The organism is Mycolicibacter icosiumassiliensis, from assembly GCF_900078685.2.
In the GTDB taxonomy this organism is placed as follows: domain Bacteria; phylum Actinomycetota; class Actinomycetes; order Mycobacteriales; family Mycobacteriaceae; genus Mycobacterium; species Mycobacterium icosiumassiliensis.
Map to the genome: position 1 here is coordinate 622313 of NZ_LT546166.1, position 55664 is coordinate 677976.

The window sequence follows — 55664 nt, forward strand, 5'->3', positions numbered from 1 at the left end:
GGCGGTGCGGACGGTGAGGCCGGTCAGGCCGGCGGGACCGGAGGCAACGGCAGCGCCGACGGCACCCCGGGTGCGCCCGGGACACCCAGCGCCAGTTCCGACAGCGGAAGCTGACCTGATCCAAGCCGCCGACTGGGTGGCAGGATGAACGAATGGCAACCAGCAGCACCGCGCCCTTCGATCCGCTCGACCCGCTGAGCCTGGACACCCTGCTCTCCGACGACGAAATCGCGCTGCGCGACACCGTCGCGAAGTTCTGCGCCGAACACGTCATGCCGCATATCGCCGAATGGTTCGAGATCGGCGACCTGCCGGCCCGCGAACTGGCCCGAGAATTCGGCAAGCTCGGGCTGCTGGGCATGCACCTGGACGGTTACGGCTGCGGCGGGGCATCGGCGGTGCATTACGGATTGGCCTGTGTGGAGTTGGAGGCTGCCGACTCCGGCCTGCGTTCCCTGGTGTCAGTGCAGGGCTCGCTGGCCATGTACTCGATCTACAACAACGGTTCCGAAGAGCAGAAGCAGCAGTGGCTGCCTGGCATGGCCACCGGTGAACTCATCGGCTGCTTCGGGCTGACCGAGCCCGACGTCGGCTCCGATCCGGCCGCCATGACCACCCGGGCCAAGCGTGACGGATCCGATTGGGTTCTTAATGGCCGAAAGATGTGGATCACCAACGGCTCCATCGCCGACGTAGCGGTGGTGTGGGCGGCCACCGACGACGGCGTCCGCGGTTTCATCGTGCCCACCAACACCCCCGGATTTACCGCCAACACCATCCACCACAAGCTGTCGCTGCGCGCCTCGATCACCAGTGAACTGGTGATCGACGACGTGCGTCTGCCGGCCGAGGCTATGCTGCCGAAGGCCCGCGGCGTCAAGGGCGCATTGGCCAGCCTGTCCGAGGCGCGTTACGGAATCGTCTGGGGCGCAATGGGTGCGGCCCGCTCGGCCTGGCAGGCCGCCCGCGACTACGCCATGGCGCGCACTCAGTTCGGCAAGCCGATCGCCGGTTTTCAGCTCACCCAGGCCAAGCTCGTCGACATGGCCCTCGAACTGCACAAGGGACAGTTGCTGTCCCTGCACCTGGGCCGGCTCAAAGACAGCGCCGGGCTACGCCCCGAACAGGTCAGCTTCGGCAAGCTCAACAACACCCGCAGCGCGCTGGAGATCTGCCGCACCGCACGAACCATCTTGGGCGGCAACGGGATATCGCTGGAATACCCGGTAATTCGGCATATGGTGAACCTGGAGTCGGTGCTGACCTACGAGGGCACCCCCGAAATGCATCAGTTGGTGCTCGGCCAGGCGTTCACCGGCCTCGGCGCCTTCCGCTAACGCTGAGCTCCAATTCGGAGTTGGTCCGATATCTCCTACCGAGCACCGTCCTACCTGCCCATAAGGATGCTGAACAACTACAGTTCCGTACCGCACACCGCTGGCGGCTACGGCTACATACGCAAGTACCCGGTGTCCCCGGGCGTTCGTCGACGCCCGCATCCCTGATTGTCGAGGCCGGGTTCCACCGGCACACTCCGTCTGCCAGTGACATGGTGGTACCGCCTTTACGATGGGCCGATGGAGGACGCAACCCACCAGATCGGCTTGCTAGCCACCGCAGCGCTCGACCTGCTCATCGACGCGGTCGATCACATCCCTGCGAGCCACTGGGACCAGCCTTCCAATCTCGAGGACTGGAGTTTGCGCGATCTGGTCGGGCACGCTACCGGCAGCACCGCCAAGATCGTGGCGCTCATCGAGAACAGGGATGCTGGGGGTGTCCCGTCCCGGCCGGCCGACTGGGTCTGCGTTAACCCGGGCGAACGGCTTCGCTCCTTGGCCGTGCAGCTTCACGACGTCCTGCCCGATCTCGACCCGGACGCGATGCGCACATCGCCGATGGGCGAGGTCCCACTGCAACAGGCGCTAGCCTTCCCGGTCGCAGACTTGGCCCTGCACAGCTGGGATGTGCATCGCTCGCTGGGTCAGCAGGTCGAGTTACCCAAGCCTCTGCTGGCGTTCTGCCGCGAACTAGTTGAACCGCTGCCGGAGGATATGCTGCGGCGGCCCGGGGCGTTCGGTCCGGCCCAACACGCACCGGAGGGTTCGTCGCCCACCACCGTGCTGATGGCCTACCTTGGGCGGTCGGTCGACGGCTCAAGCTGAGTTCACCCCCACGCGCACCGCCCCTCGGTCGGCGGATTGCAGCCGTGGAAGAGTTGCCTCCATGACCAGTCACGAGGTTCTTGCGCAGCGAGCGGCAGCATTCCTGGGGCTGCACCAGCCGGGCAATCCGGTGATCCTGCCAACCGTGTGGGACGCGTGGTCGGCCAAGCTGGCTGTCGGCGCCGGATTCGCCGCGTTGACCATCGGCAGCAAGCCGGTCGCTGAGTCAATGGGCAAGACCGACGGCGAGGGTATGCGGTTCGCCGAGGTCCTGGACCGGGCACGTCAGATCACCGCCGCCGTCGACGTACCGGTGTCGCTCGACATCGAGTCCGGCTACGCCGAGTCGCCTGCCCACCTGGTCGAAGGCCTGCTGGATGCCGGTGTGATCGGTTGCAACATCGAGGACTCGGTGCACAGCGAGGACAACCGGCTGCGGTCGGTATCCGAGCACGCCGCGTACGTGGCCGCACTGCGTGAAGCCGCCGACGCCGCGGGCACGCACCTGGTGATCAACGCCCGCACCGACCTGTTCCTACGCAAGGACGGCGACGATGCCGACCGTATCGACCGCGCCATCGCCCGGCTGGCCGCCTGCGCGGACGCGGGAGCCGACGTGCTCTACCCGGTGGGTCGCCACGACGCTGAGACCCTGCGCGTCCTGGCCGCCGCGCTGCCCAAGCCGGTCAATGCACTGGCCGCACCCGATCAGGACGACCCGGCCTCGTTCGGTCCACTCGGCATTGCGCGGATCAGCTTCGGATCCCTGCTGCAGGCCGCTTTGGGCAAGTGCGCCGGCGAGCTCCTGGCCCGCTGGGCCTGACCGCGGCCGTCCCATACCGTCGACACCGAATTTGACACCTGTTAAGTTCGTCGGCGTGGACAACATTCGCGGTAAGACCATTGCCATCACCGGCGCCGCCCGCGGTATCGGGCTGGCTACTGCCACCGCCCTGCTGGCGCGTGGCGCTCGAGTCGTCATCGGCGACCGTGACGTCGCGATCCTGGACAAGGCGGTGAAGCAGCTGAGTTCGGGCGGCCAGGCCACCGGCCACCCGCTGGACGTCACCGACCGCGAATCGTTCTCGACTTTCCTGGATAAGGCCCGCACCGACGGTGACGGCCACATCGACGTGCTGATCAACAATGCCGGCGTCATGCCGGTCGGGCCGTTCCTCGAGCAGACGCCGGAGACCATTCACTCGGCGACCGAGGTCAACTTCTATGGCGTGCTCAACGGCTGCCAGCTGGTGCTGCCCGAGATGGTCAAGCGACGCTGCGGCCACATCATCAATATCGCCTCGATGGCCGGGATCGTCGCGGTGCCGGGCCAAGTGCTGTACGCCGGAACGAAATTCGCCGTCGTCGGCCTGACCACCGCGATGTCCGATGAGTTCGCGCCGCAGGGCGTCACGATCTCCGGTGTGCTGCCGACCTTCACCAACACCGAATTGATCTCGGGCACAACGCCGTCGGCGGCACAGAAGCCGGTGGAACCGGAAGACATCGCCGCCGCTGTAGTCAAGCTGCTCGACAAGCCCAAGACTCTGGTGTCGGTGCCCGGTTTCGGGCGTCGCACCGCGATCCTGGCCACCCTGCTGCCCGATCGGGCTCGCCGTTGGATGAACAAGAAGACTCGCAACGACACGGTGTTCCTGCAGTTGGACACCGCGGCCCGCAAGGCCTACGAGGACCGCGCACAGCACGCCACCGGCGTCGTCGAAAACGACTGAGCGGCACCATCAGCAGATAACTCACAGCCCGCCCGCAGCGCTGCTCCATAATATCGTCTCACGATATAATTGGGGGACTAAGGAGCGGCGGCACAATGAAGGCGACATCCGCCCGAGTGGGCGTTGCAATTGGCTGTATAGCCGTGGCCCTGTCAGTCGCACCCGTCGCTCATGCCGACCGGTCTGACCCGCATAAGCCAGATTTGACCCAGAATTGGTGTCCCGGTGGGCAATGGGGTTTCGGGCGCCTGCGGGTGTGTGACGGCGAGAAATACCCCGACGGGTCCTACTGGCATCAGTGGATGGGCGGCAACGGCTGGGTGGGGCCGACGTGGAACTACGACTGCGTGGGCGACAGCGGCAACAATGTCTTTCCCGCCCCGCCGCCGCCGGGCGGCTGCGAAGGGGCGATTCCCCCCGATGCGCCTCCACCGCCGGGCCAGCCCCCGCCGCCGGCGCCCTGACGTCGTCGCGAGATCCCCACCACGCAGGCCGCTACTCGAACTTTTCCGGCGTGAGTGGTATCTCGCGGCTAGATCGAGTCGTTTGCCTATCCCAGCGCCTGATCCAGATCGGCGATCAGGTCGTCAACGCTTTCCAGCCCGACGGAGATCCGCACCACCCCGTCGCCGAGCCCGATCGCGGCGCGCCCTTCCGGCCCCATCGCCCGGTGGGTGGTGGTCGCCGGGTGGGTGATCAACGACTTCGCATCCCCCAGGTTGTTGGAGATGTCGATCAGATTCAGCTTGTCCAGCAGCTCGAATGCCCGCTGCTTGGCACCACTTTGGGGTCCGTCGAGTTCGAAGGTGATGACAGTGCCACCGCCGGACATCTGTTTGCGCGCCAGATCGTATTGCGGGTGCGACGCCAGGAAAGGGTAGCGAACCCAGCTCACCGCCGGATGCTGCTCCAGGAACTCCGCGATCTTCAACGCCGAAGAATTTGCGTAGTCAACCCGAATCGCGAGCGTTTCAAGGCCTTTCAGCAAAATCCACGCGTTGAAGGCGCTCAGTGCGGGCCCGGTGTGCCGCATCAGGGTCTGCACCGGGCCGTCGATGTACTCCTTATCGCCCAGGATCGCCCCGCCCAGAACCCGCCCCTGCCCGTCAAGGTGCTTGGTGCCCGAATACACCACTATGTCCACCCCGAGCGGTAGACCCCGCTGTAGCAGCGGGGTCGCGAACACGTTGTCCAGCACCACTTTTGCCCCCGCTGCATGGGCCAGATCGGTGACCGCGGCGATGTCCACCAGCGACTGCATCGGGTTAGACGGGGTCTCGAAGAACACCGCGTTGGTCGGCACCGACAGCGCGTGCTCCCACTGCGTCAGGTCCTCGCCGTCGACGAATACGGTTTCCACACCCCAGCGGGGCAGGATCTCGTTGCAGATCACGAAGCAGGATCCGAACAGACTGCGCGCGGCCACCAGGCGGTCACCGGCCTTCAACAGCGCGCCCAGTGCCACGAACACCGCCGCCATGCCGCTGGCAGTGGCGAACGCCGCCGGCGCCCCTTCGATCAGGCGCAGTCTCTCCTCGAACATCGACACCGTCGGGTTGCCGTACCGCGAGTAGACGAACCGGTCGACCTCGCCGGTGAACGCCTGCTCCGCAGCGGCCGCGGAGTCGTAGACGTACCCGGAAGTCAGGAACAGTGCCTCGGCGGTCTCCTCGAACTGGGTGCGCAGCAGGCCGCCGCGCACCCCGAGGGTGGCCGCACTGACACCGTCGGGCAGCGGCTTCGGGATACGGACGGACTCGCTCATGACTGGGTCCAGGGCAGACCGACGGCCCGCCAGCCGGTGCCACCCCGGTGGGCGTGCTCGTCGAGATTGCCCTCGAAGCCGTCCAACACGTTGTAGGACGGGGTCAAACCCAGCGCGGTACCGGCTTCGGCGGCCCCGATGGAGCGGTTCCCCGAGCGGCACAGGAAGATCGCGGGCCCGCCGGCGACGCGTGCCGCCAGTTCACGGGAGAAGTCCAGGTTGGGCGTTCCGTCGGAATGAACCCACTCGATGCAGACCACGTCGCGGCCCAGACCGGAGATATCGGGCAGTCCGACGAAGCGCCATTCGGCGTCGGTGCGCACGTCGATGAGTGTCGCCGCCGAGTCGTCGCGCAGTATCGCCCAGGCCTGCTCGGGTGTGATGTCTCCTGCGTAGCTCACCTGCCGAAGTCTCGCACCCCCAGCCGAGTCACGCCATGGGGGGTCACGGCCAGAGCTTGCCCAGAACGGTCGCCACCTGCGCCGCACGGTCGCGGGCGACCGCGACGTCTGGCCCGGTGGCCAGCGCCAAGCCCAGCCGCCGGCGGGGGTGCCCCTCGTGGTGGGAGAACACCACCACATCACTTTCAGTCACGCTGAGCGCATCGGCGACCATCGCCACGCTGTCCGGCGTGCTCTCGACCGCGGAACCGGCGCGACGGCGCGAGTAGATCAGCCGGGCGGCGCCGGGCGAGACCATGATGGCGTCGGTCGCCAGCCCGAGGATCCCGCGCGCCTGCAGCTCGAAGCCCGAGAGCCGCTGGGTTCGCAGCGTCAGCAGCGTGGCGTCATACGGTCGCACATTGACCCCGGCGAAATACACCTCATCGCCGAATACCAGCAGCTCCACCCCGAACAGGCCGCGTCCACCGAGGGCGCGAGCGACCCGCGCGGCGATCGACTTGGCCGCGTCCAGCGCCACGGCGCTCATCGGGTGCGGTTGCCAGAACTCCACCGTCAGTTGCCCATTCGGCTCCTCGACACTGTGGTGGCCAATCGGTGCGCAGAAGTCCAGCGCCGGCCCGTCCGGGCCGTCACGGTGGACGGCCAGCAGGGTGACCTCGCTGTCGAACTCCACCACGGTCTCGGCCAGCACCCGCGGCGGTGTCTCCGACGCGCTGGCCGCCACCGCGCGCCGCCAGGCCGGCTCGATGTCACTGTCGCGGACCATCACCGACCGGCCCTCGCCGAGCGAACCGCCCACCGGTTTGACCGACATCGGGTAGCCGGCCCGCTCGGCCACTTCGCGCAGTTCGGCTACCGAGCCGGCAAACCAGAACGGCGCGGTGGGCAGTCCCAGTTCCTCGGAGGCCAGCCGCCGCATGCCCTCGGGGTCTGCGGCCAATCGGGCCCCGCGGATGCCGGGCACCAGGTGGGTGAATCCGGTGTCGGCGGCGACGGTCAATGCGTCGGTTGCCACCACCTCGGAGGCAATCACCACGAATTTCGGCTGCAGCCACCTGATGACCGCCGCCAGTTCGTCGTTGTCGCTGAGGTCGACCACCACCGAGCGATCAACAATGCCGTGCAACGCGGCGTCGGCGTAGCGGTCGACGGCGATCACCTCGGCGCCCAGCCGCTGCAGCGCCGTCACCAGCTCGCGGCTCAGATCAGCGGACCCGAGCAACGCAACCCGGGTACGGCTGGGACCGTCGGCGGACAACCGGTCGGCCGCAAACTCACCCGCCTCGCCGTTCACCGCCCCACCCTCCCCGCGCCACGGCAATGTTGCATCCTGCTCCAGGATAGGTGTGAAAGCGGAGGGAGGTGCAGCGACGGTGAACGCCGCACTGTTGGGCCCCCTGGTGGCCGCGGTGCTGGTCGCGGCCATCGCGCGGCATCGCAGGTGGTCTGCGCCGCTGGTCCTGGTGATCACCGGCCTGCTGGTCGGACTGATTCCGGCCGTGCCGGAGATCGTCCTGCGGCCCGAGCTGGTGCTGTTCGTGATCCTGCCGCCATTGCTGTGGTCGGCCGGTTTGGAAAGCTCCATGATCAGCCTGCGCCGCAACAGGCGCCCCATCATCCTGTTGGCCGTCGGACTACCGCTGGCCACCACCGTCGCCGTCGGGGTAGTCGCGTACTCTACCGTGCCGGAGCTGACCCTGGCCGCGGCGCTGACGCTGGGCGCGATCGTGGCGCCGCCGGATGCGGTGTCGGCGACCGCCGTAGGGCGCCGCGTCGGGTTGCCGCGTCCGATCATGACCCTGCTGGGCGGCGAGAGCCTGCTCAACGACGCGACCGCGCTGACCATCTACAAGGTGTCGCTGGCCGCGGCGATCGGTGTGGCCACCGGCTGGGGTATGGGTCTGTTGACCTTCGCGTTGGCCGCCGTGGGCGGCGTGGCAGTCGGGGTGGCGTTCGGCGCCGTCATCGTGGTCATCCGGGCCCGGCTGACCGATCCGGTGGTGGAAAGCGCGGTCGGGCTGCTGGCCCCGTTCGTCATCTACCTGGCGGCTGAAGAGATCCACGGCTCCGGGGTGCTCGCCGTGGTGGTTGCGGCGTTGATCCTGGGGCAACGCTTCACCCGCGCCCACTACGCCACCCGGCTGCAGGACCAGGCCGTCTGGCGCGCGGTGCAACTGGTGCTCGAGTCGCTGGCGTTTCTGCTGATCGGACTGCAACTGCCCGCGGTGGTGCAGAACCTGCATGGCGTGCGTGTCTCCACCCTGACCGTCGCGTCGCTGGCCGTGTTCGGAACGCTGCTGGCGGTGCGGGCGGTGTGGGTGGTGACGTTCGCCTACGCGCCCCGAATGCTGTCGCACAAGCTCCGGCAATCCGAAGCCGCACCGACCCCGGGACAGGTGTTCGTGCTGGCCTGGGCGGGCATGCGCGGCGTGGTGTCACTGGCGGCCGCGTTCGGTGTACCGCGCACGACGCTGTCCGGGGAACCGTTCCCGGGACGTCCGCAGCTGGTGTTCTTGACCTTCGTGGTGGTGGTGGGCACCCTGCTGCTGCACGGGCTGACGCTGCCCTGGGTGATCCGCCGGCTCGGCGTTCCCACTAATCAGGACCACGCCGATGCCATCGCCGCGGCCGCCGCGCAGGACAAGGCGGCCCTGGCGGCCGCCGAACGGCTCGACGACGTGCTTGCCTCGACGGAACCATCGCCGGCCAGTGAGCGCGCCGCCGAAGCACTCCGCGGCTTGAATACCCGCCGCCGCAACGCGGCCCGAGAACGGCTGCGGCGCTTCGACCCCGAGCACGACGACAGCGACGAGACCGCCACAGCGGTGTTTCGCCGGCTCCGGCTGGAGATGCTGGCCGCCGAGCGGGCGGCGCTGATCCACGAACGCGACTTGGGCCATATCGACGACCAGGTGCTGCGCACGGTTTTGCACCGGCTGGATCTGGAAGAGGCGACGCTGAACCTGGATTAGGTGGCGGCCCTTGCGCATCCGAATACAGTTGGCGCTATGAGTGCGCTGACATCATCGAAGACCTACACGGGACTGGCCGCTTTCCAGGCCGCCGACGCGGTGCTGTGCGCCATCCCAGTGCCCTACATCTCCAAAGCCCTTGACACCGTGGAGTGTCCGGAGCAGATCCGCCCGGTGCTGCCGATCGTCAAGGCCGCCTCGGCAATCGGCCTGTTGTCGGTATACCGGTTCCCGGGGCTGGCCAGGCTGACCACCGCGGCGTTGACGCTGTACTTCGTTCTCGCGGTCGGCGCGCACGTCCGGGTCCGCGACAGCATCGCCAACACCGTGCCGGCCGCCTCGTTTCTGGCCCTGTTCGCGGCGATGACGCTGCGTGGTCCGCGCCGCGCCGGCGGTTAGGGCTGCCCCGGCAGCAGTCGCACCATCAGCCCCTGCGCCTCGGCCAGCACAGTGCCATCGGTGTCGGTGAGTTCGGCCCCGATGAACGCCTTACGCCCCTCGGCCCGCTCGATCCGGCCATGCACCAACAGCGGGGTGTCGATCGGGGTGACCTTGCGGTAGTCGACGTGCAGGAATGCCGTGCGGCTGATCGGGCGGTTCGCGGCGTGCACCACCATCCCGAACATCCAGTCGAACAGCAGCGGCAGGACGCCACCGTGCACCGCGGAGTTGCCGCCCACATGAAAGCGGCTGAACGATCCCGTCATCGAGACGCCGTCGGCCTCGAACTTGGAGATCCGCCACGGCGGGAGCAGCAGGCTGCCCATGCCCGGCATCGACGGGGCACGCCCAGCCGGGGCGACGCCGGCGGGCGCCGGGAACTTCTCCAGCAGCCCCACCAGAGCTTCGACGCGGTCGGCGGCGTCGTCCCAGGTGGCGTCGTCGGGGTCGGTCGAGACCGCCAGGTCCTGCAGGCGCCGCATGGTGCTGACGAACCGCGCGAAGCCCGGGCTCGGGTCGATGACCGCATAGTCCGGGAATCCCCCGTGGCTGGCGTAGTCGGGATCGACAGCCTCCGGCGTCTGCTCACTCATGCCTGAGCCCGCACGACGTCACGGCGCACGATGGTCTGCTCCCGCCCGGGACCGACCCCGATGCACGAGACCTGCGCGCCGGCGATCTCCTCGAGCCGCGACACGTAGTCGCGGGCGTTGGCGGGCAGTTCCTCGAAAGTGCGGGCGCCTGAGATGTCCTCCCACCAGCCCGGCAGTTCCTCGTAGACCGGCTCGGCACGACCGAACTCTTCCTGAGTCATAGGCAGCTCGTCGGTGCGTTTGCCGTCAACCGTGTAGCCGACGCAGACCGGCACAGTCTGAAGGCTGGAGAGCACGTCGAGCTTGGTCAGGAAGTAGTCGGTGATGCCGTTGACCCGGGTGGCGTAGCGCGCGATCACCGCGTCGAACCAGCCGCATCGCCGCCGGCGCCCGGTGGTCACGCCGACCTCGCCGCCGGTCTTGGACAGGTATTCGCCGTTGGCGTCGAACAGTTCGGTGGGGAACGGCCCGGAACCCACCCGGGTGGTGTAGGCCTTCAGGATGCCCAGCACCGTGGTGATGCGGGTCGGGCCGACACCGGAGCCCACCGCCGCGCCGCCCGCGGTCGGGTTGCTCGACGTCACGTAGGGGTAGGTGCCGTGGTCGACGTCGAGCAGGGTGCCCTGTGAGCCTTCCAGCAGCACGTTCTCACCGCGGTCCAGCGCGGCACCCAGCAGCAGGCCGGTGTCGGCGATGCGGTGCTTGAAGCCCTCGGCCTGCTCCAGCAGATCTTCGAGAACCTGCTGGGGCTCCAGCGCCTTACGGTTGTAGATCTTGACCAGCACCTGATTCTTGAACTCCAGGGCGGCCTCGATCTTCTGGGCCAGCGACTCGTGGTCGAGCACGTCGGCGACCCGGATCCCGATCCGGGCGATCTTGTCCTGGTAGCAGGGCCCGATGCCGCGGCCGGTGGTGCCGATCTTCTTGCTGCCCATGTAGCGCTCGGTCACCTTGTCGATGGCCACGTGATAGGGCATCAGCAGATGCGCATCGGCGGAGATCAGCAGCCGCGAAGTGTCCACGTCCCGGCGCTCCAGGCCCGCCAGCTCCTCGAGCAGCACCCCCGGATCGACCACCACACCGTTGCCGATGACGTTGGTGACGTGCGGCGTCAAGACCCCGGACGGGATCAGGTGCAGCGCGAAGTTCTCCCCGGTGGGTAGGACCACCGTGTGGCCGGCATTGTTGCCGCCCTGGTAGCGCACCACCCATTGCACTCGTTCACCGAGTAGGTCGGTCGCTTTACCTTTGCCCTCGTCGCCCCACTGGGCGCCGATGACGACGATTGCCGGCATGGAATTCTCGCTAACTGTCTTGGCTTACTGTGGTCCAGCCGGTGACTGAGCCTATCTGAAGAGATTCACAAGGAGCGTGTTGAACGCCACTAACGGCACGGGGCGCCTGAAGATGCCGCCCGAAACCGCCGTCTTGCTGTTTGCCGGACGTCCGCTGCCGGGCCCCTTGCGGGGGCTGCCAACAGTGCGGGTCGGCGAGGATACGAGCACCGATGACTTGAACGCTTTGGACGCCGCTGTCGCTCGGTACCGCCGGCTGGTGGTCGTTGGCGCCGACGTGGACCTGGCGCGAATAGTGACCCGACTGCTGCGCGCCGACCGGCTCGATGTCGAGGTCGCGTACGTGCCGCAACGACGAACACCAGCCACCGCGGCCTATCGGCTGCCGGCCGGATGGCGGGCAGCGCGGCGGGCCCGGCGGGGCGCCGCCCACCCGGTGCCACTGGTCTGGCACTCCAACAAGGAGAACCCGGTCGCCTCGGCGTTCGCCGGCCACATCTACGCGATGATCGGCCTGAAAGACGCCGTCGACGACGACGCCCTGTTCGACGGGAATGTGACCGCGGTGCTGATCGAGCCGATGGGCACCGCACCGGGAGTGCGTGCCGGTGTCCCGGACCGGCGCGGCCGGGTACGACGCTGGGTGGCGGGCCGCGCGGCCCAGCTGGGCACCACCGGCGCGCTGGTGGTGCGCGACGGTATCTACAGCAGCCGAACGGTGAAGCGGTCCACCTTTTACCGGCACATCGAGGACTGGCTGCTGGTCCGCTAGCTTCTACTGCGTGAACGTGCATCCGCTGCGCGGGCAGGCGGTACGGCCTAGCCCGGTCTTCCTGGCACTGGTGGCGGTGACTGCCCTGGGCGGTGCACTGGCGTGGCGGGCGGGCGAAGAGATCCGGGCGCTCGCCTACGCCGGGGTGTTCGTGTTCGTCATCGCCGGCTGGCTGGTCTCGCTGTGCCTGCACGAGTTCGGCCACGCCTACACCGCCTGGCGGTTCGGTGACCACGGAGCGGAGATGCGCGGCTATCTGACCCTCAACCCGCTGCGCTACACCCATCCGGGTCTGTCACTGGTGCTGCCGATGCTGTTCATCGTGCTGGGCGGCATCGGGTTGCCGGGCGGGGCGGTCTATGTGCAGACATCGTTCATGACGCCGCGACGGCGCACCCTGGTCAGCCTGGCGGGCCCGGCCGCCAACCTGGTGCTGGCCGTGCTGCTGCTCTACGACCCCGCCCACCCGGTGTTCTGGTCCGGGGTGGCGTTCCTGGGCTTCCTGGAGTTGACCGCGGTGGTGCTGAACCTGCTGCCGATACCGGGGCTAGACGGCTACGGCGCGCTGGAGCCGCATCTGAGTCCGGCGACCCGCCGCGCCGTGGCGCCGTTTCAGCAGTGGGGCCTGCTGGTGCTGCTGATGCTGCTGCTTGCGTCACCGATGCTGAACCAGAAGTTCTTCTCGCTGGTGTTGTGGTTCTTCGACCTGTTCGATGTGCCACGTGTGCTGGTGTCGTGGGGTTTGAGCCTGACGCAGTTCTGGAGCGCCTGGTTCTGAGTGCCGCGCCGGGCGTGAACCCGACTTCACGCCCGACATCGGAGCAGTCCGCCTATATTCACCTCCCATGGGCGCCGGTCACAATCACCGTCACACCGACTCCCGACTGTCTCGAATGGTTGTCAGCGCCGCCATCCTGAGCGCGTTCTTCGTCATCGAACTGACCACCGCCATCACCATCAACTCGATGGCACTGCTGGCCGACGCCGGCCATCTGCTGACCGATCTGGCGGCCCTGTTCATGGGGGTGGCTGCGGTGATGCTGGCCCGGCGCGGCAGCACGTCACCGTCGCGCACCTACGGTTGGCATCGCGCCGAGGTGTTCACCGCGGTCGCCAACGCGGTGCTGTTGATCGGGGTGGCAACGTTCATCCTCACCGAGGCGATCCGCCGCATCGGCACTGCGCCCGACGTGCCCGGTGTGCCGATGATCGTGGTCGCCCTCGCTGGACTGACCGTCAACATCGGCGTCGCCATGCTGTTGCGATCGCACTCGGCCGAGAGCCTCGCGGTCCGTGGCGCGTACATGGAGGTCATCGCCGACACCGTCGGCAGCGTGGGGGTGCTGATTGCCGGTGTGGTCACCATCACCACCGGGTGGCCCTACGCCGACATCGTGGTCGCGGTCTTCGTCGCGCTGTGGGTGCTGCCGCGCGCCTTCGCGCTCGCCGGGGCCGCACTGCGAATCCTGTCGGAGGCCTCCCCCAGCCACATCGACGTCGCCGAACTCCGCGCGGCGCTGGCCGCTGTCGACGGCGTGACCGACGTGCATGACCTGCACGTCTGGACGCTGGTTCCCGGCCAGGACATGGCCACCGCCCACCTGGGCACCAGCGCCGACACCGGCCGCGTGCTGGCCGACGCGCGGGCCGTGCTGGCCGCCCGTGGGTTGACCCACGCCACCGTGCAGGTGGAGTCGCCCGGGCAGGGCGCCGGCTGCCCGATCAGTTGATGACGCCCGAGGGCATGCCGATGGTCAGCTCAGCCCCAGCGCAGAGCGGGCGCCGGGGTCGCAGTCGTCGAGCAGAGCCAGGCAGCGCGCCTGCTCGTCGGTCTCCCCGATGGTGGCGGCAGCGCGCGCCAGCGCGGCCACACACCGCAAGAAGCCCCGGTTGGGTTCATGCGCGTACGGCACCGGGCCGTAGCCCTTCCACCCGTTGCGGCGCAGCTGGTCCAGGCCCCGGTGGTAACCGGTGCGCGCGTAGGCGTAGGCGGTGACCGCCTTGTCCGCTGCCAATGCCGCTTCGGCCAGCACCGCCCACGCCACCGAGGCCGCCGGATGCGCGGCCGCGACGATCGTGGGGTCCTGGTTGGCCCGCAGGCCGGCCTCGGCGTCGGGGTCGCCGGGCAGCAAGATCGGATCAGGCCTGAGGAGATCACCGGTGAGAGTCACATCGTCCATTGTGCCGTGCCGTCCATGGCCAGCCACTCCAGCGATCCGCCGCCTCGCTCAGTAAGCTGGCGCCCAGCAGATTCGCTAGCGGGAGGACAGCAGCAGCCCATGCCGAAACCATCCGGCCCCGACCGCGACGACGTCCCCGCCCCGACCGCATCCGATCAGGGTCCCGGGACCGGCGATGCCACCCCGGTGGAGCAGCCCGACGGCGACGATCAGGTCACCCAGATCCAACCCGTCGCCTCGGCGGACGATGAGACCGCCGCCCTGGAGACGCCGACAGAAGCCGATGCCGTCACCGAGGTGATCACCACCGAGGCCAAGCCCAAGGAGCCCGGCGCCGACGGATCGCCGGAACGTCGCTTTACCGCTCCCGGATTCGACGCCGGGCACACCGAGGTCATTCCGTCGGTGGGAGATGCGGACACCGAACTGATCGCCCCACAGAGCGATGACGCGGGAAAGGCGATACCGCAACAGATCCCGGCTCGGGTCGGCGGCAGACTGCCATCTACCGTCTCCCGCAGCTGGGGCTGGGTGATGGCGGTGATCCTGATCATTCTGGCGCTCGCGGTGATCGCGGTGCTGGGCACGCTGTGGCTGACCCGTGACACTCGGCAGGCCGCCTCGCAGGAAGAGCACGTGCGCGCCACGATCCAGAACTTCGACATCGCCATGCAGAACGGTGATCTGGCCGCATTGCGCAGTCTTACCTGCGGCGACATCCGCGATCGCTACGTCAACTACGACCAAAAGGCCTGGGACGACACCTATCGCCGGATTGCGGCGGCCAAGCAGTACCCGGTGGTCGCCAGCATCGACGAGGTCGTCGTCAACGACGGTCAGGCCGAAGCCAACGTCACCGCTTTTATGGCCTACGAGCCGCGGGTGCGCTCAACCCGCAGCTTCGACCTGCAGTTCCGCGACGACCAGTGGAAGATCTGCCAGTCACACGGCAGCTAATTCTCCCCGCGAGCAGACACTAAAGTCCCCTTTTTCCTCGGAAATTGGGGGCTTTAGTGTCTACTCGGCATTAGGACCGCGCCTCAGCTCAGGCTCTTGCCGGCGCTGTGCAGGTCATTGCAGGCCTCGATGACCCGCTCGGTCATGGCGGCCTCGGCCTTCTTGAGGTAGCTGCGCGGGTCGTAGACCTTCTTGTTGCCGACCTCGCCGTCAACCTTGAGCACACCGTCGTAGTTGGTGAACATGTGCCCGGCGATCGGGCGGGTGAACGCGTATTGGGTGTCGGTGTCGACGTTCATCTTCACCACGCCGTAGCGCAGCGCCTCTTCGATCTCGGACTTCAGCGAACCCGAGCCGCCATGGAAGACGAAGTCGAACGGCTTGGAACCCTGCGCCAGACCCAGCTTGGCCGACGCCACCTGCTGGCCCTGCGCCAAGATGTCCGGGCGCAGCTTGACGTTGCCCGGCTTGTAGACGCCGTGCACGTTGCCGAAGGTCGCGGCCAGCAGGTACTGGCCCTTCTCCCCGGCGCCCAGGGCGGCGACGGTCTTCTCGAAGTCTTCCGGCGAGGTGTAAAGCTTCTCGTTGATCTCGGCTTCCACGCCGTCCTCTTCACCGCCGACCACGCCGATCTCGACCTCGAGGATGATCTTGGCGGCCACCGCCTGGGCCAACAGGTCCTGGGCGATGGTCAAGTTCTCGTCGATCGGCACCGCCGAGCCATCCCACATGTGCGACTGGAACAGCGGATTCTCGCCGGCCTTGACCCGCTCAGCCGAGATGGCCAGCAGCGGCCGCACGAACCCGTCCAGCTTGTCCTTCGGGCAGTGGTCGGTGTGCAGAGCCACGTTGATCGGGTACTTGGCGGCGATCACGTGGGTGAACTCGGCCAGCGCCACCGCACCGGTCACCATGTCCTTGACGCCCAGGCCGGAGCCGAATTCGGCGCCGCCGGTGGAGAACTGGATGATGCCGTCACTGCCCGCGTCCGCGAAGCCCTTGATCGCCGCGTTGATGGTCTCCGACGACGTGCAGTTGATCGCCGGGAACGCGTACGCGTTCTCCTTGGCGCGGCCCAGCATCTCGGCGTAGATCTCGGGGGTGGCGATGGGCATGGGAAATCTCTCCTCTGAGCTGACCGAAACTGCCATCGAGTATCGCAGGGGCGGTTTCACCGGTGGCCCCCGGTATGTTGGTGCGTCATGACCACCACCGCCGTCGCGATGCCGGGCCTGCTGGACCCGATGTACTGGCTGGGTGCCGGGGGCATCTTCCACGGCGCGGTACTGCCGGCCATCCTGGTGGTGGTCTTCATCGAGACCGGTTTGCTGTTCCCCCTGCTACCGGGTGAATCGCTACTGTTCACCGGCGGTCTGCTGGCCGCCAAGGGCCTGGCCCCCGACATCTGGGTGCTGGCGCCGGCGGTGGCGGTGGTGGCGGTGCTGGGCGACCAGTGCGGCTACTTCATCGGCCGACGGATCGGGCCGGCACTGTTCAAAAAGGAAGACTCCCGTTTCTTCAAGAAGCACTACGTCACCGAATCGCACGCCTTCTTCGAGAAGTACGGGCCGTGGGCGATCATCCTGGCCCGGTTCGCGCCGTTCGTCCGGACGTTCGTGCCGGTGGTGGCGGGTGTGTCTTACATGCGCTACCCGGTGTACCTGGCGTTCGACATCGTCGGCGGCGTCCTGTGGGGCGGCGGGGTGACGACGTTGGGCTACTTCCTGGGCAACGTGCCGTTCGTGCACGAGAACCTGGAAAAGATCATCCTGGTGATCCTGTTCGTGTCGATGATTCCGGCATTCCTCGCCGCGGCGAAGGCCTACCGCAGCCGCCGCACTCCCCCAGTAGACGCTGACTCGGCGCTCACCAGGCAAAACATCGAGTAAGGCGCCTGGTCAGCGCGGAATCAACGGAGGCTGGCAGCGGCCTCCATCAGCATCCAGCCGCCCAACTGCACCGACAGGTCCCGTTCGGGGATTTCGGACTCACGCACCGCACCGGCGATGGAAGTGGCCACCGCGCCTTCGGCCCGGGGCACCTCGGCGGGCTGGTCCCAGGACGCCCCGAACAACGGCAGCCCGTCGACCGATTGCCGATAATCCCACGCCGATTTCGCCGACGACAGCACCAGCTTGCCGGCGACGTCGCGCGCTTCGACGTCGGCGTCGGACTCCCCCGGCAACGCGGTGGCGACCAGCGCCAGGTAGCGGGCGGTGATCCCGGCGAACAGCCCGCCGTCGCCGCCGCCGGCGCCCTTGATCACCCCGCCCGGGGCCATCCGCTTGTTCACCGCGGCCACCAGTCGGTGCACCCGAGCGGCGTGCCGCGGCGCTCCGGTGCGCACGGCCAACTCGGTCTCCAGCCCGAGCACCACGCCCTGGCAGTAGGTGTACTCGGCGCGCACCAGCGAGCCCTCCCTGATGCCGTCGAACACCAGGTCGGTGTCCGGGTCGATCAGGGTGGCGTCGATCCAGTCGCCCATCTCCTGAGCACGCTCGAGCCACCCGGGTTCGCGGGCCAGAAAGATCCCGGCCGGCCCGTTGGCGGGGGCGTTGAAGAACGGGGGCTCGGCGTTGTTGCGCTCTTTCCGCCATGGAATGCCGCCCCCAGCTTCGGGCATCCATGAGTCGGTCAGCTGCTGGGTCAAGGTGCCCAGGGCTCGGTGCCGGTCGATACCGGTGACCAGGCAGGCCCGCTGAATCGCCAACGCCAGCCAGGCCATGTCGTCGTAGTAGGCGTTGGTCCAGCGGAACACGTTGCGCAGCCGATGGGTGCGGATCTGCCGCTTGATTGCCGTCGCCCGTGCGGGTTGCGGGTCACGCAACTGCGCGTCGACCAGACAATCCAGCAGGTGCGCCTGCCACCAGTAGTGCCAGTGCGGGGCGCGCCGAATCGGTGGCCAGGCCACTACCCCGAGCTGGGTGCCGGGCAGGTGCCAGAGCGACTTGAGGTGTCTCGCCGTGACGGCAGCTTCGGCGCTCTCGGCCCGATTCGCCCAGAGGAGATCCATGGCCCTAGATCTTGCCGCATAAACCGAGAGGTCAGAAGGGCAGCTGGGTAGAGCGGCCAGGGCTGCGGCGCCCGGCTCGCTTCACCAGGCGCGGCTGAGGTCGCCGTGTTTGGCGATCCAGGCGTGCATCACGATCCCGGCGGCCACCCCGACATTGATGCTGCGGGTTGAACCGAACTGGGCGATCGACACCGTCAGGTCCGCGCCGGTGCGGGCGTGGTCGCTGATACCGAGGCCTTCGCTGCCGAACACCAGCAGGCAGTCGACGGGCAGCGCGGTCTGCTCCAGACGCACCGCCCCGGCGACGTTGTCCACCGCGACGACGGTGAGTCCCTGCTGGGCGGCGAAATCCAAGAGATCAGCGGCAGTTTCGTGATGCAGCAGTCGCTGGTAGCGGTCGGTGACCATGGCGCCGCGCCGATTCCACCGGCGCCGGCCAACGATGTGCACGGTGTGCACGGCGAACGCGTTGGCGGTGCGCACCACCGAGCCGATGTTGGCGTCGTGCCCGAAGTTCTCGATCGCGATGTGCAGCCGGTGTCGCCGGCGGTCGATGTCGGCGACGATCGCCTCGCGGGTCCAGTAGCGGTAGGCGTCCACGACGTTGCGACGGTCGCCCTCGCGCAGCAACTCCGGGTCGTAGCGGGAGTCGCCGGGCAGTGGTCCCTGCCAGGGTCCGACGCCGTTGGCCGGCGAGAACCACTCGGTGGGGCCCGGCGGTTCAGCGAGGCTCGACGGAGGAGAGTCGAAGCTGGGACCGCCGCATGAATCCGGCGGTTCAGCGAGGCTCGACGGAGGAGAGTCGAAGCTGAAACCGCCGCATGAATCGGGATGGTCCGACGAGTCAGTCACGAGCTGGTCCACACGGCGGCGTGCGTGCCCACCACCGACACCGAGGGGTATAGCAGCGCGGCGTTGATCTCCCCGTGCGTACACAGCGAGGTCGGCACGTGCACCGAGTTCAGCGACGCCTCCGGCAGGATCAACACCGAGGACCCGGCCGCGACACAGTCCGTACCCAACCCGGGCATCGGAGTCGACGGTCCGGCGATCAACATCAGCGGTCCGCCCCGGGCTTTCGCGTCGTCGCGGTACTGCGTGGCGACCGCGTCGACCGTCAGGTTGAGCACCATATAGCCGGTGCCGGTGAACGCTTTTGGGTCTCCGAGAGCGGCCGGGGCCAGCGGCACTCCGTCGGCCCGGTAGGCCGCCACGCCCTGGGTGGTGAGCTGCAGGCCGGTTTCGCCCGGATTGACCGGCGCCAGTCCCACCGGGAACGCCGCGGCGTAGGCCACCGTGGTGTCTTTGATCCGGTCGGCGGGCGAGTAGACATACATCCCGCGCACCGCGCTGCGCTCCTTGATCGGACCCAAGCAGACGGTCCCGTTCAACCGGTCGGGTTCCTTGGCCGACAGCGGCGTCGGCACCAGTTCCCCCAACGCCTTGCAGCTGCCCAGTCCGGTGGCCTCGATCGGGTGCGCGGGGGTCCCGTACACCCCGAACCGCAGGTCGCCGGCGGCGGCGTGCGGAGCTGGGGCGTTCGGGGCGTCGGCGACCTGGGCCTTGACGTCAATCAGGGCGTAATCGACTTCCCACCGCAGGTTGGACAGGGTCATCTGCCAGCCCAAAACGGTGAGAGCCGAACCGATCCGGGCGTCCTGGGCACCGTAGGGGCCGGCCGCGCCGGGACCCGAGCAGGCCGCGGCGCCGGCGACGGCCACCGCTGATATCAGCGAGATCAGAGTCCGCACAACCGTCCTCGGGGAGTTCAGTTCAGGCCCAGCTCGGCCAGGCCGAGCACGCTGCGGTACGGTACGCCCTCGGCCTCGATGGCCTCGGCCGCGCCGGTGGCACGGTCGACCACGGTGGCCACTCCGACCACCTGCCCACCCGCTTCACGCACGGCCCGCACCGCGGTCAGCGCCGACCCGCCGGTGGTGCTGGTGTCCTCCACCACCAGCACCGGTTGGCCGGCTACGTCGAACCCTTCGATAAGGCGTTGCATGCCATGAGCTTTCACCGACTTGCGCACCACGAATGCATCGATCGGGCGGCCCGGGGCGTGCATGACGGCGGTCGCCACCGGGTCGGCGCCCAGCGTCAGGCCGCCCACAGCGGCGTAGTCCCAATCATCGGTGAGTTGGCGGACCAACCGCCCGATCAGGGCGGCGGCGCGATGGTGCAGGGTGGAACGGCGAAGGTCGACGTAGTAGTCGGCCTCGGCCCCGGAGGACAGCGTCACGCGGCCGTGCACCACTGACAGCCGGCGCACCAGCGTGGCGAGCTCATCGCGTTCGTCGTTGTTAAGTGCGGCCACGGCCCCTCCCGAATGTGTTGGTCAGCGTGCGCGACAGCCCGCGCGGAATCAGCCTGCTGACGGTGGTCAAGGCCTTGTATTGCAGGCCCGGGACGCTGACTACCTCGCCGCGGGCGATGTCGGCCAGGCTGGCCGCGACCACGTCGTCGACCTCCATCCACATAAAGGACGGCAACGTGGCCATGTCGATCCCGGCCCGCTCGTGGAACTCGGTGTGTACGTATCCCGGGCAGACCACGTGGATGCCGACGCCAGTGCCGTGCAGCCCGCCGGCCAGTCCTTCGGTGAACGACACCACCCAGGCCTTGGATGCCGAGTAAGTCGAACCACGCCCGGACAACAGCCCGGCGACGCTGGCGATGTTGATGACGGTGCCGGCGCCCGCCTCGACCATCGCGGGCAGCGCGGCGCGGGTCAGCTGCATCACCGCGGTGACGTTGACGTCCAGCTGCGACTGCAGCAGGGCGGGGTCGGCGGTCCAGAACTCACCGGAGGTGCCGAACCCGGCGTTGTTGACCAGCACCCGCACCCCGGCGCGCAGGCGTTCGGCAACTTTGGCGCGGCCGGCGGCGTCGGCCAGGTCTGCGGGCAGCACTTCGACGGCACCACCGTGGCTGCCCCGCAGTTCGGTTGCCAGCGCCTCCAAGCGCTCGACGTCGCGGGAGACCAGGACCAGGTCATAGCCATCGGCGGCGTAGCGGCGGGCATAGCCGGCGCCCAACCCGGAGGTGGGTCCAGTGACCACGGCAACGGGGCGAGACATGACCGACAGCCTAACGAGGATGTCGGCGCTGCTAGTGGGCGGTCTGCCGACCGTTACGACCGCCGGGAGCGTGCAGCACGTCCGAGGAACTCTCCCGACTCGTCCGGCGGCGTGGCAGCGGTTCGGCAGCCGCCGGGGCGTTGCCCGGTGCCCGCGCGGCCGCTCGCGGCGCCGCCGGAAGCTGCTCGGGCTCACTCTCGTCCGACTTCTCGGCGGCTCCCGAGGAGCCCAGCGGACGGCTGGGTTGCCCGTTGCGGCGGCCCGTTGCGGCGGCCGCGGCTTCGGCAGGCTGGCGCCGCGGCGTCGGCGGCAGCACCCGCAGCAGGTCGTTGAATTGCCGGACGCTGCGCAGGCCCTCGTCCCACTGGGCGCGGGTGCTGGTGATGGGCATGCTCACCAGGGTCCAGTTCGCCTCGTTCCACATGATCTCAGCGCAGTCCGGGGCGGTGTGGGCGAACGTGACCATCCGCCGGTCGCAGGCTCGACGTGCCGCATCGAGGTTGGTGGAGTACACCATCCGCGGGCCGATCGCCCCGAGCAGCCAGATGTCGTTCTCCCGCGGCTCCTTGAGCCCCTTGAGCCGCACATCGACGACGACGTTGGTGCTGACCTTGCGGTGCAGGGCGATCACCGTCGCCACTTCGTCCAGATCAAAGACGTAGACGGCCTCGCCGCGGATCTGGCCGAGCACGACGTTGCGCACCGGCGCCTCGCCCACCGTCGACATCACGCCGCGTTTCCAGCGGTGCAAGATGTCGGCGGATTCCAGTTCGAAGTCGAAGCCGTGCGAGCGGGCCCAGGATTTACGCCGCCGGCTACGACCGCGCCGCTGGTCGATGTCCACGTACAGCAATACCGCCGCGCCGACGAAACACAGCGCGGACAGCGTGAACCAAAGCGGGACCATTGCGCCTAGCGTATCTGTTCTCGGGCGGGATCGACGAACGTCCTCAGGTCACAACCCTGCATCACCGCGCGGCTACGGCGTTACGACGTTGTTCGGAACGATGTGCATGGACCCGTCCCCGGCCGTCGAGACGTACACCTGGTTCTGGGCGAACAGCCAGTTGCCAGTGTTCATCGAGCTGCCGGACACGATTATTGGGCTGTCGGACGAGTTCGAATTGACCGTGTAGTCGTACAGCAGCGTACCGCCGTTGGTGGGGTCGCCCGAGTACACGCTGACCTGCTGGCCGGGGGCCAGAGCGTCTCCCGCGCTGCCGTTCGTCAGGCTCACCGGGATCGTCCCGTAGACGCCACCGGAATCCATCACTGAGCTCACCTCGGTGGCCGTTTTGCCGCCATCGAACGACACGTACAGCGTGGAGTTCGGCGAGCCGTCGACCGTGACTCCACCGTGCAGCGGGTCCGCGCCGAACGTCAGGGTGCCGTCCTTCTGATCGATCAGTACGCCGTCACCGAGAGCACCCGGCAGCGCGGTGGTCGGGATGCTGTCAGGCGTCGGCCCGACCGCGTTCGCCCCGATGCCCAGGACGCCGTCGGCGTTATCGCCGAGGTAAGAGCCGATGCTCCACCCGTCGAACAGGTGGCTGAGGCTGACCGGGAACGAGAACAACACGGCATCGACATCGGTCGTGCCGCTGGTGATGGTGTTCCCGGCGGCGTCGGTGAACGTGACCGTGGTGGGCAGTTCCGCATAGACGTAGTCCACCGAATTGCCGAACTGACCGATGTTGATGCTGGTGGGCAGGCCGGTGATCCCGAAGGGGTTGATGTCCCAGATCGGCATGACCAGGCCAGCCGAGCCGGTGTCGACAAGCACCGATGACTCTGGGCCGCCACCCACCGAGACGTTCACCACCGGCTCGGTGCCACTGTTGACCTGCAGCGGAACGGTGAAAGTGTCCGGGATGGTGGTGTCCGAGCTGGACGCGGCAGCACTGCCGGCCACGCTCGCGTCGGCGGCCCCACCGAAGATCCACTGATCGAGGTCATTGATCGGGGTCGAGAGCAGATTCTGGTACCAGCCGTCAAACAGGGTGTCCAGCGTGGCTAGGGCCGAACCCGGGTCGGCGTCCGCGGCGATGCCGGGATCGACCATGCTGAGCACGTCGATGATCGGCTGGAACAGATCGTCAAAGTCAGCCCGAGCCGCCGGCGTGGGAGTTCCCAGCGCGAGAAACGCCCCGGTCACCACTGTGGCACCGATCGTGCGTTGACGAGCCGTCATAACCGCAACCTCCACTGAATCACGCCACGGACCCCCGCCGAGTCGTAACAGTATTGGTTAGGTAACCAACGCAATGCCATAGAGCAGTAGTGGATTTGCCCAAGAAAGGGCAGAGAATCGCCCGAGCGTTCGGTCTTTCTAGGCCCTTACCTCATCACGGTTCGATGGGGGTGCCACCGATGATGGTCCGCCCACCGGCCACCGAATAGTCGATGTAGACCGGCTGGTGGCCAAACAGCCAGTTGCCGGTGTTCATGCTTTTTCCGCCGACCACCGTCGGGCTGCGCACCTCACCCGGCTGCGAACCCACGGTGTAGGTGTACAGCAGCGTCGTCCCGTCCTTGGCGTAGACCGAGATGGTCGTTCCTTCGGGCAGGTGTCCGTCGGAGGTCGGTGTCACGCCCCCGAGCGCCGACGACGGCATGGTGCCGTACACCCCGCCGGAGTCGATCACCCCGCGGACATTCGTCAGCGGCCCGTCATTGAGCTGCACCTTCAAGTCCGACCACGGCGCCCCGGGAATCACGGTGCCGCCGTGGTACGGGTTGTCCCCGAAGATCAGCTGCCTGTGGGCCTGGTCGATCAGCACGCCGTTACCGAGATCGCCCGGGAGATCCCGGGTCGGAATGTGGTCGGGAGTGGGTCCGAGCGCATTGGGTCCGATGCCCAAGATCCCGGTAGCGGAGCCGGCCAGGTAGCTCTCAATGGACCAGCCGTCGAGGATGTGGTTGAAGTTCGCCGGGAACGCGAACAGCACCGCATCCACCGTGGTGTCTGCGGTGACCGTGTCGCCGTTCGCGGCGGTAAAGGTCACCGTGGTGGGCAACTCCAGATAGAAGTAGTTCAATGCGCCGCCGAATTGGCCAATATTGAAACCGGTGGGCAGGCCGGTGATGCCGAACGGGTTGATGTTCCAGATCGGCATGACCAACCCGGCCGCACCGGTGTCGACCAGCACCTCGGTCTGCCCGCCGCCGCCCACCGAGACATTGATCACCGGTTGGGTGTTGAGATTGACATTCATCGGCACGGTGAAGTGGTCGGGAAGATTGGTGCTGTCCGGGCCGTACGCGGCGGCACTGCCGGGCTGACTGTCACCGAATGCCCACGGCGCGATGCTGTGGAGCGGGGTGTAGATGAGGTCCTGGTACCAGCCGTTGAACAGGGTGTCCAACGAAGCCAGCGCAGAACCTGGGTCGGTGTCGGCGGCGATGCCCGGGTCGACCCAACTGATCGCGTCGACGATGGGCTGGAACAGGTCGTCCCAGTCAGCCTGAGCGGCCGGAGCGGGCACGCCCAGCGCCAGGACTGCCCCAACGGCACCGACGGCACCCACTAGGCGATGGCGACGAGCTGACATGACTACCCCTCCGAATGAACAACGGTGTAAGAAAACACCGGAATTTCTCAGCAACCGCCAGGCTAACCGATCAGCTTCAACACCGCATCCGCAAAGGAGCTTGGCTCACGTCACGGCCCCCGGAACTGCTTCCGGGGGGCCGTGACGTGAAGGGAATCTCAGCCCAGGATCAGCGATTCGCCGTCCGCGCTGATGTTGACCGGCACGACGTCGCCGTCGTGCACCTCGCCGGCCAGCAGCATCTTGGCCAACTGGTCGCCGATGGCCTGTTGAATCAACCGCCGCAGTGGACGCGCCCCGTAGACCGGGTCGAATCCGCGCTGGGCCAGCCACTTCTTGGCCTCCAACGACACCTCGATAGTCAGGCGCCGCTGCGCCAGCCGCTTGGCCAGCTGCTGCAGCTGGATATCAACGATCCGCACCAGTTCCTCGGGGTCCAGGCCCTCGAAGATCAGCACGTCGTCGAGCCGGTTGATGAACTCCGGCTTGAACGCCGCCCGCACCGCGGCCATCACCTGCTCCTCGGTGCCACCGGACCCCAGGTTGGAGGTCAGGATCAGGATCGTGTTGCGGAAGTCCACCGTGCGGCCCTGGCCGTCGGTGAGCCGGCCCTCGTCGAGGACCTGCAGCAGCACGTCGAACACGTCCGGGTGGGCCTTTTCGACCTCGTCGAACAGCACCACCGTGTAGGGCCGGCGGCGCACCGCCTCGGTCAGCTGACCGCCTTGGTCGTAGCCGATGTAGCCCGGGGGCGCACCGACCAGGCGAGCCACCGAGTGCTTCTCGCCGTACTCGCTCATGTCGATGCGGACCATGGCCCGTTCGTCGTCGAACAGGAAGTCGGCCAACGCCTTGGCCAGCTCGGTCTTGCCGACACCGGTGGGGCCCAGGAACAGGAACGAACCCGTGGGCCGGTTGGGGTCGGCGACCCCGGCCCGACTGCGCCGCACGGCATCCGAGACAGCCTGCACCGGCTTGCGTTGCCCGACGACGCGCTTGCCCAGCTCCTCTTCCATGCGCAGCAGCTTGGCGGTCTCGCCTTCCAGCAGCCGGCCGGCCGGGATGCCGGTCCAGGCGCTCACCACATCGGCGATGTCGTCGGGTCCGACCTCTTCCTTGAGCATGACCTGCTCACGTGCCTCGGCCTTGGGCAGCGCCGCTTCGAGTTTCTTCTCCACCTCGGGAATGCGGCCGTAGCGCAGCTCGGCGGCCTTAGCCAGGTCGCCGTCGCGTTCGGCACGGTCGGACTCGCCGCGCAGCGCCTCCAGCTGCTCCTTGAGCTCGCGGACGATATCGATGGCACCCTTCTCGTTCTGCCACCGCGTCGTCAGCTGCGCCAGCTTCTCCTTGTAATCGGCCAGCTCACTGCGCAGCTTCTCCAACCGGTCCTTGGAGGCGGCATCCTCTTCTTTGCTCAGCGCCATCTCTTCGATTTCCAGCCGGCGAACCAGTCGCTCGACCTCGTCGATCTCCACGGGCCGCGAGTCGATCTCCATCCGCAGCCGCGACGCGGCCTCATCGACCAGGTCAATAGCCTTGTCCGGCAAGAACCTTGCGGTGATGTAGCGGTCGGAAAGGGTGGCCGCAGCCACCAACGCCGAGTCGGTGATGCGCACCCCGTGGTGCACTTCGTAGCGGTCCTTGAGTCCACGCAGGATGCCGACGGTGTCCTCGACCGACGGCTCGCCGACGTAGACCTGCTGGAAACGACGCTCCAACGCGGCGTCCTTCTCGATGTACTTGCGGTACTCCTCCAGCGTGGTGGCACCCACCAACCGCAGTTCACCGCGCGCCAACATCGGCTTGATCATGTTGCCGGCGTCCATCGCGCCCTCACCGGTGGCACCGGCGCCGACGATGGTGTGCAGTTCGTCGATGAACGTGATGATCTGGCCCGCGGAGTCCTTGATCTCATCCAGGACGGCCTTGAGGCGTTCCTCGAACTCGCCGCGGTACTTGGCGCCGGCCACCATCGAGCCCAGGTCCAGGCTGACGACGGTCTTGTCGCGCAGGCTGTCCGGGACATCGCCGGCGACGATGCGCTGGGCCAGGCCCTCGACGATCGCGGTCTTGCCGACGCCGGGCTCACCGATGAGCACCGGGTTGTTCTTGGTGCGCCGGCTCAAAACCTGCACCACCCGGCGGATCTCGGTGTCACGGCCGATCACCGGGTCCAGCTTGCCGTCGCGGGCACGCGCGGTCAGGTCGGTGGAGTACTTCTCCAACGCCTGGTAGCTGGCCTCGGGGTCGGGGCTGGTGACCCGTGCGCTGCCGCGCACCTTGACGAACGCCTCCCGCAACGCCTGCGGAGATGCGCCATGGCCGGTCAGCAGCTTGGCAACGTCGGAATCACCGGTGGCCAGGCCCACCATCAGGTGCTCGGTAGAGACGTACTCGTCGTCGAGCTCGGTGGCCAGCTGCTGGGCGACTGTGATCGCGGCCAGCGAGTCGCGGGATAGCTGCGGTTGCGCGTTGGAGCTGGTGACCTGCGGCGCCAGATCGATCAGGCGCTGCGCCTCGTCGCGGACCGTCGCCGGGCTCACACCGACCGCCTCCAGCAGCGGCGCGGCGATCCCGTCGTTCTGGGTCAGCAAGGCCTGCAGCAGATGGGCGGGCCGGATTTCGGGGTTGCCGGCGGCAGTAGCCGTCTGCAATGCCGCGGTCAGCGCTGCCTGGGTCTTGGTGGTCGGGTTGAACGAGTCCACGACACCTCCATTCGGGGTCAGAGCGGGCCTACGGGGACCCGCTGAAAATGCTTGTCGTGTTGTCCAACGCCGTCAAGGTTGAGTCTGTTCCGCTCAAGTCTATTTTTTATCGAGCGGCAGCCACTCCAGCCCAGGCGCAGCGTAGGTACCACCGAGAACCTCTACCCCGTATAGATATCTAGCAGGGGCAGCATTCTGCGTGGTCCGGCCCGTCCCACGAGGTCAGCTACGGTGCTGCTATGACGACCAGTCTGGCTTCGGTGTGGACCGCGTTGATACCGCTCGCGCTGGTAGTGGCGCTCTCCCCGATCACCGTCATCCCGGCCGTGCTGGTGCTGCACACCGCGCGCCCACGCGAGACCGGACTGGCCTTCCTACTCGGTTGGCTGGTGGGTCTGGCGGCATTGACCGCCGCCTTCATCGCCGTATCCGGACTGTTGGGCGGCCTGCACACAACGCCGCCTACCTGGGCGTCGTGGTTGCGGATTGCCGTCGGTACGGTGCTGATCGCGTTTGGCATCTACCGGTGGCTGACCCGGCACGGACACGGCGAGATGCCGCGCTGGATGCGCTCTTTCACCTCGATGTCCCCGCTGCGCGCTGGCCTGACGGCCGCGGCGCTGGCCGTGATCCGGCCGGAGGTGCTGTTCATGTGCGCGGCGGCCGGCCTGGCCATCGGCAGCGCTGGACTGCGCAGGCAGGACAGCTGGCCGGCGGCCATTTTCTTCATCGCGCTCGCCGCATCCTCGGTCCTGATCCCGATTCTGGGCTACTTGGCGGCCAGCGACCGACTGAATCCAGCGCTGGACCGGCTGAAGAACTGGATGGAGCAGCAGCACGCCGCGCTGGTCGCCGTCGTCTTGGTCCTTATCGGTGCGATGGTGGTCTACAACGGGATTCACGCGCTATAGCCGGCATCGCCACCGGCCAGCACTAAGATCGCGGCCGTGGGCCTGGACGACCGCGACGCGCTGCGCGTGCTGCATGACGCGTTTGCCGTGCCGTCCGACGGAACCGGTGTTGTCGCCCAGTTCTTCACCCGGTGGTTCGGCACCGACCCGTCGGTGCGCGACCTGTTCCCCGCCGACCTGACCACCCAGCGGGCCGCTTTCGCGCATGCCATGAGCTGGGTGCTCGGCGAGTTCATCGCCCAACGGGCACAGGAACCCGTAACGCTTTTGGCCCAACTGGGCCGTGATCACCGCAAGTACGGTGTGACGCAACGCCATTACGCCGTGGTGGGCCGAGTGCTGCTGGCCACCCTGCGTGACGAGTTGGCCGACCGTTGGACCGCCGCCGTCGACGCCGCCGCCAGCGAGGCGCTGAACCTGATTATCGGGGTGATGGGCGGGGCCGCCGATGCCGAGGAGGGACCGGCATGGTGGGACGGCACCGTCGTCGAGCACCTACGGGTCTCCCGCGACATCGCCGTCGTCCGGATCCAGTTGGATCAACCGCTGCCGTATCACCCGGGCCAGTACGTCAAAGTCGAGGTGCCGCAGTGCCCGCGATCGACGAGACCGGGGCCATCGAATTTCACGTCCGCGCGGTCCCTGCCGGTCTGGTCAGCACCGCGATCGTCAACGAATCCCGGCCCGGCGATCGATGGCGACTGTCCAGCCCCCACGGCGGCCTGCACGTCGATCGCGATGCCGGTGACGTGTTGATGGTCGCCGGCAGTACCGGGTTGGCGCCGCTGCGGGCGATCATCATGGACCTGACCCGGTGGGGTGTGAATCCGCGTGTGCACTTGTTCTTCGGCGGCCGCTATCCCTGCGAGCTCTACGACCTGCCCACCCTGTGGCAGATCGCCTCACACAATCCGTGGCTGTCGGTGACCCCGGTATCGGAGTACGCGAGCGACCCGGCATGGGCCGCCGACTATCCCGACGTGACCCCGCCGCGGGGATTGCACGTGCGGCAGACCGGACGACTGGCCGAGGTGGTCACCCGCTACGGCAGCTGGGGAGACCGCCAGATTTTGGTCTGTGGCGGGCCGGAGATGACGCGGGCTACCGTGGCAGCATTGGTCGCCAAAGGAGCACCCCCACAACGTATTCAACACGACCCGTTGTCGGAGTGAGACGTGACTGATCTCGAGCCCTGCGTATTGTCCGATCCGTCATCGTCACTGACGGCGACGTTCATTCCAGGCGCGGGCATGATCGGGACGTCGCTGTGCGACGACGGCGTGGAACTGCTCGGCCAGCGCCGGGGCGTGGCCAGCTACGTTGCCGAGCACAAGACCATGGGCATCCCACTGTTGTACCCGTGGGCGAATCGCTTGAGCGGCAACGGCTACCAGGTAGGCGCTACCCAAGTAGCGCTGTCCCCAGGAATCGGCGGGGTGCACGCCGACGAATACGGCGCCCCGATCCACGGCACCCTGGCCGGGGATGCCGGTTGGCGGGTGAGGGCGCTATCGGCATCGGCGTTGACCGCAGAACTCGACTTCGGGACCCGCCCGGATCTGCTGGCGACGTTCCCGTTCCCGCATCTGCTGGAGTTGGCCGTCACGCTGGCCGACCGCACACTGACGGTGCGCACCACGGTCACCGCCACCAGCGACGCGGCGGTGCCGCTGTGCTTCGGCTTCCATCCCTATCTTCAGCTTCCCGGCGTGCCCCGGGCGCAGTGGGTCATCGAGACCCCGACGATGCGGTCCCGGATCGTCGACGCCCACAACATCCCGTCCGGTGCAACCGAGCCACACCCGGCGTCGACAGAATTGTTGGGCAACAAGGTGTTCGACCACGGATTCGACGAAGTGGCGCCGGGAGCGGTGTTCGCGGTCTCCGGCGGCGGTCGACGCATCGAGGTGCGGTTCGACCTGGGCTATCCGGCGGCGCAGATCTATGCGCCGGCCACCGAAGACGTGGTCTGCTTCGAGCCGATGGCCGCACCTACCGACGCATTGCGCCGGGGCGGCTATGCGGTGGCAGATCTGGGCCAGCCCGGTGTGGCCCAGTTCTCCATCCGCCTCCGCTGATGCGATGAAGGAACGGCTAGCGGCGCGGTTGCCAGACCACCACGGCGGTGCTCTTGGGCAGCACCGCGACCTCGCGACGCTGGTTGGCCCGCAACATCTCCAACTCCGCCGTCATCTCCTTGACCCGCGACTGCAGCGCCTCGACCTGATTGCTCAGCTCGATGATCCGCTTGATGCCGGCCAGATTGACGCCCTCGTCGTGAGAGAGCCGCTGCACCTCGCGCAGCATGTCGACGTCGCGCTCGGAGTAACGCCGTCCGCCACCGGAACTGCGCTGCGGACTGACCAAACCGATCCGGTCATAAGTCCGCAACGTCTGGGCGTGCATCCCAGCCAGCTCGGCGGCCACCGAGATCAGGAAGGTGCGGGCACTGTCCGACTTACTCATGATCGGTTACCCGCCCATCCGGCCCGCGGGTCGAACCCGCTGGCTTGCTCGGCTGCGGCGTACGCCTCAAGCGCCTCCTGCGCCTGGCCTTCCAGATTCGGTGGGACCGCGACCTTGACGGTGACCAGTAAGTCGCCGCTGCCGCCGCCGCGCTTGGGCACACCGCGCCCGCGCACCCGCAGAATCCGGCCGTCGGCGGTTCCCTTCGGCACTCGCACGCCGACCTTGCCGTCCAGCGTCGGCACCGAGAGCGTGGTGCCCAAGGCAAGCTCGGAGAAGCTCACCGGGATGGTGACGGTCAGGTCGTCGCCGTCACGCCCGAAGACCTTGTCCGGACGCACCCGCACCGTCACGTACAGGTCACCCGAGGGCGCGCCGCGCAGACCGGCCTCGCCCTGGCCCGCCAGCCGAATCCGTTGACCGTCTTCGACTCCCGGCGGAATCCGCACATTGATAGTGCGAGTCCGGGCTGCCCGCCCGGTTCCCTTGCACTCCGAACACGGGTGCTCGATGATTGACCCGCTGCCACGACAGTCGGTACACGGCTCCGAGAACCCGAAGGCGCCCTGGTTACTGCTGATCACTCCGGATCCGTTGCACGAGGCGCAGACTCGGGGGCTGGTGCCCGGCCGGGCGCCACTGCCGTGACAGTTGGTGCACGGCGCGGCACTGGTCAGCCGCAGCGGCATCTCGACGCCCTTGGTGGCTTCCAGGAAGCTCAGCTCGGAGTCGGTCTCCAGGTCGTTTCCGCGCCGGGGCCGGCTGGGCCGTTGCTGTGCGCCGCGCCCGAACAGGCCGCCGAAGAGATCACCGATGTTGGCCCCGCCGGTCTGCCCGGCAGCGCCGAACAGGTCGTTGAGGTTGAACTCGGTGCCGTCGCCGCCGGTGGAGAACCGGTCGAAGTTACCGCCGCCGAATCCGTCGCCGCCGTTGAAGCGCCTCCCGAAACCGCCGCCGGCGAACAGCCGACGGGTCTCGTCGTACTCCTTGCGCTTGGCCTCATCGGACAACACGCTGTAGGCCTCAGACACCGCCTTGAAGCGCTCCGCGGCCGCCGGGTTGTTGGGGTTCTTGTCCGGATGCAGCTCGGAGGCCAACTTGCGGTAGGCGCTTTTGATCTCTTTTTCGCTGGCGTTGGAGGAGACGCCCAACTCCTTGTAGAAGTCCTTTTCGACCCATTCACGCTGAGCCACGCCGCGTCACCTCCTTACCTGTCAATTCTGTTCAGCAGTGTCGCCGTCGACAACCTCGGCCCCGGCGTCCGGGACGGTGTCGACCACCCCGACCATCGCGTGCCGCAGCACCTGCTCGCCGAGCTTGTAGCCCTGCCGCAGGACGGTGCCGATCACCGAGTGAGTCCCGTCGCCCTCATGCTGGACCGCCTCGTGCAGCGACGGGTCGAACTCGTCGCCCTCGGCACCGAACGATGTCAGTCCCATACCGGTAAGCACACCGGTCAGCTTGTCCGCCAACGCTTTCAGCGGACCCGCTTCCAGGTCGCCGTGGCTGCGGGCTCGGTCCAGATCGTCGAGGATCCCGAGTAATTCGGTCACCACTGCGGCCTTGGCCCGGTCCGCGACACCTTGCTGATCGCGCAGCGCCCGCTTGCGATAGTTGGCGAAGTCCGCCTGTACCCGCTGCAGGTCAGCGGTCAGCTCGGCGACCTGGTCGGCCTGGTCACCATCGGTGGCCGAGTCCTCCGGCGCCGGCCCACTAGGGGCCGGCTCGGAGGAACCCTCCCGCACCTCACCGGTTTCCGGGTCGATGCGCCGCTTATCGGTGACGGTGATGGTCTCCGGAGACGGTTCGCGCGAGTTCTCTTCACTCACTTGGTGTCTCCGTCGTCGACCACCTCTGCGTCCACGACGTCGTCGTCGCCACCGGACCCGGCACCCGCTCCTTCAGAGGCGGCCTGCTCGGCCTGGGTGGCCTCGTAGATCGCCTGTCCGAGCGCTTGCGACTCGACGCCCAGCTTCTCCATCGCGGACTTGATGGCGCCGATGTCGGTGCCCTCCAACGCCTTCTTCGCGTCGCCGATCGCGGCGTCGACCTTGCCCAAGGTGTCCTCAGGAACTGCAGCGCCGCCCCCAGACTCTTTAGCTTCGCGCTGCTCTTTGACGAACTTCTCCGTCTGGTAGACCAGCGACTCGGCCTGGTTGCGCACGTCGGCCTCTTCGCGACGCTTGCGGTCCTCCTCGGCGTGCGCCTCGGCGTCCTTGATCATCCGGTCGATCTCCTCCTGGGATAGGCCGGAGCCCTCCTGGATCTTGATCGTGTTCTCCTTGCCGGTGCCCTTGTCCTTGGCGGTCACATGCACGATGCCGTTGGCGTCGATGTCGAAGGTGACCTCGATCTGCGGGACACCGCGCGGGGCCGGCGGGATACCGGTCAGCTCGAATGAGCCGAGCAGCTTGTTGTGCGAAGCGATTTCACGCTCACCCTGGAAGACCTGGATCTGCACCGACGGCTGGTTGTCGTCGGCGGTGGTGAAGGTCTCACTGCGCTTGGTCGGGATGGTGGTGTTGCGCTCGATCAGCTTGGTCATCACGCCGCCCTTGGTTTCGATACCCAGCGACAGCGGGGTGACGTCAAGCAGCAGAACGTCTTTCACCTCACCCTTGAGCACGCCAGCCTGCAGCGCGGCGCCCACGGCGACAACCTCGTCCGGGTTGACGCCCTTGTTGGGCTCCTGGCCACCGGTCAGCTCCTTGACCAGTTCGGTGACCGCGGGCATCCGGGTGGAACCACCCACCAGCACCACGTGGTCGATCTCCGACACCGAGATACCGGCGTCCTTGATCACCGACTGGAACGGCTTGCGGGTGCGGTCCAGCAGATCCTGGGTGATCTTCTGGAACTCCGAACGGGTGAGCTGCTCGTCGAGGAAGAGCGGGTTCTTGTCGGCGTCGACGGTGATGTAGGGCAGATTGATCGAGGTGCTCTGCGAGCTGGACAGCTCGATCTTGGCCTTCTCGGCCGCTTCACGCAGCCGCTGCATGGCCATCTTGTCCTTGGTTAGGTCGATGCCCGAGGTGCCCTTGAACTTGTCGACCAGCCAGTCGACGACACGGTCGTCCCAGTCGTCGCCGCCGAGGTGGTTGTCACCGGAGGTGGCCCGCACCTCGACCACGCCCTCGCCGATCTCCAGCAGGGAGACGTCGAAGGTGCCGCCACCGAGGTCGAACACCAGGATGGTCTGTTCCTTGTGACCCTTGTCCAGTCCATAGGCCAGCGCGGCCGCGGTGGGCTCGTTGACGATGCGCAGCACGTTCAGCCCGGCGATCTGACCGGCTTCCTTGGTGGCCTGACGCTGAGCGTCGTTGAAGTAGGCCGGCACGGTGATCACCGCGTCGGTGATGTCCTCACCGAGGTAGGCCTCCGCGTCACGCTTCAGCTTCATCAGCACGCGGGCGCTGATCTCCTGCGCGGTGTAGTCCTTGCCGTCGATCTCGACTTTCCAGTCCGAGCCGATGTGGCGCTTGACCGAGCGGATGGTGCGGTCGACGTTGGTGACCGCCTGGTTCTTGGCGGGCTGGCCGACCAGCACTTCGCCGTTGCGGGCGAACGCGACGACCGATGGGGTGGTGCGCGAACCCTCCGAATTGGCTACGACGACGGGGTCGCCGCCCTCCAGCACTGCGACGCACGAGTTGGTGGTCCCGAGGTCGATTCCGACCGCACGAGCCATTGTGGTTCCTCCCTGATAGACGATATCCCTAGTCTGAGCGGACTGCGCTCAAGGATGCTCCTTCAGCGGCTTGGCTGTCAACCCAGACTTGAGTGCTTATGACTCAACTTGTCGAGGAGGTCAACGGGTGCGGACGCGGATTTGTTCCCGAGGGGAGGATGGGTCGTTCGCCGAGCGATTCCTGACCCGGTAAATCAGGCCCGGACCAGGCCAGCGTAGGCCTGGCGGCCCGCTCGCGTCGAGGGAACGTTGAGGGTGATCAGCAAGACGATGCCGAAGAACAGGCAGGTGACTGCGGTCGCCACCGCGCTGCCGGTCAGTCGACACAGCGCGAGCGGCCCGATGATCCAGTACGCCTGCGCGGTAACCAGGCCCGGGCGGTAGCCGCGGGCGACCACGCTCCACACCGTGTGCGAGATCGCGTTGCCGATGGCGCCGTAAACGATAAAGAACAGTGCCGGCATCAGCAGGTAGCGGGCACCGAGGTAGAAGACCGACAGCGCGCAAGAGGTGAAGACGGCATAGGCGGCCATATTGAAGGTGACGAACAGGTTGTCGGAGTACGGGCTGCCGCCGTAAAGGATCGGAAAGAAGGTCTTGAAGTCGGTCCTGAACTCCTCGGCGAAGTGCAGGAACTGCACGACCAGCGCGGCGAAGAAGTACGGCACGAACTGGTCGGCGGCGGGCAGGTCCACGTGGTGGACGAACATCCACGACAGCACCAGCCAGCTGACGGCCACGCCGGGCACGAAGGTGACGATCAATGACCGCCCGGAGCTGATGCGGCTGAACCCGGCGGCCATCGCCACGGCTATCGCGGTTCCGATGCCGAATTCCAGACTCGTCATGTCGCGCTCCCGTCAGTCGGTGAGGTGGTCAGTCGGTGAGGTGAAGGCGCAGACGCGGAAGTAGTCGAGGTGCTCGGCGGCCATGCGGCGTGCGTCGGCGAGATCGGACGGATCGGCGTCGTGGCGCAGGAAGAGAAAGCGGATGACGTTGAGCGGCGCGAGCAGCTCCCACACGATCTGGCGTGCGGGTACGTCGCGGCGCAGGTGTCCGGCGTCTTGCCAGGCCTCGAATACCGGCGTCAGGAGGCTTCGGGCCACTTCGATGCTGTCCGCCAGGTCTGCGCCTGCGCCGGCTCGCCCGCCCTCGCGCAACAACACTGCCGTGAACATCCGCACTTCTGGATCACTCCAGTGCGCCAGCAGACGCTCGACGGCGGCGGGAATCACCACCGCTGGGGCGGCGCCGCGGATCACCGCCGGGTCCATACCCAGAAGCGCCGGAGTCGGCGGGCCCATCGACTCGACCAAACGGTCGAATATCGCCTGCTTACTGGCAAAGTGCGAATAAAGAGCAGCGTCGGTGACGCCGACGGCCGCGGCGATCTGACGTACCGAGGTCGCCGCGAAGCCCCGCTCGGCGAACAGAGCCAGCGCCGCCGACAAGATGCGCTCCGCAGTGGGCTCGGCATCCGAGGCCGGAGGCCTGCCGATACGAGCTTTCGCCTTGCTCGTCCTCATCACCCTAAACTAAGCGGCCGCTAACTTAATTGTCAAGGGTCCCGGCTATCAGTTGCTCGCCGCACCTCCGGCGAAGTCCGGGTGCACGCCGGGGATCAAGTCCGCGCCGGCAGCAACGCGCTGCAGCAGGCCGCGCAGCGTGTTGCGCTCGGCCGGCGAAAGAGGTTCGGTCACCGCACTCTCCAGCTCCCGGCCCGCGCGATCGAGGTCCGGCAGGAGGTCACGGGCCCGGTCGGTCAGCGTGATCGCGAACGCGCGTCGATCCTGCGCGCAGGTCTGGCGTTCGACCAGGCCGTCGGACTCCAACGCGTCGATCACGGAGACCATCGCGTTGCGGTGGATGCCCAACCGCGCCGACAGCTGGCGCTGGGACTGGCCGTCGTGGGTGGCCAACGCCATGAGCACGGCGTAGGTCCGGGGTTGCACCCCGAGCCCGGCCGCGCGGCGCCCAAACTCCGTCGCCATGTGCGCGCCGAGTTGGGACAACAGAAACGGGATGCGTTCATCGAGCGCGGTAATGCCCGTCGGCCGGTCACTCATAGATCGCACACTAGCACTCTTAGTGATAGTCATATATTGTGATCATCATATTTAGTGACTATTGAAGGAGGGTAGCGGTGGAAATCGCTTTGTTCGGCGCGAACGGTCAAACCGGCCGTCTGGTAACCGCGGCGGCCCTGAGGGCCGGCCACCGAGTTAGGGCCGTCACTCGTTATCCGAGTCAATTTCCTTTGACCGGAAGCGGGTTGACCGTGGTGGCCGCGGACGCCCACGACGCGTCAGCCGTGCGGTCTGCGGTGGCCGGTGTCGATGCCGTCGTCTCAACACTCGGCGTCACGTTCACCCGCGAGCCGGTCGACACCTACTCGGTGGGGACCGCCAACATCGTCGCCGCCATGGACGCCGCCTCGACGCGGCGCCTAATCGTTGTCAGCTCGACGGCCGCATTCCCGATGCGCCGCAGCCGCATCCCGTTGAGCCTGCGCCTCGTCGAGCCCATCTTGACCAAGACGATCGGCAAGACCGTCTACGCCGACATCCGTCGCATGGAGAGTGTTGTCCGTGGCAGTGGCCTGGACTGGACGATCGTCCGACCTTCCGGCCTGTTCGATCTGCCCGCACCCACCGACTATCTGCGCGGCGAGATCGACCCCGTGGGCGCGTTCACCGCGCGCATCGACTTGGCCGACTATCTGGTGACCCTGGCAGCAGACCCGATGAGTGCCGGACGCACCGTCATCGTGTCCACCACCGAGAGCACCCCGAGTCTGTGGCAGATGATCCGGCGGGAAGCGGGTTCTCGTGATGACGCCGGTCCCGCTTCGGCGACGGCCTCATGACTCGGTTCGCCCCGGTGGCCGGCTTCGCCGCGGTGCTGTTCAGTGGCATGTTCGCGGGCTTCCTCACCGCCGTTTTGGTTCTCGAAGTCACTTTGCGCCGCTACGGTGGCGACGTCTACACGCAGGTCCGGCTCATCGAACTCGAGCACCTCGACGATCTGGCCACCGCACTGCTGCTGCCGGCCATTTTGGCCGCCGCGGTGCTGACCATCACCATGACCCGCCGGACCGGCGACCGCCGGCTGGTACCGGCCGCCGCCGTAGCGCTACTTACGACGAGCCTGCTGATCAGCGTGGTCGTCAGCGTGCCGATCAACACCGAACAGCTGAACTGGACGGTGTCCTCACCGCCGGGTGACTGGGCGACAGTGCGCGACCGCTGGCAGGTGGCTCACCTCGCCCGCACCACCACCGCGGTCCTCGCCTTTGCCCTGCTGACCTCGGCGACGGTTCCACTGCGCTGGTCACGCCGCGCTGCCGACCATCACCTGCGAAAGACCATCACCCGCGAATCCAACGGAAGGTGATCGGAGATGACGAAGAAGAACCTCGAAACGTCCATCAGCATCAACGCTGCGCCCGAGACGGTCTGGAGCTTGGTCTCCGACCTGAGTCAGATGCCGAATTGGAGTCCGCAGTGCCGATGGATGCGGCTGGTGGGGCCGTTGCGCCAAGGTGCTTACACCGTCAACATCAACCGCCAGGGCAGCAAAGTCTGGCCGACAGCGTCCAAGATCGAACGCCTCGAACCCCAGCGAATCATCGCCTTCCGCACGCTGACCAACGACAGCACCTGGACGTTCGAGATCGAGGCAACCTCGGAAGGAACCCGACTGACCGAGCGGCGGCTGGTGCCCCCGCAAGGCACCGGCTGGATGTCGAAAACAATCGTCAATCTCGTGCTCGGCGGGGAGGACAGCTTTGACGACGAGATGATCGAGGGCATGCGGGCCACGCTGGCAGCACTCAAAGCGGCCGCCGAGCGTGCCCATCCGCAGCACGGCTAGGCCGCCACGCGCAGGGCAGTGATGAGTCCAACCACCACAAGCCGTCTCCCTCCCCCGGCAACCTGATCACCCGCGGTGCGGTGATCAGGTCGTCGCCGGAATGCTTCGGAAGCCGTGCAACGTGGCCAGCCCGCGTGGTGTCGGGGCTCCGTCGAGCCGCAGGTCGGGGAACCGTTCGAACAGTGCTTGCAGCGCGATGGTGGCCTCCATGCGGGCCAGGTTGGCGCCGAGGCAGGCGTGGATACCGCTGCTGAACGACAGATGCTCTTTGGCGTTGGCCCTGGTGATGTCGAAGCGGCGGGGCTCGTCGAACATGCCGGGATCGTGGTTGGCACCGCCTAGCAGCAGGGCCACCGTTTCGCCCGCGGCGAGGTGATACCCGGCAAGCTCGAGATCACAGAGGGCGTTGCGCGATGTCATCTGGACCGGGCTGTCGAAGCGCAAGACTTCCTCGACCGCGCCCGGCCACAACTGGGGGTCCTCGCGCAGCTTCGCCAACTGTTCCGGGTGGCGCAGTAACAGCACGATCGCGTTGCCGATCAGATTGATGGTGGTCTCGAAACCCGCGCCCGCGAGCAGCAACGCTGTGACGCCCAGTTCGCGTCGGTCAAGGTCGCCGTCGCGGATGATTTGGCTGTAGATGTCGTCGCCGGGGTTGTTGCGCAACCGTTCGATGTGATCACTGAACTCGTGATCGTTTTCTCGCAGGGACTTCATGGCACACCGAAAGGTGTTCCAGGACACCCCGATATCGAGCAGCGGCGCACCGGCTTCACCCCGATCGAGCATCTTCGGCCGCTGCTCGTCGGGGATTCCGAGAATCTCGGCGATGATCAAAGCCGGTAGGGGTCCCGCGAAATCGGCGATCAGGTCCGGACGTGCTGTCGATTCCACCCGATCGAGCAGTTCATGGGTGGTCTCGACGATCCGGGTCCGCAATTTGTCGATCGCGCGAGGCGTGAACGCGCGCACCACCGCGCGCCGGTAGCGCGTGTGGTCGGGCGGATCGACCACCAGCATCGACGGTGGCTCAGCCGGATTCGGCAGCTGCGGATCCGTGCGGTTGATCAGCCAGCGAGCGGGCTTGGGCAGTCTCATATTGGCCGGATTGCTCGCTCCGAACCTGTCGTCGCGCAAGATTGCCCGGCACAGCTCATAGTCGGCCGTCACCGAGACGAACGGCGTGCGCGTCAATCGACCACGGGCACGGATCTGTTCGGTCAGCGGTTCGGGATCGCCGCCACGCAGTGGGCCGATGAGGAGGCGGGCCATCGGGTCGCCGCGCCGTGCCTGCACCGCCAGAACCGCGCGCGGAAATCCCTGCAACAGAGCCCACCGAAGCCACAGACCTGGTCTCATCGCGGCGCCCCGACCGTCGGCAGCACAAACGCCGCCCCGGCGGCGACCGTAGCCAGGTGCCTCATCAGCAGTGCTTCCGGGATCAGACCGGTGGCGCGACTGGCGGCGGCGCTGAGGAAGTCGGGCCGGACGTTGACGACTTTCCCGAACCACGCCGACTCCCGGACCAGCGGTGCCACCCGCGGCCGGCGGAACGCGGCGAACCCGGCAAACGCGGTGGGCAGATCGGGCGCCCGGTCGACGAACTCAGCCAGGATGGCGGCGTCTTCCAAGCCCTGACACCCACCTTGGCCGAGATGCGGACGCATGGGATGGGCCGCATCTCCGACCAGCACGATCGGGCCACGCGCCCAGTGCCGGGTGGGACCGCGGTCGTAGAGGTCGTCGCGCAACACGTCCTGGGGCGAGGTCGCAGCAAGGATGCTCGGGATGGGCTCACACCAGTGGGCGAACTTGGCTCGCAGATAGGCCAGTTCCCCTTCGCGCGCTCGTTGTCCCTCCGGGGCCCGCTCGGTGGCAAACCAGTAGGTCAGGTCCGGCCCCATCGGCACATGCCCGGTTTCGACACCAGGCCCCAGGGTTTCCCCCGCCAGGTCCGGATCCAGGGCGTAGGCGGCGATTCCGCGCCATGCGGTGTAGCCGACGTAGCGTCGGCGCAGCGGGCCATTGAGATGGCGGGCCAGAACCGAATGGGTGCCGTCGGCGCCGACGACGGCGTCGACGATATCGGCCGAGCCATCCGAGAGTTGCAGCGTCACAACGTCTCCCGCCGTGGCCACGCCGGTGGCGGCGAGCCCGTAGTGCAGGCTGCCCGCCGCCAGCGCATCGGTGAGGATGTCGCGAAGCACCGAGCGCTGCACCACCACGAGCGGTTCACCGAGTGCCCGTACCATCCGCTCGGCCGCCGGGCGGCGCAACCACGACCCGTCGTACCAGCGCGCTGCGCCGGCGGTGATCCGGCCGCCCGCCGCACGCACCGCATCTCCCAGACCGAGGTGGTCCAGGGCAGCCAGCGCATTGGGCCAGATACTGATCCCCGCGCCCGAGGACGTGTCGGTCCGTTGTTCGACGACGGTGACATCGTGCCCGCGCCGCTGCAGCCCGACCGCGGTCGCGAGCCCGGCGATGCCGGCCCCGACCACCGCGATCCGCTTGCTCATCGGGCCGGACCGTCTGTGTCGTGGGTAGCCAGCCAGGCGGCTCTTCGCCTATTCGACGCTCGAGAAAGCCAGGCGTCCTGGACCACTTCGGCCAGTTCGCTCTTGCTGATCGCGTGCAGGTCTGCCTCCCGAACCAGAACGGACAGATGCCCGTTGAAATGGTCAGTGCTGAAAAACGGCGTTGCGGGGTCTTGGATGAGGGCCTGTTTGTCGGCGTCCGACTCGACCCAGATCACGATGACATCGGGGTAGGCCTCGCCCGTGACGGGATCCTTGGCGTCGGGCCGCGGGGTGCGGAAGAACACAAACGACTTGCCGCCCACCTGGTAAATCGGATTGCCTTTCGGCCCTTCGATTCTGGTGACGTGGGGCATCGACGCGGCGACCTTGTGCACGTCTGCGACTCGCGCGGGTCGATCGGCCATAACCGCAACCGTAGTCACCCGTCGAACAGCAGGCGCGCGATCCGCTCGACCGTGTCCATCGGATCGGCGGCTTTTACGTCGGCAGCTACCGCGTCATTGAGCCACAGCGTCGAAAAGCCGTGCACCAACGACCAGGCCGCCAGCTCGGCGCCGGCCGGATCGGCGTGAGCCGCCGCCGAGGAAATCCTCTACCTGGCTGCCGCTATGGCGGTCGCCCTCGCCGGGTAGCGCATTAGCGCATCGCGTCGACGGCGTCGGGCAACGCGTTCAACAGCTTTTCATCGGCCGTGAGCAAAGTCAGTCGCTCCACGGTGGCCTGTGCGACCAGAATCGCATCGAACGGATCCCGGTGCGGCAAAGCAACGAGGCCCGACGCCAGGGCATGCCGACGGGTGACCGGCAGGTCACGCAGCCCGGAGCGGTCGATCGCCTCACCGAGGTCAGCGGGCAGGGTGAGCTTGCCAAGCGCCGCCTTGATGGACATCTCCCAAACACTCGCCGCGGAGACGAAGACGACCTCGCCGGAGGTAATCCGCTCGCGTGACCGCTCCCCCAATCGCGGGCTGCCGTCGAGCAACCACAGCACCACATGAGTGTCCAGCAGGAGCGCGGTCATTCGGTGCCGAACAGGGCGTTGATCGCCGGGTCGACGTCGTCGAAGCGCTCGTCGTCATAGCCGAGTCGACCGGCCGCGGTGCCGAAGGCGATGTCAACGCGCGAGTGCGGCACGAGATCGGCGACCGGCTTACCGGCACGGGCGATCGTGATCGTCTCACCGTTCTCGACCCGGGCCAGCAGGCTCGACAAATGCGTCTTCGCATCGTGGATGTTCACCGTAGACACGCACCCAGGCTACCGGACTTAGTCCAGTCGGACTAACCACAGTCGGCCGAGTGAATACCTCTACGCCCAGCGCATCGTCGGATCTCCTTTGAGAAACATCGGCAACTGGTTCAGCTCGTTGTAGCGAAACCCCAGGACCCGAGCGCCATGGGTTTAGGTCCTAACCAGCAACCCTGGTGCGTTACCCTTCGCAGCGATGTCACTTTCCCCCGAGCCGCACCTGATTTCCCCAGCTGCGCTGACCCGCGAGGACGCGGGCTACCACAAGGACCTGGCCCCCCGGCAGCTGCAGATGATCGCCCTGGGCGGTGCCATCGGCACCGGGTTGTTCCTCGGCGCCGGCGGCCGGCTCGCCTCGGCCGGGCCGGGCCTTTTCGTCGTCTACGCGGTCTGCGGCTCCTTTGCCTTCCTGATCCTGCGCGCTCTCGGCGAGCTGGTGCTGCATCGGCCGTCGCCGGGATCGTTCGTCTCGTATGCGCGCGAATTCTTCGGGGAGAAAACCGCATACGTCTCAGGGTGGCTGTACTTCCTGAACTGGTCGATGACCGGGATCGTCGACACCACCGCGATCGCCAGCTACTTCCACTATTGGCACCTGTTCGAGGTGATCCCGCAGTGGACACTGGCCCTGATCGCCTTGTTGGCAGTGCTGTCGATGAACCTGATCTCGGTGAAGCTCTTCGGCGAGCTGGAGTTCTGGGCCGCGCTGATCAAGGTTCTCGCGCTGCTGACGTTCCTGGTGGTCGGCACCATCTTCTTGGGCGGCCGCTACCAGGTCGACGGCCAGGAGACCGGTCTGCACCTGCTGACCGAGAACGGTGGACTCCTGCCGACCGGCCTGCTCCCGCTGGTGCTGGTGACCTCCGGGGTGGTGTTCTCCTACGCCGGGGTCGAACTGGTCGGCACCGCCGCCGGCGAAACCCCCAACCCCGAGAAAGTCATGCCGCGGGCGATCAACTCGGTGGTAGCCCGCATCGGGATCTTCTACGTGGGATCGGTGGTGCTGCTGGCACTGCTGCTGCCCTACACCGCTTTCAAGGAGCACCAGAGCCCGTTCGTCACGTTCTTCTCCAAGGTCGGTTTCACCGGCGCGGGCAGCCTGATGAACCTGGTGGTGCTGACCGCCGCTTTCTCCAGCCTCAACGCTGGGCTGTACTCCACCGGGCGGATTCTGCGGTCGATGGCGGTCAACGGCAGCGGCCCGGCGTTCACCGCCAAGATCTCGAAGAACGGGGTGCCCTACGGCGGCATCCTGCTGACCAGTGGCGTCGGCCTGCTCGGCGTCGTCCTCAACGCGCTACGCCCCGGACAAGCCTTCGAGATCGTGCTCAACATCGCCGCGGTGGGAGTCATGGCGGCGTGGGCGACGATCGTGGCCTGCCAGCTGCGGCTGCTCCGGCTGGCCAATGCCGGAGTGCTGAAACGACCGTCGTTCCGGATGCCGCTGGCTCCCTACAGCGGGTACGCGACCTTGCTGTTCCTGGCGGGCGTGCTGGTCCTCATGCTGTTCGATCACCGCAGCGGCCCGTTTGTGTGGGGAGTGCTGCTCATCGGCACACCAGCACTGATCGTCGGCTGGTACCTGGTGCGCGGGCGGGTACAGGCCGCGGCCGAGCTCGCTCAGACGCCCGCCGAACAGACACCGGCTGTGGCTACGCAGCCGGATCCGGACAAGTAGAAGGCCCGCAAAAACATGGCCCGCAACCGTTACGCAGCCAAACCCCCGCTGTATGGAATGGTGCTGGTCTTCTGCGCCATCGCGATCGTGGCAGTCACCGCCTACCTGCACGCCGGCTGGTGGTCACTGGTGGGTTATGCCGTTGCCGCGGTGACGGCGGTCGCCGGTACGGCGCTGGCCTTTCGGGATCTTTCCTGACCACCGGCGGTACCGCGCGTCACTACAGCCACTGATGTCACTGGATGCGTACGCTGGGCCGGAACAGATCTCAGCGGGGGAATGCGTGCGGGTACCAGACCAGTCGAAGCGTAGGGCGGCCGGAAAGCTGACGCTGGCGGCCGCGCTGCTGCTGACCGGCTGCAGCAGCACCGTCGACGGCCACCCGACCGCAGCACCGGGCGGAGGGCCACCGGAGCCGTCGCTTCGGCCACCGCGTACCAGTACCGCGCCGCCGAGCCCGCCGGGTCCGACCAAGCCGACCACCCCGAACCGGCCGGCCGACGCCATCCCGCTGCCGCCCGACGACAACGGTTACGTCTTCATCGAGACGAAATCCGGCCAGACCCGCTGCCAGATCTCGTCACCACAAGTCGACTGTGAAGCGCAGTTCACCAACACGCCGCTCAAGGACGGACAGCACGCCAACGGCGTCAGTCTCAGCGCCGACGGCACCGTGCAGTGGGTGTTGGGCAACCTGGGCGACATCCCGGTCGTCACCATCGATTACCTCACCTACCAGGCTCAAGGCTGGACGATCAATGCCGACGTCAACGGCACGCGGTTCACCAACGACCGCACCGGCCACGGCATGCTTGTCAGCATCGAGAACGTCGATACCTTCTGATTTTTCGCCCAAGTCGCCTGCCAGTCCTTTCCGTTTACGATCGGTGAAATGGCGCGCTTCGGATCTTCGGACGGTTCAGGCAAACCCAGCCAGGACCACACTCGGTCCATTCCCTACGTCCAGCGCCCGCCGCAACCACCTGGACCGGCGCCGCCTCCGTTCGGCCCCGCCAACCCGGCGCGAAACCCCGGCGATACCGGCTACCACCCGGGCAACGCCCCCACCCAATACGCCCCCTATAGCGCCTTCGACGAGCCGACCGACCCGCAGGGCACCGATTTCGCTGCACTGTCGGACACTCCGTGGTTTCGCCGCCGTTCGGTGCTGATTGCCTGGTTCGGACTCATCGCGGCGATGCTCGCGGTGGTGATCTGGGGAATCATCCAGCTGACCAGCCGCGGACCCGGCGGCGGCACGACCCCGGCAACCAGCTCGTCAAGCGCCACCAGCAGCACCAGCACCAGCACGACACCTCGACGACGGCCCCGCCCCGGCAGGCCCCGCCGCAGCACCCCCCGACACAGCAGGCACCGCCCGAAAGCGAGCCGCCGCACCATCACCTACCGCATCTGCCGTCGGTGATCACCATTCCGCCGATCCCCAAGGTTCCCGAGCTACCTACGGTGATCACCCTGCCGCCGCGCCGGTAGTCCGCCGGCCCGGTACTCTCGCCGCATGCAACCACCCCGGAAGCCAGCGTGGCTCGCCGTTGACGTGGTGGCCGTGTTGATCTTCTGCGCTCTCGGCCGGCGCAGCCACGATGAGGGCATCACTCTCAGCGGCTTGGCGACCACGGCCTGGCCTTTTCTGAGCGGCACAGCGCTGGGCTGGCTGCTCTCGCGCGCCTGGCGCAGTCCCACCGCCCCCTGGCCCACCGGGGTGACGGTCTGGATTTCGACGGTGCTGATCGGCATGCTCTTGCGCGAAGCGACCTCGGCCAGTGTGGCGAAGAGTTTCATCGTGGTCGCTTCGACGGTGACCGCGGTGTTCCTACTCGGCTGGCGAGGTGTGGTCGAGCTTGTCGCGCGTCGCCGTCTGGCCAGCTGACGGGTTTCCGCCAGTGTCGTCGCGGGATTTCGTCAGGCGCGGCACCTACCCTCGGTGCGTGTGAACCGATCGCCGGACGACCCGAACAACGAACCGACCCAGATGGCCGGGTACCACTACGGCGGCAACGGTAACTACGGCGAGCCGGCCTACTACAGCGAGTACCGCGAGCCCACTGGCCGCCAGCCCGAGCCGACCGAACCGCCGCCGCCACGTACTCCGTGGTATCTGCGACCAGTCGCGCTGGTCGGCCTGGGCGTGCTGACCGCAATCCTGATCGCCCTCCTGGTGTGGGGCATGGTCCGGCTGCTGAACAAGGAACCGAGCCCCACCGCGCCGGCGACCAGCTCGGTGACGTCCACCAACGCCGCGGCCGCCAAGGCGGCGGCGGCCCCACACGGCCAGAACACCCGGCGTGCGGCCAGCAGGCCAACAAGTCCCGTCATGGACAGGCCGACCACCACCGCACCCCCGAGCACGACAACAGCACCGAGCACCACGGCTGCCCCAGTCACACCTACGCCGACCCGACAGCCGCCGGAGATCGTCATCCCGCTGCCCGGACTCTGATTTCCACTGTCCGAGCGAGCGTCCGAACCGTCGCCCGCCGATACAGTTAGGCCAGCCTTTGTCGCGCCGAACGACCTCGGAGTGGCACTATGAGCGAGCACCGAGCAGGGCTTGAACTGGTGCTGCGCAAGATTGGCGGTAAGTTACCCGTCAGTAACCATAGCTAAGTTACTGATCGGTAACTTGTGGATGGGAGAGGCTCTCCGTGACCGAAAATACCCAGATGCTGATCAGGCTGGTGGTCGGCCTGTCCATGACGGGACTTGTTGGCCTGCTGGCCGCACGCCGGGTGTTCTGGCTCTTCCGACTGGTCATGTCCGGTCAGAAGGTCGGCGCCGAGCGGACCAACGACATCAGGGCCCGGATCGAGACCCAGATCCGTGAGGTCGCCGGCCAGGCCAAGCTGCTGAAGTGGAACATCCCGGGTATCGCGCACTTCTTCACCATGTGGGCGTTCTTCGTTCTGATCACGGTGTACATCGAGGCCTACGGCCAGATGTTCACCCCACACTTCGCCATCCCGATCGTCGGCCACTGGGACTTCCTGGGCTTCATGCAGGACTTCTTCATCACCGCGGTCACCCTGTCGATCTTCGTGTTCATGGTCATCCGGGTCCTGCGCAACCCGACCGAGCACGGCCGGTCGTCCCGGTTCTACGGCTCGCACAACGGCGGTGCGTGGCTGATCCTCGTGATGATCCTCAACGTGGTCTGGACCTTCCTGCTGCTGCGCGGCGCCGCGGTCAACACCGGCACCCTGCCCTACGGCAAGGGCGCCTACCTGTCGCATCTGATGGGCAAGCTCATGGCACCGTTGGGGCTCGCCGTCAACGAGAACATCGAGACCGGCGCTCTGCTGCTGCACGTTGCGGTGGCACTGGGCTTCCTGCTGATCGTGCTGCACTCCAAGCACCTGCACATCTTCTTGGCCCCGATCAACGTCACCTTCAAGCGACTGCCCAACGCGCTGGGCCCGCTGCTGCCGATCGAGTACCAGGGCGAACCGCTGGACTTCGACAACCCGCCGGAAGACGCGGTGTTCGGCCGCGGCAAGATCGACGACTTTACCTGGAAGGGCATGCTCGACTTCGCCACCTGTACCGAGTGTGGCCGCTGCCAGTCGCAGTGTCCCGCCTGGAACACCGGCAAGCCACTGAGCCCCAAGTTGGTCATCATGGACTTGCGTGACCACTGGATGGCCAAGGCCCCCTACCTGCTCGGCGACAAGCCGATGCCGACCGGCGAGGTCGATCTGGCCGACGCCCAGCCGCTGCCCGGCCACCACGTACCGGAGAAGGGCTTCGAGCGTATCGGCGGCTCCGGCCCGGAGCAGGCCGTCCGCCCACTGGTGGGCACCGCCGAAGAAGGCGGCGTGATCGACCCCGACGTGCTGTGGTCCTGCACCAACTGTGGCGCCTGCGTCGAGCAGTGCCCGGTGGACATCGAGCACATCGACCACATCGTCGACATGCGCCGCTACCAGGTGCTGGTGGAGTCCGAGTTCCCCTCCGAGTTGGGTGTGCTGTTCAAGAACCTGGAGAACAAGGGCAACCCGTGGGGGCAGAACGCCAAGGAGCGCACCTCCTGGATCGACGAGCTCAACTTCGACATCCCGGTCTACGGCCAGGACGTCGACAGCTTCGACGGGTTCGAGTACCTGTTCTGGGTGGGGTGCGCGGGCGCCTATGAGGACCGCGCCAAGAAGACCACCAAGGCCACCGCGGAGCTGCTGGCCGCTGCCGGCGTGAAGTTCCTGGTGCTGGGCACCGGGGAGACCTGCACCGGCGACCCGGCCCGGCGTGCCGGCAACGAATTCCTGTTCCAGCAGTTGGCCTCTCAGAACGTCGAAATGCTCAACGAAGTGTTCGACGGCCTGGACAAGCCAGACCGCAAGATCATCGCCAGCTGCCCACACTGCTTCAACACGATCTCTCGTGAATACCCGCAGCTGGGCAGCGAATACACGGTGCTGCACCACACCCAGGTGCTCAACCGGCTGGTTCGCGACAAGCGACTGATTCCGGTCGCTCCGGTGTCGCGGGAGGTCACCTACCACGACCCGTGCTTCCTGGGCCGCCACAACAAGGTCTACGAGCCGCCACGTGAGCTGGTCGAGGCGTCGGGCGCCAACCTGGTCGAGATGCCGAGAAACAAGGACCGCTCGTTCTGTTGCGGCGCCGGCGGCGCCCGGATGTGGATGGAAGAGCACATCGGTAAGCGGGTGAACCATGACCGCGTCGACGAGGCGCTGGCCACCGGTGCCACCACCATCGCCACCGGCTGCCCGTTCTGCCGGGTGATGGTCAGCGACGGCCTCGACGACCGCATCGAAGCCTCCGGACGTTCCGATGTGGACGTGCGTGACATCGCCCAGCTGCTGCTGGAGTCCCTCGACATGGACGCGGTGACGTTGCCGGCCAAGGGCACTGCCGCCGAGGCCGCCGCCAAGGCCGGTCCGAAGAAGGTCGAGGAGAAGGCACCGGCGCCGGCCGCCGTGGCCACCGCGACCGCGGAGAAGCCGGCTGCCGAGGTCAAGGCCGCGGCCCCGCCCCGGTGAAGGGGCTCGGGATGGCCGGTGGCGCCAAGCGCCCGGGTGCCAAGAAGGCGGCCCCAGCCGCCGCCCCCGCGGCCAGCGCTCCCGCACCCGCGGCGCCCGCAGCTCCCGCAGAGCCGGCCGCACCCGCGACTCCGGCCGCTCCGGTCAAGGGCCTGGGCATGGCAGCAGGCGCCCGCAAGCCCGGGGCCAAGAAGGCGGCCCCGGCCGCCGAGCCTGCCCAAGCCGCCCCGGAACCGGCTTCCGCGCCGGTTGCCGTCGAGCCCGAGCCTGCGCAGGCGGCTCCCGAGGCTGCTCCGGCAGCGGAGGCGCCCAAGGAACAGCCGCCGGTGAAGGGGCTGGGCATCCAGCGCGGGGCGAAGCCACCGGGCAAACGCTGAGATAACAAGTTGGGGCCGTGTGCATGCACATACGGCCCCAACTTGTTTCTCGGGCAAATTTTGATTGGACAGTTATGGGACCATTGTCAACGTGACCGCTCACCAGTTGCCGCACCAGATGCCCTGGCCTGCCACCGGCAGTGCGCCTCGGCAGCGTACGTTCGCGCAGTCCACCAAACTGCAGGACGTTCTCTACGAGATCCGCGGTCCGATCCACGCCCAGGCCGCCCGGATGGAGGCCGAGGGGCACCGCATCCTCAAGCTCAACATCGGCAACCCGGCGCCGTTCGGGTTCGACGCGCCCGACGTGATCATGCGGGACATGATCCAGGCACTGCCGTATGCACAGGGCTACTCGGATTCCCAGGGCATCCTGCCGGCCCGGCGCGCGGTGGTCACCCGCTACGAGCTGGTTGAGGGATTCCCGCGCTTCGACGTCGACGATGTCTACCTGGGCAACGGCGTATCCGAGCTGATTTCGCTGGTGCTGCAGGCGCTGTTGGACAACGGCGACCAGGTGCTGATCCCGGCCCCGGACTACCCGCTGTGGACGGCGTCGACCTCGCTGGCCGGCGGCACGCCGGTGCACTATCTGTGCGACGAGACCCAGGGCTGGCAGCCCGACATCGCCGACATGGAATCGAAGATCACCGAACGCACCAAGGCGTTGGTGGTGATCAACCCCAACAACCCGACCGGCGCGGTCTACAGCCGCGAGGTGCTCAGTCAGATCGCCGAATTGGCCCGCAAGCATCAGCTGTTGCTGTTGGCCGACGAGATCTACGACAAGATCCTCTACGACGACGCCGAGCACACCAGCCTGGCCACCCTGGCGCCGGATCTGTTGTGTTTGACCTTCAACGGCCTGTCGAAGGCCTACCGGGTGGCCGGCTACCGCTCCGGTTGGCTGGCGATCACCGGCCCCAAGGAGCACGCGACCAGCTTCCTGGAGGGCATTAACCTGCTGGCCAACATGCGACTGTGCCCGAATGTGCCGGCCCAGCACGCCATTCAGGTGGCGTTGGGCGGCCACCAGAGCATCGACGACCTGGTGCTGCCGGGTGGGCGGCTGCTCGAACAGCGGGACGTCGCCTGGAGCAAGCTCAACGAGATCCCGGGCGTCTCCTGCGTGAAGCCCCGCGGTGCGCTGTACGCGTTCCCGCGACTGGACCCCGAGGTCTACCCGATCGACAACGACGAGCAGTTGGTCTTGGACCTGTTGCTGCAGGAGAAGATCCTGGTCACCCAGGGCACCGGGTTCAACTGGCCGGCGCCGGACCACCTGCGCATCGTGACGCTGCCGTGGGCTCGCGACCTGTCCAGCGCGATCGAGCGCCTGGGCAACTTCCTGGTCAGCTACCGGCCCTAGTTCTTGGGCGAGCGCATGCTGCCACCGGAATCGCGTGGGAGACAATGCCGATGCCCCAGCCGAGGATGGGCCAGACCGGCCAGAAGTACCACGCACCGGCGAACACCGCGGTCACCAACCAGATGCCGATCATCAACACCGACACCCCCAGGTAAGCGGCCAGGTGAATCTGGACGCCTCGTCGGGCAGCAGCGCTGCGCTGCGCACGACGGCGCGGGTCTCGCCTGATGATCTGCGCGACAGGTAGATCGGCAACCAGATCATTGAGCGGTCCGGCGGTTTGAGCCTCAAACGCTCGGGCCAGTCGTGTCTCGTATTCCTGCATCGACAGGTATCCCTGGGTGAATGCCTGACCGAGCTGGTCGGCGGCACAGGCCCGCTCCGGATCACCCACGCGTACAGCAGATTCCGATGGCGTGACGAATCTGGTGGTCATGTCGCACCCCTATTGCCCGGTCGGCACCCAGTTGCCGTGGAATCCGGCGGGAACACGGTGTGGCAGGTGGATGGCCGCGATGTCACCCAACGTGGCGGCGTCCAGGACCGCCAGCTCGCTGGTGTCCGTCGAACTGTCGTAGACGAAGCCCATCAGGACACCGTCATCTTCGGCCGCGGCCGCCGACTTCGGATGGAAAACGAACTCACCCAACTGTTTTCCCTCACCGAACGAACGTGTCGCTGCCGAACCGCCGACCAGGTCGTGCTTGAGCAGCGTCGCGTCGGGCACCACGCCGTTGCCGATACTGACCGCGTAGCCGAACCGGTGCCGCTTGCCGACCAATCGTTCGTCAACCCGGGGAAACTCTTGACCACGGTCGTCCACCCGAGATTCGCGAACCTTGCCGTCGGCCAGGTCGACGGTCCAACGTTCCAGCGTGGGCAGACCCTCGGCGGGGCCACGCATCTCGGTGTCGAACATCTTCGGGTGCCGGACCACGTCGAGTACGACGGTGTCGCCCTCGTCGTAGGCATTCATCGGATGGAACACGTAGCACGGTTCGATCTCGAACCACCGAACATCCGCGTTGCCCCCGTCACGTGGCATTACGCCCACCCGCGCAGGGTATTTCGGGTTCCACCGATACGGCATGGTGCGCACGCTGTTCTTGGGCATCGGCAACCGGGCCATGATCGGGTCCGGGATGCGCACCCGCCCGATCAGCGCCGACATGATCAGGCGCACCGGTAGCCGCAGACCGGGCGGCGCCGCACCCTGGGCGACCTGGCGGGTGTCGAACGTGACCGGCAGGTCATAGAAGACGACGTGCTTCTCGGTGAGCGAGAAGTCGTGCATCATCGGCGAACCGGTGACCTCGATATCGACGGTGCGCCGCGCCCGACCGTCGGTGCCGATCACCGAGTACTGGACACTGTTTCCGCGGTTGAATGCGTACGAAACGGCATGCAGCTCACCGGTGTCGGGGTCACGTTTGGGATGCGCGGTGTACCCGCCCGACAGCGTGCCGTCGAAGTCGCAGGTGCCGACGGTTTCCAGCTCGTCGGTCAGCTCGTAGCAGGCGATGCCGCCCTCGATCAGCGCGAGGGTACGCCCGGCATGTCCGATCACGTTGGTGTTGGCGCCGATCCCGGAAGCGCCGGTGTGCCGGCCGGGGCGCGGCGGTTCGCCAAGCGCGGCTGCGGTCTGCGGGCCTCGCACGTAGCGGTTGCGGTACCACTGCGCCTTGCCGTCGCGAAGGCGTACGCCGTGCACCATGCCGTCACCGATGAACCAGTGATAAAAGGCGGGATCGATTTCGCCGACCGGGTTGGGCCCGTTTCGCAGGTAGCGCCCGTCCAGGTAGTCCGGGATGGTTCCGGTCACCGCCAGCTCGGTGAGGGTGTACTCCTGTGCAATCGGTGCGAATCCGCCCTGCAGGTAGGGATTGGTCATCGGACACCTCCGGTCCATAACGATGTTATTCGCTATGTATAACACCGTTATGGCAGGATGGCAAGGGTGAATTTGAGCCCGCGCGATCGCCTGATCGAGGCCGGTACCCGACTACTGGAGAGCGAAGGCCCCGAGTCTTTGCAGGCCCGGAAAGTCGCCGCCGAAATCGGGGCCTCCACCATGGCCGTCTACACCCACTTCGGCGGCATGAACGGCCTCCTGGAGGCGATCGTCTCCGCCGCGTTCGAGCGTTTCGGCGCCGCGCTGGCGTCGGCACCCAAGACTGACGATCCGATGGCCGACTTCTTCGTGATGGGCCACGCCTACCGGGAGTTCGCGCTAGCCAGCCCGCAGCGCTATCGGCTGATGTTCGGGCTGGCCGCGCCGCAGAAGCTTCACGTTCCCGAGATGCCGGTAGCGACGGCGACCTTCGATCAACTCGTCACCGCCGTCGAGCGGATCGTCACCACCGGCCGGATCCGCGCGGACGACACCGTCGAGCTGGCCGGGCGAATTTGGAGCATGATCCACGGTGTGGTGCTCCTGGAACTTGTCGGCACGTTCGAGCAGGACGGCCGGGCCCTGACCCACATCCTCAGCCCGATGACGATCGACATGTTCGTCGGGATGGGCGACAGTCGGGAACGCGCCGAACTGTCGCTGCGGCGGGCGGCCGAGGCGATCAAGCAGACGCGCACCGAAGCCCATCCCTCGCCAGAGTGAATCTCACGACGCGTCGCCGGCGCGTCATGACGCAGGATTCCCACTCGGCGGGCGGGAAGTCACCGACGATCCAGCAATCCCATCAGGTAATCGCCGTAGCCGGACTTGCCCAGCGCTGCGGCACGGCCGGCGAGTGCAGCGTCGTCGATGAAGCCCATCCGCCAGGCGACCTCTTCGGGGACACCGATCTTGAGGCCCTGGCGGCGCTCGACGGTGCGAACGTAATCGCCGGCGTCCAGCAGTGAGTCGAACGTACCGGTGTCCAACCACGCGGTGCCCCGAGCCAGGGTCTCGACCGTGAGTCGGCCCTGATCGAGGTAGGTCTGATTGATGTCGGTGATCTCGTACTCGCCGCGCGCGGAAGGCTTGAGACCCCTGGCGATCTCAACGACGTCGTTGTCATAGAAATACAGCCCGGGTATCGCGTAGTGCGAGCTGGGCGCGGTCGGCTTCTCCACCACCGACACCGCTGAGCCGTTCACATCGAACTCGACCACACCGTAGGCCGACGGGTCGGCCATCCAATACGCGAAAATAACCGCACCGGAAAGGGATTGGTGGCGCCGCAGACTGGTCCCCAAGCCGGCGCCGTAGAAGATGTTGTCCCCCAACACCAGCACAACAGAATCGGTGCCGATGTGGTCGGCGCCGATCACGAACGCCCGCGCCAGCCCGTCGGGCTGCTCTTGAATGGCGTAGCTGATGTCGACCCCGAATGCACTGCCGTCCCCCAACAGTCGCTGGAAGGCGGGCGCGTCGTGACCGGTGGTGATCACCTGAATGTCCCGAATGCCCGCCAGCATCAGCGTGCATAGCGGGTAGTAGACCAGCGGCTTGTCGTACACCGGCAGCAGCTGCTTGCTCACGCCCCTGGTGATCGGATGCAGGCGGGTACCGGAGCCACCGGCCAGGATGATCCCGCGCATGCAGCTCAGCCTAACCGCCGTCGATGCCGCTCAGTCCACCCGATCGGCCTCGGTGAGGTCCGTGGCGGCCAGGGCGGCGTCCAGATCCTGGTGGCGGAAAACCGCGGTGACGCGGTCATGCACCACCCGGAAGGCGACTGCCTGGGCTGCACCCGCTCCCGCGGGGATCAGCTCGGCCACCACCACACCGTCGTGCACATACATCCGGCCGATTCCGGTGCTCACCTGGGCCGAAGCCGCCCACCCGCGCAATGCCTGATGACCCTGCCCGGCGCCGTTGGCGTCGGCCACTTCGATGTCGTCGCTGGACAGCTGTTCCAGGGTGTCCAGATCACCGGCGGCCAGGGCGTCGTGCCAGGCGAGGACCGTTGCGATCTCCGATGTGCTCATGCTCGCCAAAACTACCGCCCGATCAGAAGGCGGTGTGCTCGACCCAGTTCTGCCACACCGCGGCGTCGCCGAAGATCGCGATGTCGGTGTCGGCCACCGGTACCCGGCGCATTACCGCCAAGAACAGATCGCGCGCCGAGCCACGCAGGGCCACCGAGCCTTTGCCGTGCTCATGCGACCAGCTCACCGTGTCGGTGCCGGTCGGCCGGCCGATGGTCCACTCCCCTGCCGGCCCGAGGCCGTCATCGGTGGCGTGCAGATGGACACTCTGTCCGTCGGCCAGCGGTAACGCTTGTCCATTGCGCCCGACGAGTACGGGGATCAGATCCAGCAACTCGCCGATCCCGTCGGCGGCCAGCTCCGGCGACAGGGCGAAGTGGCCACCGAGCGCCAGCGCGGCATCGGCGCGGTGCACGGTCGCCTCGTGCAGCCGGCGACGCACCCACCATGAGGCCGGCCGGGGACCCATAAACGTCCAGGCCGGCGTGTGCGGCCCAGTGTGGGCGACCGCGTCCAACACACGCTGCGCGCCGTCGTGCAGCCAGTCGATCGCTGCGTCGGGCTCCGCGGGCGGCTTGCCGTCGACGACGTCGCGTGGGTCGAGGGGGCCGTCCATACGATCGGCGATGATTTGTGCGGCCCAACGGTTTCCGCGCCCGAAGTGCCGGAACAGTTGCGTCAGGTTCCACCCCGGGCAAGTGGGGATCGCCAACTGCGGATCGCCGGTGCGGATCAGCTCCCCGAACGCGCGCGTCTCATCGAGTAGTGCTGCGGCGTAGTCCACGGCCGTCAGGCTAGTGGATTCGGCGCCGGCTCAGAAGGGCCAGCCGCCGCCATGGCCGCCACCGCCGCCATGGCCGCCGCCGCCACCGCCGCCGCCGAGACCTCTGCATCGATCAGGTCCAGGTAGCCGCTGTCGGCAGCGTCGTCGGCAACCGCAC

59 protein-coding genes and 3 pseudogenes (1 of these 62 cut by a window edge) are annotated in these 55664 nt (G+C 67.1%); 27 read left to right on the forward strand and 35 right to left on the reverse strand.

Going from position 1 to position 55664, the window contains the following annotated elements; all coding sequences use genetic code 11:
• The first annotated feature begins 152 nt into the window (after window positions 1-152).
• The 5 genes from BN4346_RS26620 (at window position 153) to BN4346_RS26640 (ending at window position 4362) form a co-directional block, all read left to right on the forward strand.
• A complete protein-coding gene (locus BN4346_RS26620) occupies window positions 153-1337 on the forward strand; it encodes an acyl-CoA dehydrogenase family protein (protein WP_067968180.1) in 1185 nt (394 codons plus the stop codon).
• Window positions 1338-1577: 240 nt separating this feature from the next.
• Window positions 1578-2165, forward strand: a complete 588-nt coding sequence (locus BN4346_RS26625; RefSeq protein ID WP_067968189.1) for a TIGR03086 family metal-binding protein — start codon at window positions 1578-1580, stop codon at window positions 2163-2165.
• Window positions 2166-2226: 61 nt separating this feature from the next.
• Window positions 2227-2988: an isocitrate lyase/PEP mutase family protein gene (locus tag BN4346_RS26630; protein ID WP_067968192.1), complete on the forward strand. Its 762-nt coding sequence runs from the start codon at window positions 2227-2229 to the stop codon at window positions 2986-2988.
• A 55-nt stretch (window positions 2989-3043) separates the two neighbouring features.
• Window positions 3044-3898, forward strand: coding sequence for an SDR family oxidoreductase (locus BN4346_RS26635; RefSeq protein WP_067968195.1), 855 nt, complete (start codon window positions 3044-3046; stop codon window positions 3896-3898).
• Window positions 3899-4101: 203 nt separating this feature from the next.
• Window positions 4102-4362 (forward strand): hypothetical protein, encoded by a 261-nt coding sequence (locus BN4346_RS26640; RefSeq protein ID WP_235653531.1) that lies wholly within the window; start codon window positions 4102-4104, stop codon window positions 4360-4362.
• Between the two features lie 86 nt (window positions 4363-4448).
• On the opposite strand, the gene BN4346_RS26645 is transcribed toward BN4346_RS26640, so the two are convergent.
• The 3 genes from BN4346_RS26645 to purT are packed head-to-tail and all read right to left on the reverse strand — an operon-like array spanning window position 4449 to window position 7361.
• On the reverse strand, window positions 4449-5663 hold the full coding sequence (locus BN4346_RS26645; protein WP_067968197.1) for an O-succinylhomoserine sulfhydrylase: 1215 nt from the start codon (window positions 5661-5663) through the stop codon (window positions 4449-4451).
• The gene (locus tag BN4346_RS26650) at window positions 5660-6064 is read right to left on the reverse strand and encodes a rhodanese-like domain-containing protein (protein WP_067968199.1); all 405 of its coding nucleotides are present in this window, start codon (window positions 6062-6064) and stop codon (window positions 5660-5662) included. The genes BN4346_RS26645 and BN4346_RS26650 overlap by 4 nt, the downstream gene beginning before the upstream one ends.
• Window positions 6065-6107: 43 nt before the next feature.
• Window positions 6108-7361, reverse strand: coding sequence for a formate-dependent phosphoribosylglycinamide formyltransferase (gene purT / locus BN4346_RS26655; RefSeq protein ID WP_067968202.1), 1254 nt, complete (start codon window positions 7359-7361; stop codon window positions 6108-6110).
• Window positions 7362-7440: 79 nt separating this feature from the next.
• On the opposite strand from purT, the gene BN4346_RS26660 reads away from it, so the two are divergent.
• Both BN4346_RS26660 and BN4346_RS26665 read left to right on the forward strand, forming a co-directional pair.
• A complete protein-coding gene (locus BN4346_RS26660; RefSeq protein WP_067968204.1) occupies window positions 7441-9039 on the forward strand; it encodes a Na+/H+ antiporter in 1599 nt (532 codons plus the stop codon).
• A 36-nt stretch (window positions 9040-9075) separates the two neighbouring features.
• On the forward strand, window positions 9076-9438 hold the full coding sequence (locus BN4346_RS26665; protein WP_067968207.1) for a DoxX family protein: 363 nt from the start codon (window positions 9076-9078) through the stop codon (window positions 9436-9438).
• Here the strand turns inward: BN4346_RS26665 and BN4346_RS26670 are convergent.
• Window positions 9435-10073 (reverse strand): PaaI family thioesterase, encoded by a 639-nt coding sequence (locus BN4346_RS26670; RefSeq protein WP_067968209.1) that lies wholly within the window; start codon window positions 10071-10073, stop codon window positions 9435-9437. The two genes, BN4346_RS26665 and BN4346_RS26670, sit on opposite strands and share 4 nt — an antisense overlap.
• Window positions 10070-11368 carry an adenylosuccinate synthase gene (locus tag BN4346_RS26675; protein WP_067968212.1) on the reverse strand — a complete coding sequence of 433 codons (1299 nt, stop codon included), beginning with the start codon at window positions 11366-11368 and terminating at the stop codon, window positions 10070-10072. The genes BN4346_RS26670 and BN4346_RS26675 overlap by 4 nt, the downstream gene beginning before the upstream one ends.
• A gap of 112 nt (window positions 11369-11480) precedes the next feature.
• Here BN4346_RS26675 and BN4346_RS26680 point away from each other — a divergent pair, with 112 nt between their 5' ends.
• The 3 genes from BN4346_RS26680 to BN4346_RS26690 all read left to right on the forward strand — a co-directional run bounded on the left by BN4346_RS26680 (window position 11481) and on the right by BN4346_RS26690 (window position 13870).
• Entirely contained in the window at window positions 11481-12140 is a 660-nt protein-coding gene (locus tag BN4346_RS26680) for a peptidase M50 (RefSeq protein WP_067968461.1), read from the forward strand.
• Window positions 12141-12150: 10 nt separating this feature from the next.
• A complete protein-coding gene (locus tag BN4346_RS26685; RefSeq protein WP_067968215.1) occupies window positions 12151-12918 on the forward strand; it encodes a site-2 protease family protein in 768 nt (255 codons plus the stop codon).
• 67 nt (window positions 12919-12985) lie between these two features.
• Entirely contained in the window at window positions 12986-13870 is an 885-nt protein-coding gene (locus BN4346_RS26690) for a cation diffusion facilitator family transporter (RefSeq protein ID WP_067968218.1), read from the forward strand.
• Window positions 13871-13894: 24 nt separating this feature from the next.
• Here BN4346_RS26690 and BN4346_RS26695 read toward each other — a convergent pair whose 3' ends face one another.
• Window positions 13895-14311: a DUF3151 domain-containing protein gene (locus tag BN4346_RS26695; protein ID WP_208863213.1), complete on the reverse strand. Its 417-nt coding sequence runs from the start codon at window positions 14309-14311 to the stop codon at window positions 13895-13897.
• 108 nt (window positions 14312-14419) lie between these two features.
• Here BN4346_RS26695 and BN4346_RS26700 point away from each other — a divergent pair, with 108 nt between their 5' ends.
• Complete coding sequence (locus tag BN4346_RS26700) at window positions 14420-15277, forward strand: Rv0361 family membrane protein (RefSeq protein WP_078058444.1); 858 nt, start codon at window positions 14420-14422, stop codon at window positions 15275-15277.
• An 83-nt stretch (window positions 15278-15360) separates the two neighbouring features.
• Here BN4346_RS26700 and fbaA read toward each other — a convergent pair whose 3' ends face one another.
• Window positions 15361-16392, reverse strand: coding sequence for a class II fructose-bisphosphate aldolase (gene fbaA / locus BN4346_RS26705; RefSeq protein WP_067968225.1), 1032 nt, complete (start codon window positions 16390-16392; stop codon window positions 15361-15363).
• 87 nt (window positions 16393-16479) lie between these two features.
• On the opposite strand from fbaA, the gene BN4346_RS26710 reads away from it, so the two are divergent.
• Entirely contained in the window at window positions 16480-17166 is a 687-nt protein-coding gene (locus tag BN4346_RS26710; RefSeq protein ID WP_067968228.1) for a DedA family protein, read from the forward strand.
• Between the two features lie 20 nt (window positions 17167-17186).
• On the opposite strand, the gene BN4346_RS26715 is transcribed toward BN4346_RS26710, so the two are convergent.
• The 9 genes from BN4346_RS26715 to clpB form a co-directional block, all read right to left on the reverse strand.
• Window positions 17187-18290 (reverse strand): glycoside hydrolase family 76 protein, encoded by a 1104-nt coding sequence (locus BN4346_RS26715; RefSeq protein ID WP_067968230.1) that lies wholly within the window; start codon window positions 18288-18290, stop codon window positions 17187-17189.
• A gap of 81 nt (window positions 18291-18371) precedes the next feature.
• Window positions 18372-19142, reverse strand: a complete 771-nt coding sequence (locus BN4346_RS26720) for a TrmH family RNA methyltransferase (RefSeq protein ID WP_078058449.1) — start codon at window positions 19140-19142, stop codon at window positions 18372-18374.
• Entirely contained in the window at window positions 19139-20041 is a 903-nt protein-coding gene (locus tag BN4346_RS26725; protein WP_067968233.1) for a hypothetical protein, read from the reverse strand. Before BN4346_RS26725 ends, BN4346_RS26720 begins: the two co-directional genes overlap by 4 nt.
• A gap of 17 nt (window positions 20042-20058) precedes the next feature.
• Window positions 20059-20607, reverse strand: a complete 549-nt coding sequence (gene pyrE / locus BN4346_RS26730; RefSeq protein WP_067968237.1) for an orotate phosphoribosyltransferase — start codon at window positions 20605-20607, stop codon at window positions 20059-20061.
• On the reverse strand, window positions 20594-21370 hold the full coding sequence (locus BN4346_RS26735; RefSeq protein ID WP_067968239.1) for an SDR family NAD(P)-dependent oxidoreductase: 777 nt from the start codon (window positions 21368-21370) through the stop codon (window positions 20594-20596). The genes pyrE and BN4346_RS26735 overlap by 14 nt, the downstream gene beginning before the upstream one ends.
• A 31-nt stretch (window positions 21371-21401) precedes the next feature.
• Window positions 21402-22277: a trehalose monomycolate transport factor TtfA gene (ttfA, locus tag BN4346_RS26740; protein WP_067968242.1), complete on the reverse strand. Its 876-nt coding sequence runs from the start codon at window positions 22275-22277 to the stop codon at window positions 21402-21404.
• Window positions 22278-22349: 72 nt separating this feature from the next.
• Window positions 22350-23561 (reverse strand): PecA family PE domain-processing aspartic protease, encoded by a 1212-nt coding sequence (locus BN4346_RS26745; protein WP_067968245.1) that lies wholly within the window; start codon window positions 23559-23561, stop codon window positions 22350-22352.
• Between the two features lie 154 nt (window positions 23562-23715).
• Entirely contained in the window at window positions 23716-24921 is a 1206-nt protein-coding gene (locus tag BN4346_RS26750) for a PecA family PE domain-processing aspartic protease (protein ID WP_067968248.1), read from the reverse strand.
• Window positions 24922-25079: 158 nt separating this feature from the next.
• Complete coding sequence (clpB, locus tag BN4346_RS26755) at window positions 25080-27626, reverse strand: ATP-dependent chaperone ClpB (RefSeq protein ID WP_067968251.1); 2547 nt, start codon at window positions 27624-27626, stop codon at window positions 25080-25082.
• Window positions 27627-27865: 239 nt separating this feature from the next.
• Here clpB and BN4346_RS26760 point away from each other — a divergent pair, with 239 nt between their 5' ends.
• The 3 genes and pseudogenes from BN4346_RS26760 (at window position 27866) to BN4346_RS26770 (ending at window position 30615) form a co-directional block, all read left to right on the forward strand.
• Window positions 27866-28537, forward strand: a complete 672-nt coding sequence (locus BN4346_RS26760; RefSeq protein ID WP_067968254.1) for a GAP family protein — start codon at window positions 27866-27868, stop codon at window positions 28535-28537.
• A 36-nt stretch (window positions 28538-28573) separates the two neighbouring features.
• Window positions 28574-29709: pseudogene (locus tag BN4346_RS26765) on the forward strand (globin domain-containing protein).
• Window positions 29710-29712: 3 nt separating this feature from the next.
• Window positions 29713-30615, forward strand: coding sequence for an aldose 1-epimerase (locus tag BN4346_RS26770; protein WP_067968257.1), 903 nt, complete (start codon window positions 29713-29715; stop codon window positions 30613-30615).
• 16 nt (window positions 30616-30631) lie between these two features.
• Here BN4346_RS26770 and BN4346_RS26775 read toward each other — a convergent pair whose 3' ends face one another.
• The 7 genes from BN4346_RS26775 to BN4346_RS26805 form a co-directional block, all read right to left on the reverse strand.
• A complete protein-coding gene (locus BN4346_RS26775; protein ID WP_067968261.1) occupies window positions 30632-31003 on the reverse strand; it encodes a heat shock protein transcriptional repressor HspR in 372 nt (123 codons plus the stop codon).
• Window positions 31000-32196, reverse strand: a complete 1197-nt coding sequence (gene dnaJ / locus BN4346_RS26780) for a molecular chaperone DnaJ (protein ID WP_067968264.1) — start codon at window positions 32194-32196, stop codon at window positions 31000-31002. The genes BN4346_RS26775 and dnaJ overlap by 4 nt, the downstream gene beginning before the upstream one ends.
• A 21-nt stretch (window positions 32197-32217) precedes the next feature.
• Entirely contained in the window at window positions 32218-32832 is a 615-nt protein-coding gene (gene grpE / locus BN4346_RS26785) for a nucleotide exchange factor GrpE (protein ID WP_167666199.1), read from the reverse strand.
• Window positions 32829-34691, reverse strand: a complete 1863-nt coding sequence (dnaK, locus tag BN4346_RS26790) for a molecular chaperone DnaK (RefSeq protein ID WP_067968267.1) — start codon at window positions 34689-34691, stop codon at window positions 32829-32831. Before dnaK ends, grpE begins: the two co-directional genes overlap by 4 nt.
• Before the next feature lie 194 nt (window positions 34692-34885).
• A complete protein-coding gene (locus BN4346_RS26795; RefSeq protein ID WP_067968270.1) occupies window positions 34886-35539 on the reverse strand; it encodes an HXXEE domain-containing protein in 654 nt (217 codons plus the stop codon).
• A 12-nt stretch (window positions 35540-35551) separates the two neighbouring features.
• Window positions 35552-36142 (reverse strand): TetR/AcrR family transcriptional regulator, encoded by a 591-nt coding sequence (locus BN4346_RS26800; RefSeq protein ID WP_067968273.1) that lies wholly within the window; start codon window positions 36140-36142, stop codon window positions 35552-35554.
• Between the two features lie 123 nt (window positions 36143-36265).
• Window positions 36266-36757, reverse strand: a complete 492-nt coding sequence (locus tag BN4346_RS26805; RefSeq protein WP_067968276.1) for a MarR family winged helix-turn-helix transcriptional regulator — start codon at window positions 36755-36757, stop codon at window positions 36266-36268.
• A 77-nt stretch (window positions 36758-36834) separates the two neighbouring features.
• On the opposite strand from BN4346_RS26805, the gene BN4346_RS26810 reads away from it, so the two are divergent.
• The 3 genes from BN4346_RS26810 to BN4346_RS26820 are packed head-to-tail and all read left to right on the forward strand — an operon-like array spanning window position 36835 to window position 38564.
• On the forward strand, window positions 36835-37557 hold the full coding sequence (locus BN4346_RS26810; RefSeq protein ID WP_067968278.1) for an NAD(P)-dependent oxidoreductase: 723 nt from the start codon (window positions 36835-36837) through the stop codon (window positions 37555-37557).
• Window positions 37554-38084, forward strand: coding sequence for a DUF1772 domain-containing protein (locus BN4346_RS26815; RefSeq protein WP_067968281.1), 531 nt, complete (start codon window positions 37554-37556; stop codon window positions 38082-38084). Before BN4346_RS26810 ends, BN4346_RS26815 begins: the two co-directional genes overlap by 4 nt.
• 6 nt (window positions 38085-38090) lie before the next feature.
• Complete coding sequence (locus BN4346_RS26820; protein WP_067968284.1) at window positions 38091-38564, forward strand: SRPBCC family protein; 474 nt, start codon at window positions 38091-38093, stop codon at window positions 38562-38564.
• An 84-nt stretch (window positions 38565-38648) separates the two neighbouring features.
• On the opposite strand, the gene BN4346_RS26825 is transcribed toward BN4346_RS26820, so the two are convergent.
• From BN4346_RS26825 to BN4346_RS26850, 6 genes and pseudogenes are all read right to left on the reverse strand, one after another.
• On the reverse strand, window positions 38649-39923 hold the full coding sequence (locus tag BN4346_RS26825) for a cytochrome P450 (RefSeq protein ID WP_067968287.1): 1275 nt from the start codon (window positions 39921-39923) through the stop codon (window positions 38649-38651).
• Window positions 39920-41083, reverse strand: coding sequence for an FAD-dependent oxidoreductase (locus BN4346_RS26830; RefSeq protein ID WP_067968289.1), 1164 nt, complete (start codon window positions 41081-41083; stop codon window positions 39920-39922). Before BN4346_RS26830 ends, BN4346_RS26825 begins: the two co-directional genes overlap by 4 nt.
• A complete protein-coding gene (locus BN4346_RS26835; RefSeq protein WP_067968293.1) occupies window positions 41080-41508 on the reverse strand; it encodes an MmcQ/YjbR family DNA-binding protein in 429 nt (142 codons plus the stop codon). The genes BN4346_RS26830 and BN4346_RS26835 overlap by 4 nt, the downstream gene beginning before the upstream one ends.
• Before the next feature lie 14 nt (window positions 41509-41522).
• Window positions 41523-41678, reverse strand: a pseudogene (locus BN4346_RS49660) (TetR family transcriptional regulator); the annotation flags it as partial.
• Between the two features lie 62 nt (window positions 41679-41740).
• Window positions 41741-42124 carry a type II toxin-antitoxin system VapC family toxin gene (locus tag BN4346_RS26845; protein WP_067968296.1) on the reverse strand — a complete coding sequence of 128 codons (384 nt, stop codon included), beginning with the start codon at window positions 42122-42124 and terminating at the stop codon, window positions 41741-41743.
• Window positions 42121-42351 carry a type II toxin-antitoxin system Phd/YefM family antitoxin gene (locus BN4346_RS26850; protein ID WP_067968299.1) on the reverse strand — a complete coding sequence of 77 codons (231 nt, stop codon included), beginning with the start codon at window positions 42349-42351 and terminating at the stop codon, window positions 42121-42123. The genes BN4346_RS26845 and BN4346_RS26850 overlap by 4 nt, the downstream gene beginning before the upstream one ends.
• A 196-nt stretch (window positions 42352-42547) precedes the next feature.
• On the opposite strand from BN4346_RS26850, the gene BN4346_RS26855 reads away from it, so the two are divergent.
• The 8 genes and pseudogenes from BN4346_RS26855 to BN4346_RS26890 all read left to right on the forward strand — a co-directional run bounded on the left by BN4346_RS26855 (window position 42548) and on the right by BN4346_RS26890 (window position 50793).
• On the forward strand, window positions 42548-44029 hold the full coding sequence (locus BN4346_RS26855; RefSeq protein WP_067968302.1) for an amino acid permease: 1482 nt from the start codon (window positions 42548-42550) through the stop codon (window positions 44027-44029).
• A gap of 15 nt (window positions 44030-44044) precedes the next feature.
• Window positions 44045-44227 carry a hypothetical protein gene (locus tag BN4346_RS26860; protein ID WP_067968304.1) on the forward strand — a complete coding sequence of 61 codons (183 nt, stop codon included), beginning with the start codon at window positions 44045-44047 and terminating at the stop codon, window positions 44225-44227.
• Window positions 44228-44312: 85 nt separating this feature from the next.
• The gene (locus BN4346_RS26865; RefSeq protein WP_067968470.1) at window positions 44313-44873 is read left to right on the forward strand and encodes a hypothetical protein; all 561 of its coding nucleotides are present in this window, start codon (window positions 44313-44315) and stop codon (window positions 44871-44873) included.
• A gap of 48 nt (window positions 44874-44921) precedes the next feature.
• On the forward strand, window positions 44922-45455 hold the full coding sequence (locus tag BN4346_RS47535; RefSeq protein WP_154677544.1) for a hypothetical protein: 534 nt from the start codon (window positions 44922-44924) through the stop codon (window positions 45453-45455).
• 93 nt (window positions 45456-45548) lie between these two features.
• Entirely contained in the window at window positions 45549-45920 is a 372-nt protein-coding gene (locus BN4346_RS26875; protein WP_067968311.1) for a DUF3054 domain-containing protein, read from the forward strand.
• 60 nt (window positions 45921-45980) lie between these two features.
• A complete protein-coding gene (locus BN4346_RS26880) occupies window positions 45981-46490 on the forward strand; it encodes a hypothetical protein (RefSeq protein ID WP_067968314.1) in 510 nt (169 codons plus the stop codon).
• A 223-nt stretch (window positions 46491-46713) separates the two neighbouring features.
• Window positions 46714-49424 (forward strand): annotated as a pseudogene (locus BN4346_RS26885) ((Fe-S)-binding protein).
• Window positions 49425-49488: 64 nt separating this feature from the next.
• Window positions 49489-50793 (forward strand): pyridoxal phosphate-dependent aminotransferase, encoded by a 1305-nt coding sequence (locus tag BN4346_RS26890; RefSeq protein WP_067968317.1) that lies wholly within the window; start codon window positions 49489-49491, stop codon window positions 50791-50793.
• Here BN4346_RS26890 and BN4346_RS26895 read toward each other — a convergent pair.
• Complete coding sequence (locus BN4346_RS26895; protein WP_067968322.1) at window positions 50777-51229, reverse strand: DUF1707 domain-containing protein; 453 nt, start codon at window positions 51227-51229, stop codon at window positions 50777-50779. The genes BN4346_RS26890 and BN4346_RS26895 overlap by 17 nt on opposite strands.
• A gap of 9 nt (window positions 51230-51238) precedes the next feature.
• Window positions 51239-52684: a carotenoid oxygenase family protein gene (locus BN4346_RS26900; protein ID WP_067968326.1), complete on the reverse strand. Its 1446-nt coding sequence runs from the start codon at window positions 52682-52684 to the stop codon at window positions 51239-51241.
• A 66-nt stretch (window positions 52685-52750) separates the two neighbouring features.
• On the opposite strand from BN4346_RS26900, the gene BN4346_RS26905 reads away from it, so the two are divergent.
• On the forward strand, window positions 52751-53407 hold the full coding sequence (locus BN4346_RS26905) for a TetR/AcrR family transcriptional regulator (RefSeq protein WP_096867451.1): 657 nt from the start codon (window positions 52751-52753) through the stop codon (window positions 53405-53407).
• A 59-nt stretch (window positions 53408-53466) separates the two neighbouring features.
• On the opposite strand, the gene rfbA is transcribed toward BN4346_RS26905, so the two are convergent.
• The 4 genes in view from rfbA to BN4346_RS48390 are tightly spaced (at most 30 nt apart) and all read right to left on the reverse strand, a layout consistent with a single transcriptional unit that may run on beyond the window.
• The gene (gene rfbA, locus BN4346_RS26910; RefSeq protein WP_067968331.1) at window positions 53467-54333 is read right to left on the reverse strand and encodes a glucose-1-phosphate thymidylyltransferase RfbA; all 867 of its coding nucleotides are present in this window, start codon (window positions 54331-54333) and stop codon (window positions 53467-53469) included.
• A gap of 30 nt (window positions 54334-54363) precedes the next feature.
• Window positions 54364-54723: a nuclear transport factor 2 family protein gene (locus BN4346_RS26915; RefSeq protein WP_067968334.1), complete on the reverse strand. Its 360-nt coding sequence runs from the start codon at window positions 54721-54723 to the stop codon at window positions 54364-54366.
• Window positions 54724-54745: 22 nt separating this feature from the next.
• On the reverse strand, window positions 54746-55507 hold the full coding sequence (locus BN4346_RS26920) for a maleylpyruvate isomerase family mycothiol-dependent enzyme (protein WP_067968337.1): 762 nt from the start codon (window positions 55505-55507) through the stop codon (window positions 54746-54748).
• Window positions 55508-55512: 5 nt separating this feature from the next.
• Window positions 55513-55664 carry the end of a DUF7159 family protein gene (locus BN4346_RS48390; RefSeq protein WP_067968339.1) on the reverse strand. Its footprint extends 805 nt past the window's final position, so only the last 152 of its 957 coding nucleotides appear in the window; the start codon falls outside the window, past its right edge; it ends in the stop codon at window positions 55513-55515.

Excerpts from the sequence above, each read along its gene's own strand:
- rfbA (WP_067968331.1), bottom strand. The coding sequence starts at position 54,333 with ATGCGCGGGATCATCCTGGCCGGTGGCTCCGGTACCCGCCTGCATCCG.
- BN4346_RS26745 (WP_067968245.1), bottom strand. The coding sequence starts at position 23,561 with ATGACGGCTCGTCAACGCACGATCGGTGCCACAGTGGTGACCGGGGCG.
- BN4346_RS26630 (WP_067968192.1), top strand. The coding sequence starts at position 2,227 with ATGACCAGTCACGAGGTTCTTGCGCAGCGAGCGGCAGCATTCCTGGGG.
- BN4346_RS47535 (WP_154677544.1), top strand. The coding sequence starts at position 44,922 with ATGGCGCGCTTCGGATCTTCGGACGGTTCAGGCAAACCCAGCCAGGAC.
- BN4346_RS26700 (WP_078058444.1), top strand. The coding sequence starts at position 14,420 with ATGCCGAAACCATCCGGCCCCGACCGCGACGACGTCCCCGCCCCGACC.
- BN4346_RS26665 (WP_067968207.1), top strand. The coding sequence starts at position 9,076 with ATGAGTGCGCTGACATCATCGAAGACCTACACGGGACTGGCCGCTTTC.
- BN4346_RS26830 (WP_067968289.1), bottom strand. The coding sequence starts at position 41,083 with ATGAGCAAGCGGATCGCGGTGGTCGGGGCCGGCATCGCCGGGCTCGCG.
- BN4346_RS26620 (WP_067968180.1), top strand. The coding sequence starts at position 153 with ATGGCAACCAGCAGCACCGCGCCCTTCGATCCGCTCGACCCGCTGAGC.
- ttfA (WP_067968242.1), bottom strand. The coding sequence starts at position 22,277 with ATGGTCCCGCTTTGGTTCACGCTGTCCGCGCTGTGTTTCGTCGGCGCG.
- BN4346_RS26750 (WP_067968248.1), bottom strand. The coding sequence starts at position 24,921 with ATGTCAGCTCGTCGCCATCGCCTAGTGGGTGCCGTCGGTGCCGTTGGG.
- BN4346_RS26625 (WP_067968189.1), top strand. The coding sequence starts at position 1,578 with ATGGAGGACGCAACCCACCAGATCGGCTTGCTAGCCACCGCAGCGCTC.
- BN4346_RS26815 (WP_067968281.1), top strand. The coding sequence starts at position 37,554 with ATGACTCGGTTCGCCCCGGTGGCCGGCTTCGCCGCGGTGCTGTTCAGT.
- BN4346_RS26690 (WP_067968218.1), top strand. The coding sequence starts at position 12,986 with ATGGGCGCCGGTCACAATCACCGTCACACCGACTCCCGACTGTCTCGA.
- BN4346_RS26675 (WP_067968212.1), bottom strand. The coding sequence starts at position 11,368 with ATGCCGGCAATCGTCGTCATCGGCGCCCAGTGGGGCGACGAGGGCAAA.
- BN4346_RS26805 (WP_067968276.1), bottom strand. The coding sequence starts at position 36,757 with ATGAGTGACCGGCCGACGGGCATTACCGCGCTCGATGAACGCATCCCG.
- BN4346_RS26895 (WP_067968322.1), bottom strand. The coding sequence starts at position 51,229 with ATGACCACCAGATTCGTCACGCCATCGGAATCTGCTGTACGCGTGGGT.
- BN4346_RS26825 (WP_067968287.1), bottom strand. The coding sequence starts at position 39,923 with ATGAGACCAGGTCTGTGGCTTCGGTGGGCTCTGTTGCAGGGATTTCCG.
- BN4346_RS26735 (WP_067968239.1), bottom strand. The coding sequence starts at position 21,370 with ATGTCTCGCCCCGTTGCCGTGGTCACTGGACCCACCTCCGGGTTGGGC.
- BN4346_RS26915 (WP_067968334.1), bottom strand. The coding sequence starts at position 54,723 with ATGAGCACATCGGAGATCGCAACGGTCCTCGCCTGGCACGACGCCCTG.
- BN4346_RS26820 (WP_067968284.1), top strand. The coding sequence starts at position 38,091 with ATGACGAAGAAGAACCTCGAAACGTCCATCAGCATCAACGCTGCGCCC.
- BN4346_RS26645 (WP_067968197.1), bottom strand. The coding sequence starts at position 5,663 with ATGAGCGAGTCCGTCCGTATCCCGAAGCCGCTGCCCGACGGTGTCAGT.
- BN4346_RS26875 (WP_067968311.1), top strand. The coding sequence starts at position 45,549 with ATGCAACCACCCCGGAAGCCAGCGTGGCTCGCCGTTGACGTGGTGGCC.
- BN4346_RS26715 (WP_067968230.1), bottom strand. The coding sequence starts at position 18,290 with ATGGATCTCCTCTGGGCGAATCGGGCCGAGAGCGCCGAAGCTGCCGTC.
- BN4346_RS26775 (WP_067968261.1), bottom strand. The coding sequence starts at position 31,003 with ATGAGTAAGTCGGACAGTGCCCGCACCTTCCTGATCTCGGTGGCCGCC.
- BN4346_RS26710 (WP_067968228.1), top strand. The coding sequence starts at position 16,480 with ATGACCACCACCGCCGTCGCGATGCCGGGCCTGCTGGACCCGATGTAC.
- dnaK (WP_067968267.1), bottom strand. The coding sequence starts at position 34,691 with ATGGCTCGTGCGGTCGGAATCGACCTCGGGACCACCAACTCGTGCGTC.
- BN4346_RS26845 (WP_067968296.1), bottom strand. The coding sequence starts at position 42,124 with ATGACCGCGCTCCTGCTGGACACTCATGTGGTGCTGTGGTTGCTCGAC.
- BN4346_RS26760 (WP_067968254.1), top strand. The coding sequence starts at position 27,866 with ATGACGACCAGTCTGGCTTCGGTGTGGACCGCGTTGATACCGCTCGCG.
- BN4346_RS26680 (WP_067968461.1), top strand. The coding sequence starts at position 11,481 with ATGCCGCCCGAAACCGCCGTCTTGCTGTTTGCCGGACGTCCGCTGCCG.
- BN4346_RS26835 (WP_067968293.1), bottom strand. The coding sequence starts at position 41,508 with ATGGCCGATCGACCCGCGCGAGTCGCAGACGTGCACAAGGTCGCCGCG.
- BN4346_RS26855 (WP_067968302.1), top strand. The coding sequence starts at position 42,548 with ATGTCACTTTCCCCCGAGCCGCACCTGATTTCCCCAGCTGCGCTGACC.
- fbaA (WP_067968225.1), bottom strand. The coding sequence starts at position 16,392 with ATGCCCATCGCCACCCCCGAGATCTACGCCGAGATGCTGGGCCGCGCC.
- BN4346_RS26860 (WP_067968304.1), top strand. The coding sequence starts at position 44,045 with ATGGCCCGCAACCGTTACGCAGCCAAACCCCCGCTGTATGGAATGGTG.
- BN4346_RS26670 (WP_067968209.1), bottom strand. The coding sequence starts at position 10,073 with ATGAGTGAGCAGACGCCGGAGGCTGTCGATCCCGACTACGCCAGCCAC.
- BN4346_RS26795 (WP_067968270.1), bottom strand. The coding sequence starts at position 35,539 with ATGACGAGTCTGGAATTCGGCATCGGAACCGCGATAGCCGTGGCGATG.
- BN4346_RS26900 (WP_067968326.1), bottom strand. The coding sequence starts at position 52,684 with ATGACCAATCCCTACCTGCAGGGCGGATTCGCACCGATTGCACAGGAG.